Genomic DNA, 57,227 nt, shown 5'->3' on the forward strand with positions numbered 1-57,227 from the left:
GCCGCGTAAACCCATGGATATTACCGAAGCACGCCGTTTCCAACCCTATCCGGACACGCAGGCCAAGCAGGGCCCGGCGTCCGGTTCGGGCGGCGCTTCGGTGCCCTCGTCGCCGCAAGCGGCGTTGCCCGCTTCATCCAGCGAAGCCCAGTCCCGCAGCCTGTCAGTATCCGATTCTCCCTGCGTGGCAGTCTGCTCCACGCTTTACGACGAGATCTGCCGGGGTTGCGGCCGCACGGCCATGGAAGTGGCAAACTGGGTGTTTCTGGACGAGGAAGAGAAGCGCCGGGTCTGGGAGCGCATCACAGCACAGGGCTATCCGCGCCGCAAAGGGTAGTCTTCCGCCTGGCCTGTCGCATGCGCCATGGGAGGCGTGTGCCTTGCCGTCCGATATCCGCTAAAATCCTTCCTACCGTCTATTTCCTGAGGAGCGCTGCAACGGTGTCGGAGGCTGGGCTTGTGCCGGCTCCACCCGCTAGGCTCAGGAATCCTTCTTGCTACAACGGCGCTCATCGTTACCCTGTACGGGCACAGATGAGCGCTTTTATCGTTGTGCGCGCCGGTCCGATACAGGTTTATGGGAATCATTGCCATGAATACTGTTGCCGAAGCTACATTCACCGATTACAAGATCGCCGACATTGCGTTGGCAGGCTGGGGCCGTCGCGAAATCGCCATTGCCGAAACCGAGATGCCCGGCTTGATGGCCACGCGCGAGGAATACGCGACCGCCAAGCCGCTGAAAGGCGCACGCATTGCGGGCAGTCTGCACATGACGATCCAGACGGCTGTGCTGATCGAAACCCTCAAGGCGCTGGGTGCCGAGGTGCGCTGGGCCTCCTGCAATATCTTCTCCACGCAGGACCACGCGGCGGCCGCCATCGCAGCCGGCGGTACGCCCGTCTTTGCCATCAAAGGCGAGTCGCTGGAAGATTACTGGCGGTACACCCATCAGATATTCAACTGGCCAGAAGGCCGGCATGCCAACATGATTCTGGACGATGGCGGCGATGCCACCCTGCTGCTGCATTTGGGCGCCCGGGCCGAAGGCGATGCATCGGTGCTCGCCAATCCGGGCAGCGAAGAAGAGCGTGTGCTGTTTGCCGCCATCAAGGCGCAGCTCGCGAAAGATCCCAAGTGGTATTCCACGCGCCTGAGCCAGATCAAGGGCGTCACCGAGGAAACCACCACGGGTGTACACCGGCTGTACCAGATGTCGCGCAAGGGCGAGCTCGCCTTCCCGGCCATCAACGTCAACGATTCGGTGACCAAATCCAAGTTCGACAACCTCTATGGCTGCCGGGAGTCGCTGGTCGATGGCATCAAGCGCGCCACCGATGTCATGGTTGCCGGCAAGATCGCCGTGGTCTGCGGTTTCGGCGATGTCGGCAAGGGTTGCGCCCAGGCCCTTGCCGCCTTGCGCGCGCAGGTATGGGTTACAGAGGTCGATCCCATCTGCGCCCTGCAGGCATCCATGGAAGGCTATCGTGTGGTTACGCTGGATGAGGCCGCCGACAAGGCCGACATCGTCGTCACCGCCACCGGCAACTACCACGTCGTTACGCGCCAGCACATGGAGCGCATGAAAGACCAGGCCATCGTCTGCAATATCGGCCACTTCGACAACGAAATCGACGTCGCATCCATCGAAAACTTGCAGTGGGAGGAAATCAAGCCGCAGGTCGACCATGTGATTTTCCCCGACGGCAAGCGCATCATCCTGCTGGCCAAGGGGCGCCTGGTCAACCTGGGCTGCGCGACCGGGCATCCTTCCTTCGTCATGTCGGCTTCGTTTACTAACCAGACCATCGCCCAAATCGAGCTGTTTACGCGTGGCGGCGAGTACAAGACGGGAGAGGTCTATGTCCTGCCCAAGCATCTCGATGAAAAAGTGGCGCGGCTGCACCTGAAGAAGCTGGGTGTCAATCTGACCGCCCTGCGCCCCGAGCAGGCCGACTACATCAATGTGCCGGTCCAGGGCCCCTACAAGCCGGATCATTACCGGTATTGACGCACACGCGGCCCGGCGGCGCGTAGCGTGCCGGGCCTCAAGCAGGTTCTTAACCAAGGAGCATCAACATGGAATTGATACTTGTCTGGATTTTGAATGCAGTGGCACTGCTTATCGTGGCCTATATCCTGCCGGGTATCACAGTGGCCTCTTTCGGATCGGCCCTGGTGGCGGCGCTGGTGCTGGGGCTGCTCAATACGCTGGTCAAGCCTGTGTTGGTGCTGCTGACGCTGCCCATTACCATTGTTACGCTGGGGCTGTTTCTGCTGGTGCTCAACGCATTGGTCTTCTGGTTCGTCGGTTCGGTGCTCAAGGGCTTCCAGGTCAATGGCTTCTGGTGGGCGCTGCTTGGCGCCATCGTCTACAGCATCGTGTCAGGTCTTCTTTCAAGGTTATTGAGTTGAAACGCAGCAAGCAGGCGATCAGCCTCGAATTCTTTCCGCCGCGGGACATCGCGGCCCAGGAAAAACTGGTTCGCTCGGCCAAGCAGCTGCTGGCCCTGCAGCCGGAATACGTCAGCGTTACGTTCGGCGCGGGCGGTTCAACCCGCAGCGGCACGGCTGACACCGTACAACTGCTGCAGAATCTCGGCTGCAGCGCGGCGCCGCACTTGTCGTGCATCGGCGCAAGCCGTGCCATGTTGACGGATATTCTCGATTCCTATCGTGCCAAGGGCATACGCCGCATCGTTGCGCTGCGCGGCGATATGCCATCGGGTATGGGCGGCGATGCGGGCGAACTGCACCATGCCAGCGACTTGGTTGCCTTCATCCGCGAGCACAGCGGGGACTGGTTCCACATCGAGGTGGCTGCCTACCCCGAAACACACCCGCAGGCCGATGGCGCGCGGTCTGATCTCCATCATTTCGTGTCCAAGGTGAAGGCGGGCGCCAACAGCGCCATCACGCAGTATTTTTTCAATCCCGACGCCTATTTCGATTTTGTCGATCGCGCCCGCGCGGCCGGCGTCACGGTGCCCATCGTGCCGGGCATCATGCCTATTACCAACCACACGCAACTGGTCAGATTCTCGACCATGTGCGGCGCGGAAATTCCACGCTGGATACGCTTGCGCCTGGCCGACTTCGGCGACGACAGGGCATCCATAAGGGCGTTCGGCACCGAGATCGTGGGACGCATGTGCCAGCATTTGCTGGATGGCGGCGCGCCAGGCCTGCATTTTTATACGCTCAACAACGCCGAAGCCACGCAGGGGATATGGCGGCAGTTGCGATTGGCCTGAGATCAGGCTACGCAATGACGGGGGCGGGCACGGCCCAGCCCTTGTCAGTCAGGATGCTGTCCAGCCGGTAATCGTGCGGCTCGGGCGCATGGCTATCGCCGGAGAGGTCGCCAGTGGCCCAGGCGATGCCGATGGACGTGAAAGCATGACCCTGTTCGCGCAAGGCTGCCAGCGTGCGGTCGTAATAGCCTTTGCCGTAGCCCACGCGGTCTCCCTGCCGGGTATATCCCAGCGCAGGCACCAGAATGATGTCCGGCGGCGGCGCGATTTCGCCGGCCGGCTCATGTATGCCATAGGCGCCCGGCTGCATGGGAGCGTCCGGCGTCCAGATACGGAATTGCAACGGCGCGCCCGCCACCGTGACGACAGGCAGCGATACGCGGTATCCTTCTTCTTCAACCCATTGCTGCAACAGGGGCAGCAGGCTGGGTTCTTCGTCCAGGGGCCAGAACGCCGCAATATTTTCCGGCACGGGCCTGCCCGCTTCGCGCAGGCGCGTGCGGGTCGTGGCCAGCCAGGTGTACAGGCGCCCCCGGATCAAAAGAGCTCCGCGGCTGCGCTCCACCGGGTCCATGGCTGCGCGCCGTTGTTTCAGGCGCGTACGCAGCGGTGTCGCATTGTTTCGTGTACTGTCATTCATGAGCTGTAAGTGGGGTCGAATGAAGAAGTTATCCAATAGGCAACGGTATCAGAAATCCAGGCCTATGTCCGACGTCCGCCAGTCCGCGCGTCTCGAGTTGTGCGCTGCGGCGATACTCTCCATTGCGTTGCTGGGCTGCTCGGGGCCAGAGCCTGCATCGGCTGCTCGCACCAGCGATGGCGTGCTTGCCGGAGGCGGACAGGGCGTTGCGGCCTCGCCGGGCGGCGCGGGCGCGCTGGATATGGCGGGCTCGATGCAGGTCGCTTCATTGCAGGCTGTGGCGCCGGTAGCGTCCGACGGAGCAGGCAAGGACGAAACCGTCAAGCTGATCACGCCTCCTCATGCAAGGCAGGCCTTGCTGGAGGCATACGAAGCCAAGAAGGACAAGGACTGGGACCAGCTCCAGACCGTATTGCAGGATGCGGCGTCCGATCCGGTGCTGGGCGCCTATCCCGAGTACTGGGCGCTGCATCACGCGCTCATCGATCAGAACCAGTCCATCCCCGCTGATCGCATCCGCGATTTCATCCAGCGCAACGCGGGAAGCTATCTGGCCGACCGGCTCAAGGGCGACTGGATCATCACGGCAACGCGCGAGGGCAATTACGCGCTTGCCGCCAGCCTGGCTCCATTGGTCAATAGCAACTCCAGCGAGTTGTGCGCCTTGCTGCTTGCGCAGCACATGACCGGACAGACGGTGTCTGCCAGCGAGGCGCTGGATACCTTCAAGCCGAATCGCGACTGCTGGTCCATGCTGGACGGGCTTGCAAGCGCCAAGGTGGTGGGCTGGGACCAGCTCGAGCCTGCGCTGCGCGAAATACTGGAAACCAACAAGATAGGCAATGCGCGGCGCATGGCTGCGTTGATGTTCGACGGTCGCGAGATGGCGGACTTCAATGCGATCATGAAGAACCCCAAGCGCTGGCTGTCCAGGCAAAAGAAGCCGGAGGGGCGCGCGCAGACGGAGCTGGTCACCATTGCCCTGTCCCGCATGGCCTATGGCGACGACCGTATACCCAATGCCGGTTATGTGCAGGCGCAATGGGCCGGGCGGCTGCCGAAATCGAATATGGAATGGGTCTGGAGCCAGTTCGGGCTGGTAGCCGCGCTCAATGTGGAGCTTGATGCCGCCAAATGGTACCGGCGCTCGGGTAGTGGCCCCATGACCGACTACAACCACGCGTGGCGGGTGCGCGCCGAATTGCGGCAGCCCACCATAGATTGGAAGCAGGTGCATGGGGCCATACTGCGCATGTCGGATCGACAGGCGGCCGAGCCGGTGTGGATGTACTGGGATGGACGCGCCCTCGCCGCCCTGGGCAAGCAGGCCGACGCGGTGCGCAAGTACCAGGCCATCGCGCATGAGCTTGATTTCTACGGGCAGTTGGCCAGTGAAGAGCTTGGCTACACGCCATCCCTGCCGCCGGCGCCCAGGCCGGTAACCCAGGCCGAGCTGAAAGAAGCCCGCGCCAATCCGGGCCTGCAGCGTGCAATTGCCATGTTCGATCTCGGATGGCGTCCCGATGCCGTGTATGAATGGAGCTATGCCATACGCGGACTGAACGACCGGCAACTGCGCGCGGCGGCCGAGGTCGCTCGCCAGGAGCATATCTACGACAGAGTGGTGAACACATCGCTGCTCACGCAGGGCGAGATCGATTTTTCGCAGCGCTTTATTGCTCCGTTCGAAGGCCGCGTCACAGCAAAGGCCCGGCTCATCAATCTGGATCCCGCATGGGTGTACGGACTCATCCGCCAGGAGTCCCGCTTCATCATGAACGCCCGGTCGCACGTGGGCGCTTCGGGGTTGATGCAGCTCATGCCGGCCACGGCGCGGTGGGTGGCCAAGAAAATAGGCATGGTCGATTTCACGCTTGCATCGGTCAACGATTTCGAGACCAACACCATATTGGGCACCAACTACCTGAACATGGTGCTGCAGGACCTGAACGGATCAGAGGTGCTGGCAACGGCGGGCTACAATGCGGGCCCGCGCCGCCCCATGCAATGGCGGTCCAAGCTGGCGGCGCCGGTGGAGGGCGCTATCTTCGCGGAAACAATTCCGTTCACGGAGACGCGCCTGTACGTCAAGCATGTCATGTCCAATGCCACGTATTACGCAATGCTCTTCACCGGGCAGCCTCAATCGCTCAAGTCCCGCCTGGGTACCGTCCGCCCTGAACCCGACCGGAAGGTGGATCTGCCTTGACGGGCTCAATACGCAGGCAGCCCGGGAGTCCCGACCCTGCGGTGGGTCTGGATGCCTACATTGTGGGAGGGGCGGTCAGGGATCGCTTGCTGGGGCTTCCCGCCGGTGACCGCGACTGGGTGGTCGTGGGCGCCACGCCAGAGGAGATGGCCCGGCGCGGCTTCATGCCAGTTGGTGGCGATTTTCCTGTCTTCCTTCATCCCCATACCAAGGAGGAGTATGCCTTGGCTCGCACCGAGCGCAAGTCGGGGCGCGGCTATAAAGGGTTCACCTTTCATACCGGCACTGACGTTACGCTGGAAGACGACTTGTGCCGCAGGGACTTGACCATCAACGCCATTGCGCAGCGCGGGGATGGGCAACTGATCGATCCGCTGGGCGGCCAGTCGGACCTGCGCCAGCAGGTGCTGCGGCATGTCGGCGATGCGTTCGTCGAGGACCCTGTGCGCTTGCTGCGGCTGGCAAGATTCGCCGCGCGGTTCAGCGACTTTTCCGTAGCCCCGGAAACCATGGCGCTTGCCCGCCGGCTGGTTGCGCAAGGTGAGGTGGATGCGTTGGTGCCGGAGCGGGTCTGGCGGGAGATGGCCAAGGGGCTGATGACGGCACATCCCGAGCGCATGTTCGATGTGTTGCAGCAGGCAGGCGCGCTCGAACATATTCTGCCGGGCCTGGCGTTCGCATTGCATGAAACGGGTGCCGAGCTGGCGCGGGCAGCGCAGGCAGGGCTGGATCTGCCATCGCGGTTTGCCCTGCTTGTCCGGCGCTCTCGGGAACCCGCGCAGATAGGCCGTCGTGTGCGCGCGCCTGCCGTGTGCATCGACTACGCGAGACTGCTGCCGGGCTTGCTGCATGACCTGAATGAGCCCGCCGGGACGCGGGGAGAAGCCACAGGCGATGGCCAGGGCATGGCTGGCGCGCATACGCACGACATGCCGGCCGGTGCGTCTGCGGTGGCCGAACATAATCTCGCGCTGTTGTCCCGATGCGATGCCGTGCGGAAGCCTGAACGCTTTCTCGCCCTGCTCGGTGCGATTGCCTGCGTACAGCCCGTGGCGCTTCAGCAGTGGCAGGCGCGGCTGGACGCTGTGCGTGGCATTGATGCGGGCGCCATTGCCGCAGGCCTGAAAGGCCAGCCAGAGGAAATCAAGCATGCGCTGCGGCGGGCTCGACTTTCTGCACTGGTGCAGACGGGTTGACCGAAAGCGCGCCCGACCGCCTCGGTTTGCCCGCAGCGACGCCGGATGACCTGCAGCGCTACCTGCCAGCGGCGTGGCCGTCCATGGCTAGAGACGATTGCGTCGGTCGCCGCGTGCGAAGCCCAGTAGCGGCATGTCCACATCGCGGCCTATGGCAAGCACCTTGAACAATTCGCCCATTTCGGCTTCCGACAGCAGTTTTTGCGCTGCGGCCAGCGTGGCGGCTTGCGAGCGATCCATTGCGCTGGCGCGCATCAGCAGATCGGGCAGCCCGGCGTTCATCAGAAAGCGGGCCTGCGATGTATAGCCAAGCACATCCAGGCCGCCATCCAGCGCCGCATCGGCCATGGCCGTGAAGTCCACATGCGCGGTGATGTCCTGCAAGCCGGGATATATCAGTGGCTCGCCATGCGCGTGATGGCGAAAGTGGCACATCAGCGTGCCTTCCGCGCGTTGTGGATGATAATACTCGGCCTGCGGGAATCCGTAATCGATCAGCAGCGCCGCGCCCCGCTCTAGCCATTGGCCCATCTGTCTGATCCAGGCCTCAGCCTGGACGTTGATCTCCGACCGGTAACCAGGCAGCGGTGGCATACGTGCCGCCACAGCCTTCTGCAAGTCCATGGCGGCCGGGCGCAACGCCAGTTCGAAGTCCGCAGAAGATGCATCGTGAAGCCGCACGCCGACCTCCATGAGCCGCCCTTCGTCGTCCCACTGGAATAGCGTGGCAGGCATGGCATCGAGTACCTCGTTGGCGAGGACGCAGCCGCGAAAAGAGGTCGGCAAGGCGTCCAGCCAGGTCACATCGGCGTGGATCTCATTCAGGCGCGTCTGTTGACGCACCCTGAGATCGGCGGAAACGTCCAATATGCAGTAGGACGGTTCCAGGCCCAGGTCGCGCAGGGCGGGTATAAGCGAAGCGGCCAATGCGCCAGAGCCCGCCCCGAATTCCAGTATCTGGTTGGATTCGCAGGCCTGCATCACCTGTGCTGCCTGACGCGCTAGCGCCTGTCCGAAAACCGGTGAAAGCTCGGGTGCCGTGGTGAAATCGCCGACAGGCAGTTCGCCGCCGAACTTTGTGCTGCCAGCAGCGTAATAACCCAGTCCGGGCGCGTAAAGCGCCAGATGCATCCATTGTTCAAAAGGCAGAAAACCATCGGGCGCCGCCTGTACGGCCTTCGCCAGGAAGGCGGCCACGGCGCGGCTGTGTGCGGCGCTGGCGCCGTCGGGCGCCGGCAGGCCGGATGGAAGCTTGGACGACTGCATCACTTGCGCTTCTCCCGTCGGTTCAGCATCCAGAGCGAATGGCCCATGGATACCAGAAAGCCCAGCAGCAGGCCGGCGCCCAGCGCTATGACGTAGTTGTCCAGCGCCACCCACAGGGGCAGGGACAGCATGAAGGAGAGCAGCAGAGGTTTACGGACTAGCTGTTTCACGCCGCCATTGTAGCGAAGGGCCGTAGTGCGTCAGCCGGCGTAGCTTCCCCTGCGTGAGCCCGTGTCGCGGCGGCTGGCGCCGCTGCGGGATCCGAAGCTGGGACGCGTGGCGCGTGTCGAAGGGCGTTCGGGCTTGCCTGCAAAGCCGCTTCGGCCTTCCTGATCGCGTCGTCCATAGGCTGCGGATTTCTTGCCGGCGTGTTCCGGGCGGCTACGGCGCCCATCCCTTTCCATGCCACCGTCAACGCCGCGTTTGCCGCTGAAGTCAGACTTGGCGGCGTGGCCAGCCTTACCCAAGGTGCCCGGCTTGACCGAGACGCCCGGTTTGCCGGCAAAGCCAGCTCTGTCTGAGTATTCTGCCTTGTCACCAGCGCGGGATTTGCCGCCCCATGCGGGCTTGCCGGCATATGCCTGCTTGCCGCCGGCGCCCGGCTTTCCGCCAAAACCGCCTTTGCCGCGCCCGCCCTTGCCTTTGCGGTCGGTGTAGGTGGGACGCACTGATCGCGTGGGTTCCAGGCCTGCGATGACCTCGGCGGGAATGGGTTGGCCGATGAAATGCTCGATGCGGCGCACTTTATGGCGTTCCGCATGGGTGGCCAATGTATAGGCCTGTCCGTGGCGCCCGGCGCGGCCCGTGCGTCCAATGCGATGAACGTAGTCTTCCGCCTGCATAGGCAGATCGAAGTTGAAGGCATGGCTGATGCCTTGCACATCTATGCCGCGCGCGGCGACGTCGGTGGCAACCAGGATACGCACCCGACCCTTTTGCAGCAGGCCGAGCGTGCGGGTGCGCTGGCGTTGGTTCATGTCGCCGTGCAGCGCGGCGGCTGCAAAGCCGTTGTCCGCCAGTCTGTCGGCCAGATCGTCCGCACCGCGCTTGGTGGCCGTGAACACAATGGCCTGATCCAGATTGGCGTCACGCAGCAGGTGGTCGAGCAGACGCAGTTTGTGGCTGTTGTCGTCCGCATAAAGCAGGCTTTGCGTGATGTTGTCGTGCTTCTGGCGCTGGCCGGAAATTTCGATGCGCTGGGGATCGCGCATCATTTTGCCGGCCAGCTTGGCAATTGTGCCATCGAGCGTGGCCGAGAACAGGAGCGTCTGGCGGCTGGCGGGCGTTCGGGCCACGATGTTTTCGATGTCCTCGATGAAGCCCATGTCCAGCATGCGGTCGGCCTCGTCCAGAACGAGTGTATGGACGGTGGATAGATTGACGCGCCGCGCCTGCAGGTGGTCAATCAGGCGGCCGGGCGTGGCCACCAGCACGTCGAGACGGCGCGACAGCGCCTTGATCTGTGCGCCATAGGGCATGCCGCCCACCATGACGGCCGTGCGCAGGCCGGCTATATGCGCCCCGTAGTCGCGGGTGGCGTCAGCCACCTGCATGGCCAGCTCACGGGTGGGGGTCAGCACCAGCACCTGCACCCCCGCCCCCTTGTTGGCGGGCATGCCGGCGATGCGTTGGAGCGCCGGCAGCATGAAGGCGGCGGTCTTGCCGCTGCCTGTCTGGGACGAGACCATCAGGTCGTGGCCGGCAAGTGCCTTGGGTATGGCGGCAGCCTGGACGGAAGTGGGATCGGTGAAGCCGGTTTTCTGGATGGCGGACAGTAGGTTGGGTGCGAGACCCAGGTTTTCGAAAGACATGAGTATCCTTGGCCGCACATAGCGGCGGACATAAGCGGGGGCTCGGGAGCGAGTAGGCCCGTACGCAGGTTGACTGGAGCATCGTGCCGACCGAATCAACCCAAAATGCCGCGTCGTATGTGAACGCGATGCAAGGCCAGGAGGTCAGGGAGCGATGGCGTGCGGCATGGGTGCTTGAAGAATGCAACTGCTAAGACACAGCCTGATGGGGCTGCATGAGAATGCCGACGCTAACTTTGCAGTGCCGGCATTATAGTGGCAGAATCGTTCGGGGTAAACCCTTATGTTGTCCAACGTACACACTGCCGGTGCGAAACGCATGCGAAAGGAAGGACATCGCAGCTTGAAAACCAAAGATGAGGCTTTGGAGGTGCACGCCGCGCGCGTTCAGCGTATGGCCGCCAGCGCGCCGTGCAAGGCCTCCCGGTAGACGGGGAGCAGGGCGTCAATGCGGCTTTTCTCCTCATGCCATGCCTGGATGGCCTGGGGTGCGCGGCCGGGCGCTGATGCCCAGATGGCTTCCGGAAACAGCGGATCGGCCTCCCAGCGGGGAATCACATGCCAATGTACATGCGGCACCATATTGCCGAACTCGGCCAGATTCACCTTGTGCGGCCTGAGAACCTTGCGCTGCATGGCCTCGACCAGCCAGACGGCGTTCATGATCTCGTTGCGGGCGCTCGCCTGTAGTTGCGTCATTTCCGCCACATGGTCCGCCCAGATGACGCGTGTATAGCCGGGGTGCAGGTCATGCGCCACAAGAATGATGCGCACTCTGTCATTGTGCCAGATGACGTCTTCGGCCGCGTCGCGCCGGCACAGCGGGCAGTCGTTCTGGCTCAAGCGAACAGCTCCTGCAGGGCAACGCCTGGATCGGGTGCACGCATGAATGTCTCGCCGATGAGAAAGGCATGCACGCCGTGCTCACGCATGGTGGCGACGTCTTGAGGCGTGGAGATGCCGCTTTCCGTGATCACGCGCTTGCCTTCGGGAATGTCATCCAGAAGATCCAGCGTGTTCTTCAGCGATGTATCGAAGGTGCGCAGATTGCGATTGTTGATGCCCAGCAGGGGCGTCTTCAATTGCAGCGCCACGTCGAGCTCCTTGCGGTCGTGGACCTCGACAAGCACGTCCATATCGAGTTCGGTGGCTACATCCTCGAATTCCTTGAGCTGGCCGGCCGTCAGCGCCGCCACGATGAGTAGAACGCAATCGGCCCCGAGCGCCCGCGCATGGACGATCTGGTAAGGATCGATAATGAAATCCTTGCGGAGCACGGGCAGGGGACATGCGGCCCTGGCCTGGCGTAGGTAGTCGTAGGAGCCCTGGAAGAACTGCACATCGGTGAGCACCGACAGGCACGCGGCGCCGTGCGCGGCATAGGATGTCGCGATATCAACAGGGTTGAAGTGCTCGCGGATCACGCCCTTGGAAGGCGAGGCCTTCTTGATTTCGGCTATGACGCCGGGTTTTGCGCGTGCGATCTTTTCCTCGATTGCACGCGCAAAACCGCGCAGATCCTTGCGGCTCTTGGCTTCGCGCAATACGTCTGACTCGCTGCGCATTTGCCGGGCCGTTGCCACTTCGGCTTTCTTGGTTTCGAGTATCTTGGCGAGTATGTCATTCATCGGATTCTGCTCCGGTAACCTTTCCGAACAGGGCCAGGAGGGGCGGGTGGACGGTCATTTTCTCAATGCGTCCGTGTACGCGCGGAACTCCTCCAGCTTGGCGCGCGCCGCGCCGCTGGCTATGGCTTCGAACGCCAGCTTGAGGCCCTCTTCGATGGAGTCGGCCTGATTGCCGGCATAGATGGCCAGGCCAGCGTTAAAGCCAACGATATCACGAGCAGGCCCGGCCGCGTTCTCGAGCGATTCGAGGACCAGCGCCGCCGATTCCCGGCGATTGGACACCTTCAGGGAGCGATTGGATACCATGGTCATGCCGTAATCCTCGGGATGGATTTCATATTCACGCACCTGGCCGTCGCGCAGCTCTCCCACCATGGTCGATGCGCCCAGCGATGCTTCGTCCATGCCGTCCTTGCCGTGCACGATAAGGACATGACGGGATCCCAGCCTTTCCAGCACGCGCACCTGAATGCCGACGAGGTCGGGGTGGAATACCCCCATAAGCTGGTTGGCGGCCCGCGCGGGGTTCGTCAAAGGTCCCAGGATATTGAAGATGGTGCGTACGCCCAGTTCCTTGCGCACAGCCGCGACGTTTTTCATGGCGCCATGGTGCGCGGGTGCGAACATGAAACCTATGCCGCAGCGGTCTATGCTTTCCGCCACCTGCTCGGGGTCAAGCGTGATGTTCACGCCCAGCTCCTCCAGCACGTCGGCGCTGCCCGAGGAAGACGAGGCGCTGCGGTTGCCGTGCTTGGCGATCTTCACACCCTGCGATGCAGCCACGAACATTGCGGCGGTGGAAATATTGAATGTGTTGGAGCCGTCTCCGCCGGTGCCGCACATATCGAGCAGATCCTGTGGGTTGGATGTCTCGACCGGCAAGGCAAACTCGCGCATGACCTGAGCGGCGGCGGTGATCTCGCCTATGGTCTCCTTCTTGACGCGCAGCCCCATGATCAGCGCGCTTGCCAGTTGGGGGGACACCTCACCGCGCATGAGCAGCCGCATCAGATGAAGCATCTCATCGTGGAAGATCTCGCGGTGTTCGATGCAGCGGGCCAGCGCTTCATTTGGAGTGATGGTCACGGTGATTCCTTTGTTTGAATTATTCGATGGCATGGTGGCGTTACAGTTCCAGGAAATTTTTCAGTAAGGCATGTCCATGTTCGCTAAGTATGGATTCCGGATGGAACTGTACGCCATACACGGGCAGCGTCTTATGACGCACGCCCATGATTTCGCCGTCATCCGTCTGCGCGGTAATTTCCAGGCAATCGGGTAGTGAGCGGCGTTCGATGGCGAGGGAATGGTAGCGCGTTACGGCATAGGGCGAGGGCAGGCCCTTGAAAACATCGGTGTTGCCATGGGTGATGCTGGATACCTTGCCGTGCATGATTTCCCGCGCGCGAACGATGTTGCCGCCATAGGCGGCCCCGATTGACTGATGCCCGAGGCATACCCCCAGCACCGGCCGCTTGCCTGCAAAGTGACGGATAAGCGCCACGGAGATCCCGGCCTCGGCGGGAGAACATGGGCCTGGCGACACGCAGATGCGCTCGGGGTTCATGGCGGCAATGTCTTCGACGGAGGCCTGATCATTGCGCACAACCTGCACCGTCTCGCCCAGTTCTCCGAAGTACTGCACCAGGTTGTAGGTAAACGAATCGTAGTTATCGAGCATCAGCAGCATGTCAGTTGCACCCGTGTGAAGTTGAATATTGATGGTCCTGGCGATGCTGATCGCGGTTCGCGGCACGGCTCAGGTCGGAAGGAGCGCGCCGTGGCCGTATGAGGGTGGTGCGATGGGACAAGCCGGAGCAAGCATATTTCGGGCCCGGCCTTGCGCGCACTGGCCGTAGGTCCTGCCTGGCCGGCGTGAACGGGATATCGGAAGGGTGAAAGCTTGAAAGCACTGACAATCTCCTGGGGTTGGAGCCGCCGTGCCGGGGAATTGTTTGATTTTGCGACCTGCCACCGGTACGGCGGCAGGATGCAGTATGAAACCGCAACGACATGCCGCTTCCTAGCGGAAGCGCCACCACTTAACAGCCTGGGTCGTAACGGTAGAGGTCATTGTGAATTCGGCCTAACTGATCTTCTGTGGCGTTGCGGCCTGTCCGCAAAGTTGGTCCACGGGCGCAATTGTAGCGCGCCGCCGAGTCGCTTGTCGAACGAAATTTAGGCCGCGCTTTCCGCGCATCCGCTTCTATGGCCGGGCATGAAGATTCTGGTGTTGCGGGTAACCCAGTTGCCGGGAAGGGGGGCGGCTCACACTGCGGGGATGGCTATCGTTTGCATTTTGGTAATACCAATTATGAGTGACTGTCTCATTGCGATCAGTTATTTTGCGAGTAATTAATTTTAGCTGAATTGACAGATAAAGAACTATAGATAACGTAAATAAAGGGTTTATTAGTCGTAATAAGGGTTAATACGGATGTGTCGATAGCGTTGACCACCTGGAAATATGCTCCCTATAATACGCGCCGGCATCCACAGCCACTATTTATGGTATGACCAATTTAGCAGCAGCCGGCTGCCGCGTATTGGTGCTATCCACATGTAAATTCGAGGAGTTTCAGGGAGTATGCACGAAATCTGGCAACAACTGTACGACCCGGCCGGCAATATCTGGGTATCCGCCTTTGTGGCGCTTATACCGATTCTATTTTTCTTTGTTGCTCTGGCCTGCCTGCGCATGAAGGGCCATGTGGCAGCCACGCTCACGGTGGCCATTGCATTGGCCGTGGCTTTGTTCTTCTACGACATGCCGGCATCGCACGCGCTGGCCGCCACGGTGTATGGATTCTTCTATGGCTTATGGCCGATTGCCTGGATCATTGTCGGCGCGGTGTTTCTATACAAGCTTTCCGTGCGCACCGGGCAGTTCAATATCATCCGCAATTCCATTCTTTCCCTCACCGAGGATCAGCGCCTGCAAATGCTGTTGGTGGGTTTCGCATTCGGGTCCTTCCTGGAAGGCGCAGCAGGCTTTGGCGCTCCGGTTGCAATCACCGCAGCGTTGCTCGTTGGCCTGGGCTTTCGTCCGTTGTACGCCGCGGGCTTGTGTCTCATTGTGAACACGGCGCCGGTGGCTTTCGGCGCCATGGGCATTCCCATCATTGTCGCCGGCCAAGTCACGGGGCTCGATCCATTTGCCATCGGCCAGATGGCCGGCCGCCAACTGCCGTTCCTGACGCTCATCGTGCTTTTCGTGATCATGGGCATTATGGATGGCTGGCGCGGCATCAAGGAAACCTGGCCAGCGGTGCTGGTGTCAGGGGGCAGCTTTGCTGTTACGCAGTACTTCACGTCCAACCACCTGGGGCCGGAATTGCCGGATATTACATCCGCGCTGGTGTCGCTTGTGGCGCTTACCCTGTTTCTTCGCGTATGGAGGCCGGCAAGCATCTTTCGCTTTTCCGGCGGTGTGCAAGAGGGTGTGGCGCATCTACCGCCTGGCGGCGGCATTGCGCGCGAAGCGGCGGATGCCTCGCGATTCTCCGTTGGCGCAGTGCTGAAGGCCTGGTCGCCATTCATTGTCCTCACGGTCATGGTGACGTTATGGAGCTTGCAGCCGTTTAAGAGCCTATTTGTGCCTGGCGGCGCGCTGCATGGCTGGGTCGTCCATGTCTCCGTGCCTTACCTTGATGGCCTGGTACAGAAAATGCCACCCATCGTGGACGCTGCCGCGCCCTACGATGCCGTATACAAGTTCGACTGGTTTTCCGCCACAGGTACGGCGATCTTCATCGCGGCACTGATCACGATCATGGCTGCACGCATGAAGCCGTCGGATGCGCTTTCGACGTTGAGCGATACATTCCGGGAGCTGGCCGTCCCCATTTATTCGATCGGCATGGTCCTGGCTTTTGCCTTTATCGCCAATTATTCCGGGCTGTCCGCCACACTGGCCCTTGCGCTCGCACACTCCGGTAAGGCCTTTACCTTTTTCTCACCCTTCCTGGGCTGGCTGGGCGTGTTCCTGACCGGCTCCGACACTTCGTCCAACGCATTATTCGCCGCCCTGCAGGCCGCAACCGCACACCAGATCGGCGTCCCCGAGGTGCTTCTCGTGGCGGCGAACACGACGGGGGGTGTAACCGGTAAAATGATCTCACCTCAATCGATCGCCATAGCCTGCGCCGCAGTGGGGTTGGTGGGTAAAGAGTCCGATCTGCTTCGTTTTACCGTCAAGTACAGCCTGATCTTCGCAGTGTTGATCGGCGCGTTGACGACGTTGCAGGCCTATGTGCTGCCCTGGATGATTCCATAATTACAAGTCGAAGTCCGATGCGTCTTTCCGATCAGATCGCCGAAAAACTGCAGGTACTCGTCCGCGAGCAGGGCCTGCAGCCCGGCGACCGCCTGCCGTCCGAGCGGCAACTGGCCGTCGTGCTGGGCGCATCGCGTCCCTGTATACGCGAGGCAATCCAGAAGCTGGCCAGCCAAGGCTTGCTGCAGAGTCGCCAGGGAGGCGGCACGTTTGTCTTGCCGCCGCCTGGCGACGCATGGCCGCAGCAGAATCTCGTCCATCCGCTCAGCAGCCTGGTGCATGACGATCCTGAATATCGCTACGACGTGCTTGAGGCGCGCCATGCACTGGAAGGCGGCACCGCCTGGCATGCGGCGATGCGGGCCACGCAGCAGGACAAAGAGCGTATCCGATCGCGTTTCGAGTCCATGGTGCGGTATCAAGGCAGCGGCGATCCCGATCTTTCCGCGCGCGCCGACGCCGAATTTCACCTGGCCATTGCCGAAGCTTCTCACAACCTGGTGCTGCTGCAGATGATGCGTGGGCTGTTCGAGTTGCTGCGGGCCACGGTAACGCTGAATCGCCAGCGCATGTATACGATGCGGAAAACCCATGCGCAATTGACGGCGCAGCACCAGGCACTGATGGATGCCATCCTCGACGGTGACGCGGAACGTGCCCGCGACACTGTCTGGCACCATCTCGAGTTCGTGCACGACAGCGTACGCACGCTCGACGAAGATGAAGCACGTCGCGCGCGCTCAACGCGTTTGCCCACTATTTCGTCCAGACCATGATTATTTCCGCCTCGACAGACTATCGCGCCGCCGCGCAACGCCGGCTGCCGCCCTTTCTTTTCCACTATATCGACGGCGGCGCATATGCCGAGCACACGCTGGCGCACAATGTCAGCGATCTTGCGGGCATTGCGTTGCGCCAGCGCGTGCTGCGGAATATGTCTGACTTGAGCCTGGAGACCAGGCTGTTCGATGAAACCCTGTCCATGCCGGTTGCATTGGCGCCGGTGGGACTGTTGGGCATGTTCGCCAGGCGCGGCGAGGTGCAGGCAGCCCGCGCGGCGGATGAAAAAGGCATTCCATTCACGATGTCCACGGTATCCGTGTGTCCTATCGAGGAAGTCGCTCCCGCCATCAAGCGGCCCATGTGGTTCCAGCTGTATGTGCTGAAGGATCGCGGCTTCATGAGGAATGCCCTCGAGCGCGCTCAGGCGGCGGGAGTAACGACGCTGATATTCACGGTTGATATGCCTGTTCCCGGCGCCCGCTATCGCGACGCACACTCGGGCATGAGCGGCCCCTATGCGGCCTGGCGACGCTACGGCCAGGCGGTCACCCATCCGCAATGGTCGTGGGATGTCGGCCTGTTCGGCCGGCCGCATGATCTCGGCAATGTGTCGGCCTATCGTGGCAAGCCCACTGGCCTGGAAGACTATATCGGCTGGCTGGGCGCCAATTTCGACCCGTCCATTTCCTGGAAGGATCTGGAGTGGATACGTGAATTCTGGAAGGGCCCCATGGTCATCAAGGGCATTCTGGACGCCGAGGATGCACGCGATGCTGTCCGCTTCGGGGCGGACGGCATTGTGGTGTCCAATCATGGCGGGCGCCAGCTCGACGGCGTATTGTCCAGCGCGCGTGCCTTGCCGATGATAGCCGACGCCGTCAAGGGAGATCTGGCCATTCTTGCCGACTCCGGCGTGCGCAATGGCCTGGACATCGTACGCATGCTGGCGCTGGGCGCGGATACCGTTCTATTGGGCCGGGCCTTCATCTACGCACTGGCCACCGCTGGCCAGGCCGGCGTTGCCAACCTGCTCGATCTCGTCGAAAAAGAGATGCGGGTGGCCATGACCCTCACGGGCGCGCGCACTATCGGCGACATCAGTGCGGATATGCTGGCCCGCGCGGGTTAGATCGGCTCGTCCAGCCCGTACTGGACCTGCTCGGCCGCGCGCAGGACAGCGCGGGCCTTGGCCTCGGTTTCCTGCCATTCCTTCTCGGGATCGGAGTCGGCAACGATGCCGGCGGCGGCCTGCACATAGAGCATGCCGTCCTTGATGAGACCTGTGCGGATGGCAATGGCCACATCCATCTCGCCGCCGTAGCTCATGTAGCCTGCAGCCCCGCCGTAGATGCCGCGACGCACCGGCTCCAGCTCATCGATGATTTCCATGGCGCGCACTTTGGGAGCGCCGGTCAGCGTGCCCGCCGGGAAGGCGGCGCGCAGGACATCGATGTTGCTCATGCCTTCGTCTAGCTCGCCGCACACATTCGACACCAGGTGCATGACATGGGAATAGCGCTCTATGGTCATGGTGTCGGTGACTTTGACTGTGCCCGTCTTGGCGACTCGGCCCACGTCGTTGCGGGCCAGATCGATCAGCATGACATGCTCGGCGCGCTCCTTGGGATCGGCCATGAGCTCCTCGGCCAGTGCAGCGTCTTCTTCGGGCGTGGATCCGCGGCGGCGCGTGCCGGCCAGGGGTCGAATGGTGGCCAGCGTCTTGCGGCGGCCGTCCTCATGCACGATGTCCTGTCGCACCAGGATCTCGGGAGATGCGCCCACCACCTGGAAATTATCGAAATTCCAGTAGTACATATAGGGCGACGGGTTGAGCGAACGCAGCGAGCGGTACAGCGACAGCGGCGAATCGCGGAATGGCTTGGCGATCACCTGGCCCACCTGCACCTGCATAAGATCACCCGCGGCAATATACTCCTTGGCTTTCAGCACGGCGGCAATGTAGTCTTCCTTGGCAAAATCGCGGCGCGCGGGTGTTTGCATGCTGGCGTAGGCATAAGGAATGACCACCGGCGTGCGCAGCTTCTCGCGCAGCGCCTTGATGCGGCGGCGGGCAAGGGCATAGGCCTCTGGCTTGGCGGGATCCGCGTAGACGATCAGGTAAGTGCGGCCGGCCAGGTTGTCGACGATGACCAGTTCGTCGATATGCAGCAGCATGATGTCGGGCGTGCCGTCGTCCTGGCCCGCGGGAAACGGCTTGGTGGCCGGCCCCAGGCGCGGTTCGATATGACGTACGGCGTCATAGCCGAAGTAGCCGGCAAGACCGCCCGCGAAGCGGGGCATGCCCGGCAGCAACGCGACCTTGAAGCGTTGCTGATAGGTCTGGATGAAGGCCAGTGGATCGCCTTCGTGCGTCTCGGCCACTTCGCCCTGATGCAGCACCTCGGTCGTTGTGCCGCGCGAGCGGATGACGGTGCTGGCGGGTAGCCCGATGAATGAATAACGCCCGAACCGTTCGCCGCCCACCACGGATTCGAGCAGGCATGAATTGCGCCCCGCTTCCGGACCACTATGCGCCAGCTTGAGGTAGATGGCCAAGGGGGTGTCCAGATCGGCGTAGGTTTCCGCGATAAGCGGAATGCGGTTGTAGCCTTGGGCGGCAAGGGCATTGAATTCTATTTCTGTCATAGTGGTCTCTTGGGTTGATACGGACCGGACAGACTGAAATTCAAAAAGCCCGGCCTATTCGCGTGGTTCCGGGCTTTTTTTGCGGTTTATGCAGGGGCACAGGTATCAGACCATGTGCCGGGAGGGATTTACCGCCACCCAGAGCGCGAACGCCACCAGCGCCAGTTGGCGCCAGGAGAGCTGCGGTAATACAGGGTTGCGGTCATTGTCTGGATATTTGTGATTGCCTGGCCAGCCATTTGGCGGCATCGGCGATAGACGCAACTATATCATCGACTTCGAGATTTCGCACGTCCTTGCCTTCGTTATAACCATACGGAACGGCAAGGACAGGCATGCCCGCGGCCCGCGCCGCCTGCACGTCATTCACCGAGTCACCGACGAACAAGGCATGGGCCGGCGTGGTTCCGAGCAGGCTGCAGGCATGTTGCAGCGGCAGGGGGTCGGGCTTCTTGCACTCGCAGGTGTCGCCGCACACGATTGCGCCGAAATACTCGCTCAAGCCGAACTGCGCCAGCAGCGGCGGCGTGAATGCGGTGGGCTTGTTGGTCACCACGGCGAGCTTCAGGCCTGCTTCGCGAAAGGCCGCCAGCCCCTCTCGCACGCCGGGATACAGCTGCGCCCTGCGTCCGTTCAGGCGCTGATAATGATCCAGAAAGCTGGCTAGCCCCTGCTTGAACGCATCTTCACCCGGCACGGTCCCCGATGGGTTGTTGGCCAGTGCGCGCTGCACCAGCACGGGCGTGCCCTTGCCGACATAAGTACCGATGAGGTCTTGCGGCAGCGCCCGCAGCCCCATGTCTGCGCGCATGGCATTGGTGGCGTCGGCCAGGTCGGGCAGGGTGTCCATGAGGGTGCCGTCCAGATCGAACAACACGGCGTTTGGTGCCATGTTCATACCTCCAGGCTCTCGCCCTTGGCGATTTCCTCGCGCATGGCATCAATAATGGATCGATAATCGTCGTGGCCGAAAATGGCCGAGCCGGCCACGAATGTGTCGGCGCCCGCGCGGCGAATGGCGGCGATGTTGTCCACCTTGACGCCGCCATCGACTTCCAGCGCAATCTGCTGGCCGCCGCGATTGACCCAGTTGTCGATGCGCAGCCGCGCCTGCGCCAGTTTTTCCAGTGTGCCCGGGATGAATTTTTGCCCGCCGAAACCTGGATTGACCGACATAAGCAGCACGACGTCGAGCTTGTCCATGACGTAGTCCATGTAGTCCAGGGGCGTGGCCGGGTTGAAGACCAGGCCAGCCCGACAGCCATAGTCGTGAATGAGCGACAGGCTGCGGTCGACATGGCGCGTGGCCTCGGGGTGAAAGGTGATGATGTCGGCGCCCGCCTCCGCGAATTGCGGGATAATGGCATCTACCGGCTCCACCATCAGGTGCACGTCGATGGGTGCCTCGGTGTGCGGACGCAGGGCTTCGCATATCATGGGTCCCATGGTCAGGTTGGGAACATAATGGTTGTCCATGACGTCAAAGTGAATCCAGTCGGCGCCGGCGTCGACGACATTCCGGATTTCCTCTCCCAGGCGGGCGAAGTCGGCCGCCAGGATGCTGGGTGCGATTCGGGTGGGGCGCGAGAATGGCATGGCAATGATGTAAGGTAAAACAGCCGCTGTGGCGATTGTGTCATTATTGCAGGTTAAGCCCGTCTGTGTTGCGCCTGGGCAGTCTGTATATGCAAACAATGGCGCTCGGCCCGTTATTTCGGATACGTCTATGAAGCCCTACGATCTCTCGGTTACCGTCACCGCGCAGTACTTGCCGGAGCAATCTGAACCCGACGCGCAGCAATTCGTTTTTGCCTATACGGTACGCATCAGCAACAAAGGACAACACGCGGCGCAGGTCATCAGCCGCCACTGGGTCATCACCGATGGCCAGCAGCGCACACAGGAAGTGCGCGGGCTGGGCGTGGTGGGCCAGCAGCCCCTGCTTGCCCCGGGAGAAACATTCGAATACACCAGCGGCTGTCCCTTGTCTACGCCAGTGGGTACCATGCGGGGCAGCTATCATTGCGTCGGGGACAACGGCATACCCTTCGAGGTGCCCATCGACGAATTCATGCTCGCCATGCCGCGTACCCTGCATTGATTCTCTTTTCGCATCCCGCAAAGATCACGCTATGAAGAAACGCCTGCTTTACGCCAGCCTGCTTGTCCTGATTTCCTCCTGCAGCACAGTGCCGCTCAGCACAGACCAGAGCGGTGCGGGCAAGGCTGGCCAGCCCGACATCGCCTCGCAGCCACTGGTGGTGCCGCCGCTGGCGTCCATCCGCGACACGCCACCGCGCGCGCTGGAAGGCCGGTTCCAGCAGGTATCGTGGGCATCCTTGCCGGGCTGGAAGGACGACGATCTGTCCCATGCCTGGAAGGCTTTCATTAACAACTGCAAGGGGTTGATGCGGCCCGTATCGGGTTCGCTTGCGATGCAGGCGAGGGCCGCACCGCGCGCCTGGCAGCCTGTCTGTGCGGCTGCGGCGAACACGGGCTTTAGCGGCAATGCGGTCGATGCGCCGCGCATCCGCCAGTTCCTGGAGCAGTATCTGCGGCCCTGGCGGCTGCTGGATGCCGCCGGCAAGCCCGCGCGTAATACGGTCACCGGCTATTACGAGCCGCTGGTGCGCGCGTCGCGCACCCGTCAAGGCGACTACCAATGGCCGTTGTATGCCACGCCTGACGACCTGCTTACCATTGACCTGGGTTCGGTCTATCCCGAACTGGCAGGAAAACGCGTGCGCGGCAAGCTCGACGGCAAGCGTGTCGTGCCTTACGACACACGTGCCGAAATTGCTGCATCACCCGAACGCAGGCCGCCCGTGATCGTCTGGGTTGACGATCCGGTCGAGGCATTCTTCCTCCAGATTCAGGGCTCGGGGCGGGCTCAGCTCACCGACGGCTCGACCATACGGCTGGCCTACGCCGATCATAACGGCCGACCCTATGTGTCGATTGCCAGGTGGCTGGCCGATCAAGGGCAGATGCCGTTGGCCAAGGCGTCCATGCAAAATATCAAAGCCTGGGCGCGCAGCCACCCGGGGCGGGTGCAGGAGATGCTCAACGCCAATCCAGCCATGGTGTTTTTCCGGGAAGAGCCTGTCACCGATCCCGAATTGGGTCCCAAGGGCGCCTACGGCATACCGCTGATCGGCGGGCGTGCCGTTGCCGTCGACACGCATTATGTGCCGCTGGGTACGCCGCTGTTTCTTGCCACCACGCAGCCTGGCTCCGCCGCGCCGCTGCGCCGGCTTGTGCTGGCGCAGGATACCGGTGCCGCCATCAAGGGTGCGGCGCGCGCCGATTATTATTGGGGCTTTGGCGACGAGGCGGGCGCCCTGGCGGGGCGGATGAAGCAGCAAGGCGAAATGTGGGTGCTTTGGCCTGCGGGCGCTGGCGCGCCGTCAGCGCGTTGATCCCGTTGCGGCATTGGCCGCCTCTGGCGCCGCGCAAATAACAGGAAACTGGAAGTGGGCAAAGATTCGTTCGTGGTTTGCGGAACCGGCATCGCAGGGCTGGCGGCAGCGCTGGGCTTGGCACGAGACGGCCATGCGGTACAGGTGCTGGGGCCGCGCAAGGCGCCAGCACCGACGGTGCGCGATCAATACTGTCCCAGGGTCTACGCCATATCGCCATCCAGCCGCGCGCTGCTGTCGCGGCTGGGCGTCTGGGACATTATGGACGCAGAACGTATCACGTCCGTGCGCGCCATGGAAATCCACGGCGATGCCGCGGGCAGCGTCAATCTGGATGCATGGCAGGCAGCGCAGGACAGCCTGGCCTGGATAGTCGAATCCAGTGAAATGGAGCGCGCCCTGCATCAGGCCGTCCGTGTGTATGGCATACCCTGGGTCGAGGAAAAATTCGACCATCTGGACAACGGTGCTGTTCATACTCAATCCGGCCGCGTCCTGCAGCCCGACCTTCTGATCGGCGCGGACGGCGCGGAGTCGCCTGTGCGCAGGGCCGCCGGGATTGCGCATCATTCCCGCGCCTATGGCGACATGGGCATCGTAGTGCATCTTGCCGCCGATCTGCCCCACCAGAATACGGCCTTTCAATGGTTTACCGGCGACAGTGTGCTGGCGCTGTTGCCCATGCCCGATACCGCCGAAGGGCATCAGGTATCCATGGTGTGGTCCATGCCTGAAGCGCTGGCCCAAACCTGGATGACGATGCCTGAAGACGAACGCGCCCGGACGCTCGAGGCGCGGCTTGCGGCTGCCAGCGAGGGTCGCCTGGGCGGATTGCGCATGCGCAGCACACCGTTCGCCTTTCCACTATATGTCGAGCATAGTGATATGGTTGCGCCTGGTGTTGCGCTGGTGGGCGATGCGGGGCATCGGGTGCATCCGCTGGCCGGCCAGGGATTGAACCTGGGCCTTGGCGATGTGGCGGCGCTGCTGCGGGTGCAGCGCGACCGCGAGCCCTTCCGGGCGGCCGGCGATATGCGTCTGTTGCGCCGCTATCGACGCGCGCGTGCCGAGCCTATCCTGGCGATGCGCATGGCAACCGACGGATTGCACCGTTTGTTTGCCGTGCAGGGAGCACCCATTGCATGGGCTCGCAACGCGGGCATGCAATGGGCCGACCGCCTGCCCTTTGTCAAGCGCCTGCTCATCGATGCGGCGACTGGCAACCGGCATGGCGCATGATTTTTCTGGATAATTGCCCGGCCTGTCCGTGGGCCCGGCCTAGTTGGAGTTCATATGTATCGTTGGAAAGCCCATTGGCTTACCGCAGCAGTGATAGGATGTCTTTCATTCGGGCAGGCCTGGGCACAGGATGCTGTTGCGCCTGAAGCCTCGGGCGCGTCCGGTCGCGTGCTGTCCACGCAGGATGCGCGCCAGCCGACACAGCGCGCGCCGTCCGACGGCGGGGCGGAGAAGGATAGTGTGCTGGCCACGGCGGGGGCCGCATCCATGGACGATATCAAGTCGGCCTTCGAGCGCCGGTTTCCCGATGTGGCGGTTGCGGGGGTTACCGAGACGCCCTTTCCAGGCCTGTACGAGGTGCAGATCGGCACCGACGTGGTCTACACCGATGCATCAGTCAGCTATGTACTGCAGGGATCGCTTATCGATGCCAAGCGCCGCATCGATCTGACCGAGGCGCGGCTTAAGGTTTTATCGCAGGTTGATTTTTCCTCGCTGCCGCTCGACATTGCCATCAAGCAGGTCAAGGGAGATGGTTCGCGCAAGATGGTTGTGTTCGAGGACCCCAATTGCGGTTATTGCAAGCGTCTGCACCAGACCCTGAAGGATATCGACAACATTACCGTCTATACCATTCTCTTTCCCATCCTGACGCCCGACTCCAGTACGAAGGCGAGGGATATATGGTGTGCCAGCGACCCGGCGGCGGCTTGGCAGGCCTGGATGCTTGATGGCCGGAAGCCACAGGTCGCCAAATGCGATGCACCGCTGCAGCAGGCGCTGGAACTGGGTCATTCCTTGCGCGTACAGGGCACGCCGGCATTGTTCTTTCCAGACGGTAGCCGCATCAACGGCGCCATGCCTCGGGAAATTATTGAGGAAAAACTCGATAGCCTCTCAAAAAAGACAGTTGCTAATAAAAAATAACCATAACCGTCCAGTTGACAGCATTTCTAGACGAAAATTAGAATAAGAACTATTCTTAGAAATCAATTCCCTGGGGAATCCGGATGTTTCGTTTTGTCTGGCGCTTTGCGCCGTGGCCTTGTTTAGGGAGTGCCACGTGACTGCGGCGGCGTCTCTCAAGACCTGGTATTGGGTGCACAAATGGTCCAGCCTCGTGTGCACCCTTTTTCTGCTGGTCGTCTGCATTACGGGCCTGCCGCTGGTTTTTCACGAGGAAATCGACCATTGGCTGGATGATGCCAAACCCTATGCCGTGGTTCCCGAAGGAACCCCGCGGGCCAATGTCGATGGCCTGATAGATCAGGCGCGCACGCTTTATCCCAAGGATGTCATCGATTTCGTTTTCATGGACGATGCCCAGCCGCAGGTGCTGGTGGGCATGTCGCCGTCCTATCAGTCCGATTTCGACGAAGCCCATTTCCTGAAGTTCGATGCGCACACGGGCGAACTGCTCAAGGATGGTCCGCCCCAGGCACAAGAGAAGCTCAGCTTCATGGGCATCATGCTGGCCCTGCATGTGGACTGGTTTGCCGGCCTGCCGGGCGAACTGTTCATCGGCTTCATGGGCTTGCTGTTTGTGGTGGCCATTGTCTCGGGCGTGGTACTGTACGGCCCCTTCATGAAAAAGCTGTCGTTCGGCACCGTCCGGGCCACGCGCTCGCGGCGCTTGAAATGGCTGGATCTTCATAATCTGCTGGGCATCGTGACCCTGGCCTGGGCGGCCGTGGTAGGCGTCACCGGCGTCATCAACGAGTTGTCCACGCCGCTGTTCGCACTGTGGCAGCGCACCGAAGTGGCGGCGCTGATGGCACCCTACAAGAACGAGACGCCGCCGGCCCAGCCTACGTCGGCCCAAGCGGCGATCGATGCGGCTAACAAGGCTGTGCCGGGCAATGAAGTGCTCAGTTTCAACTACCCCGGCAATCGCTTCTCCACGCCGCATCACTACACAATGTGGTCCAAAGGCGCCACGCCACTTACCTCCCATCTGTTCACGCCCGTGCTGGTGGATGCCGCCACCGGTGAAGTCACGGCGGTGGCCGAGCCGCCCTGGTACCTCAAGGTGCTTGAGCTGTCCAGGCCTTTGCACTTCGGTGACTATGGCGGCATGCCGCTGAAGATTCTGTGGGCCTTGCTGGACATCCTCACGATCGTGGTGCTTGCCAGCGGCCTGTATCTGTGGTTTGCCCGGCGCAAGGCCACCGATGCGCGGGTGGCGCGCAGAGTGCGCGAACTGACCCCGGCCCTGGAAAGCTGAAAGTGAAAGCATCAACGCGTTTCAGGCGCCTTTGGGGCGCGCCGATCGTGCTTGGGGTTCTGACCTGCTTTGGCCTGCTTGCCGCCCTGCTCGGCGTTGGCTTCTGGCATTTCCTGGCATGGGCCGCGCTGTCCATCCCGCTGGTGGTCGGGGTTTGGTTTTGGGCATTCCCCAGACAATGATCCGCCGGTCCAGACGTCGGGGGCCGGATTTGCTTATGTCGCGTAAAGCATTTTTATATATCGGACTCGGCAGGCGTGCCTGTATGCCACACCGGCACAACAATCACTATCAAAGGAAGACAGATTATGCCGAGCAATACGCTGCATCCGCTGGCGTTGACAACCATGGCAAGCATGCTGATGCTGTTCTACAGTGGCGGCGCCGCTGCACAGTCACAGGAAACGCGTACCCTGGCGCCCATTACCGTCAAGGCGCAAGGGACTGAGTCCGCGCTTGAGCCGGTGTCTGGCTATATTGCGCACAATGCACTGACGGCCACCAAGACCGATACGCCGCTGAGCGAGACGCCGCAGTCTGTCACGGTGGTGACCAGCGATGAAATCCGCGACCAGGGCGCCCAAGGCGTGCAGGACGCGCTCAACTACGCGGCGGGTGTGCGTTCCGATGCCTATGGCCTGGATTCCAGAACCGATTCTTTTCGCATCCGCGGCTCGGAGCCCACTGTATACATGGACGGCCTGCGCCAGAACTACAACTGGTACACAAGCACAACGCGCATCGAGCCCTATGCGCTGGAGCGCATAGAGGTGCTGCGTGGGCCGGCGTCCATGCTGTATGGCCAGGGCAGTACCGCGGGCGTGGTCAACATGGTCAGCAAGCGGCCCTTGCCGGAGGCCATGCGAGAGGTAGGTATCTCCTACGGCAGCAATGCGCGGCGCCAGATTCAGGCCGACCTGACGGGCCCGTTGAACGAAGAGGGCACCTGGTTGTACCGCGTGGTGGCCGTTGGCCGCGAAGCCAACACACAAGTCGATTTCGTGCGTGACGATCGCCTCATGATTGCGCCGTCCTTGACATGGCAGCCCAACGCCAGCACCTCGTTGACCTTCATGGCGCTCTACCAGGACGATAAATCGGGTTCCACCTCGCAGTTCTTCCCCTGGGAAGGCGTAGCGCTGGACAATCCCAACGGGCAACTGCCGGTCGACCGCTTCATCGGCGATCCGGACTGGGACCGCTACGACTCCCGCCGCAAATCAGCGGGCTGGGCGTTCCGCCATGACTTCAACGACGATTGGTCGTTCAAGCAGAATTTCCGTTGGTCACTGAATCGGGTCGATTACCGTTCACTCTATAGCGACTTTTTTACGCTACGAGGCGGCTGGGCCGGCGACCCGGTCAATAAACGCATGCTGGGGCGTGTTGCGGATGCAACCCTGACGACGGTGCGCATGGTGTCGGCGGATCAGAACCTGGAGGGCCGTTTCGATACCGGCGCGGTGCGCCATCATGTGCTGCTGGGCATGGACATGACCTATGCGCACCAGGACAAGGAATCCGGCTCTGCCATGACAGACTATACAAATAATAGTGGTGGAGCCGTGCCGCTGATCGATGCCTACGATCCCGGCTACCCCGCCTTTACGCCGCCATCCATGTCAACGGATCCGGTGGCGCGCCAGCGCGACCTGGGCGTGTATCTGCAGGACGAACTGCGCTGGCGGAACTGGATCGCGGTGGCTGGCCTGCGCCACGATCGTTCCGAATCCAGCGTGGAAGGGCAGCCCGACTATACCAACCGTGCGACCACGAAGCGTCTGGGCATCATGTACAAGGCCGACAACGGCCTCTCGCCCTATCTTAGCTACAGCGAATCCTTTTCGCCCGTGTTTGGCACGGATGCGAACGGCGACGCCTTCATTCCCTTGCGTGGCAAGCAGGTCGAGGCCGGCCTCAAGTACGAGTCGCAGGATGGCGATACGATGTTCAACATCGCCGCCTACACACTCAGCGAGGAAAACCGGCTGGTGCCTGATCCGACCAACCCCAATAATCAGGTGCAGATCGGCAAGACCCGCAACCGCGGCGTGGAGTTGGAATACAAGCAGGCCATTGGCCGCAGCCTCAGCGTGCTGGCCAATTACACCTATATCGACATTGACGATCAACTGGAGGGCATTCCCAAGCACCAGGCTTCCGTGTGGGGCAAATACCGCTTTGCCATGGATGGCGCGGCGGGCCTGTCCGTGGGTGCGGGCGTGCGCTGGCTGGGCCACTTCACCGACGGCATTGCGCCGCAGACGCCGAGCGTGACGCTGGTGGACGCCATGGTGGCCTATGAAACGCCATCGTGGCGGCTGGCGCTGAATGTGAACAATATGTTCGACAAGACGTATGTCAGCACATGCTTGAGCCGAGGCGATTGTTGGTATGGATCGCAGCGCACCATTGTGGCCAGCGCCAGTTATCGCTTCTAGTCTGCCTGCAATGGGCGGGCCCATGGATATCCTCTAGAATATGGCCTTATCGTGCGCCGCATCGGGCGGTGCGCACAATCGGCTCGCGGCGGCAAGCCCGCCCGGCCCATCTCGACTGGATACGCGTGTGAAAGCTGTTTTTGCCTCTGCCCATGATGCCGACCCCCAGGCCTGGATAGATCCTTTGCAGGCTGCTGTGCCAGAGGTGGCCTTCCATGCATGGAACGATACTGGCAAGGCGGTGGGTGCGGAGATCGCTGTCGTCTGGAATCCCCCGCCAGATCTTTTCTCGCGCGAGCCCGGCATCAAGGCCATCTTCAATCTCGGCGCGGGGGTGGACGCCTTGCTGCGCCTGCCTGGCCTGCCTGCGGATGCCGTCATTGTGCGCCTCGAGGATGCGGGCATGGCCGTCCAGATGGCGGAATATGCCGCCTACGCGCTGGTGCGGGCCTCGCGCAGCTTCGACGACTATCAGCGGCTGCAGCAGCAGGAACGCTGGGAGCCTCGGCCCGACATCCGGCGGGCCGACTGGACCGTGGGTGTACTAGGAATGGGCGTCATGGGCGCGCGGGTGGCCAGCGCGCTGGCTGCGTTGGATTATCCCGTGGCGGGCTGGTCGCGCACCGGCAAGGATATTCCGGGCGTACAGAAGTTTGCCGGCCAGCAAGCGTTTCCTGCTTTCCTCGCGCGTACGCGTGTGCTCATCAATACCCTGCCGCTGACCGATGGCACGCGCGACATACTGTGCCGGGCAACGTTGCGGCAATTGCGTCCCGATGCCTATCTCATCAATATGGGGCGGGGCGAGCACCTTGTCGAGGAAGATCTTTCCGCCCTGCTTGACAGCGGCCACATGCGGGGCGCCACGCTTGATGTCTTTCGTCAGGAGCCTTTGCCCGCCGGCCATCCGTTCTGGCGTGATCCGCGTATCACCATCACGCCGCATGTCGCGGCTGCCAGCCTGCGCGAGGAAACCATTACCCAGACGGCAGACAAGCTTCGCCGCTATGTACGCGGCGAAACCCTGAGCGGCGTCGTACCGCTGGATCGCGGCTACTGAATCCCGCTGTCGGACAGCGTGGGCGGCTTCCATGCCTTGCCCGGCACAGCGGCAATCAGCTTGCGCGTATAGTCGCTTTGCGGCGCCTCGAAGATCTGGTTGGGCGCACCGTGCTCCACCACCTTCCCGCGATGCATCACCGCAATGTGGCTGCACACTTGCGCAGCCACGCGCAGGTCGTGGGTGATGAATATCATTGCAATCTGAAGCTGTTCCTGCAAAGACTGCAACAGATCCAGCACCTGCGCCTGCACGGAAACGTCCAGCGCCGAGACGGACTCATCGGCGACCAGTACCTGCGGATCCAGCGCTAACGCGCGGGCAATGCCCACCCGCTGACGCTGGCCGCCTGAAAACTGATGCGGATACCGATTGAACACAGCGGGATCCAGTCCGACCATCTCCAGCAACGCCCTGCAGCGGGCTTCCGCGTCGGCCCGCGGGATGCCGTTGGCCACGGGTCCGTCGCTGATGATGCGTCCCACCGTGTGGCGCGGGTTGAGCGATGCAAACGGATCCTGGAATATCATCTGTATGTGATGGCGCATGGGGCGGAATTGTCGTTCGCTCAATGGCGCAATGTCGCGCCCGTCGAACAGCAACTGCCCGCCGTCCACGCCCACGAGCTTCAGCAGGCACTTGCCAATGGTGGATTTGCCTGACCCCGACTCACCCACAATGCCCAGCGTTTCGCCGCGTCGTACCGAGAAGCTGACATCATCCACCGCTCGCACCACGCGCTTCGAACCCATCCAGCCACCTCGCAGCACATAGTGCTTCTTCAGGTTTCGCACCGCCAGCAGAGGGGCGGCACGGTCGGCTGCATCCTTTCTGCCGTAATTCAGATGCGGCACAGCGGCAATGAGGCGGCGGGTGTACGGATGGGCCGGATGATTCAACACCTGCTCCGCGCTGCCCTGTTCCACGAGCATGCCTTTTTCCATGACAGCGACCCGATGCGCAATCTCCGCCACCACGCCAAAGTCATGGGTGATGAACATGACGCCCATGCCCTTTTCTTTCTGGATGCGTGCGATCAGTGCCAGGATTTGCGCCTGGGTCGTGACGTCCAGCGCCGTGGTGGGCTCGTCGGCAATCAGCAGCGAAGGCTCCAGCGCCAATGCCATGGCAATGGTCACGCGCTGGCGCTGCCCGCCCGACAGCCGAAATGGATAGGTGTCGTACAGTGCGTCGGGGTCGGGCAGGTCCACGAAGCGGAACAGCTCAAGCACACGCTGGCGCCGCTGGGCGTCTGTGTGCCCCCCATGCACCAGCATGACTTCGGCCACCTGCTTGCCGACGGTCATGAGCGGGTTCAACGCGGACAGCGGCTCCTGGAAGATCATGGCCATGTCCTTGCCGCGCATGCCTTCCAGCGTGGCTTCGGGCAGTGTCAGGAGATCTTGTCCGCGGAAGATGATTTCGCCGGCCGTCGGCTTCAGATAGTCGGGCAGCAGTCCCATGATGGCGTTGGCACTCATGGACTTGCCCGAGCCCGATTCACCTACGATGCACAGTATTTCGCCGGCTCGGACATCGTAGCTGATGTCCTGCACGGCGTGCGGCCTGTCGCCTCCCGGCGGCAGAGGTATTGTCAGATTGCGCAGGGAAATAACCGGTGCGCCCTTGTCGTCGTTCATGGACGCCTCCATTATTCGCCGCGCCGGCGCAGTTGCGGATTGAGCGCATCGCTCAGTCCCTCGCCAATCAGGTTGATGGACAGGACGGTAATGAGGATGGCGATGCCAGGCCATACGCTCATCCACCAGGCCTCGCGTATCATCGTGCGTGAAGCGCCGATCATGAAACCCCAGCTCATCAGGTTGCGGTCGCCCAGGCCAAGAAAGGACAGTGCGGATTCGGTCAGGATGGCGGTGGCAACCATGAAGGAAGCCGAAACAATAATGGGCGACATGGCATTGGGCAGTATCTGCGACCAGACAATGCGCGACGGTTTCTGGCCTATGACCACGGCGGCGAGCACGAATTCTCGCTGCTTAAGGGTCAGGAACTCCGATCTCACCAGGCGGGCGGCGGGCGGCCACGATACCGCCGTGATGGCCACCATGATCGAATAGATCGATGGGCTCATGACCGCCACGATGACCACGGCCAGCGCCAACTGTGGAATGGTCTGAAAGAACTCGGTCAGGCGCATGAGCAGGTCGTCGATCCAGCCGCCGCAGTATCCGGAAGCGGCGCCGACAATGATGCCGAATACGAGAGAAATCAGGGTGGACAGCAGTCCCACCAGCAGCGATACCCGCGCGCCCCATACCAGGCCCGCCGTGATGTCGCGGCCCAGCATGTCGGTTCCGAACGGGTAGGAGGGGTCGGTGAAAGGCGGTATGAGCGGCACCGCCACCATGGACCAGGGTGACATCTCGTATAAAAAGGGCGCGAGCAGGGCCAGCAGCGAGACAATGATGATAACGATGAGTCCGAATACCGCGCCATAGTTGCGCATGTAGCGTCGGGCGAAATGCTTCATGTTGCCGCCCCTTGCCTGGCGCCCGCGGCTATGCGCGGATCGACGATGCGGTAGGCGACGTCGGTGATCAGATTGAACAGCACCACCATGGCCGAGGTCACCAGAAAGATGCCCATCAGCAGTTGGTAGTCGCGCTGCAGCAGCGCGTCGAACATCAGGCGTCCGATGCCTGGCCATGCGAACACGGTTTCCGTCAGAACCGCCCCGCCGGCCATCTGCCCCAGCTGTATGCCTGCGAAAGTGATTACAGGCAGTAGCGCATTGCGCAGCACGTGTACGCGGATGACGCTGCTGGACGGTACGCCCTTGGCCTTGGCCGTCTTCACAAAGTCCATGCCGATGACCTCCAGCATGGATGCGCGTGTAAGGCGCACATAAAAGGCCATGAAAAAGCAGCCGAGGGTAATGGTGGGCAGGATCAGGTGCATGGCGATATCGCCGGCGCGTGCCCATCCGGTCAGGCCTGCGCCCACGGATTCCATACCGAAGGCGGGCAGCCAGCCGAGAACCACCGAAAACAGCAGTATGCCCATGAGAGACAGCCAGAACAGCGGGGTAGCATATAGGATCAATGCGCCGGTCATCAGCGTGCTGTCCAACCAGCGGCGCCGATTTTCATAACGCACGCGTGCGGCCAGCACGCCCAGGCTCACGCCAAGGACGAGCGAGAATACGAAGGCGCAGCTCATGAGCAGGAAGGTGGCTGGCAGGCGCTGCATGATCAGATCGAGCACGGGAATGTGATTGCGGTAGGAAAAGCCGAAATCAAGCTGCAGCACGCCTTTCAGATACAGCAGCAGCTGCGTGAGCAAAGGCTGGTCCAAACCGAATTCCTGGCGCAGTTGCGCCAGGTAGGCGGGATCGCCCGCGCCGGCCTGGCCCGCCAGCACGGAGGCTGGATCGCCGGGTGCAAGCCGGATGAGAAAGAAGTTGACGATCACCACGCCTATGACCACGGCCAGAGCCTTGGTCAGGCGCGACGCGAAGAACAGCGCGAACTTCATGCGGGCGCTCCCTGGCTGGACTATTTGTCTATATACACGTTGTCAAAGGATTCGTTCAGGCCGATGGCCGTCGTGACCAGATTGTGGATATTGCTTCGGTATAGCGTGGGGAACTCCATGTCCACCAGATAGCCGTTGGCCATGTCCTTGACCAGGGTTGTCTGTATCTGGGAATACAGCGACTGGCGCTCCTTGGGATCGACGGCCGAGGCGGCCTGAGCCCATACCTTGTCCAGTTCGGGATTCTTGTAGCCCTGCACATTGGCAAACGGCGAACCTTTCACGATATTGGCCGAGATATAAAGACGCTCGACCCCCAGGGCGGGATCACCGTATTGATAGGCATAGGATGTGGTGAGATCGAAGTCGAAGTTGCCGGTACGGCTGGCCCAGCCGCCCGCATCGGTCGACTCCAGGTTGACGTTAAAGCCCAATTGCGTCAGCGTCTGGCGGGTGTACTCATCCAGGCGCTGCCATGTGGCGCCATACGGAAAACCCAGCATGCGTATCGTGTAGTCGCCGGGGTCGATGCCCGATTCTTCGATCAGTTTCTTGGCCTCCTTCATGTCGAACTTGATGGGCGGCACGTTCGGGTCATAGAACATCTCTGTATGCACGAACGGACCCGTGGACAGTTTGCCCAGGCCGAAGAAGATATTGTTGATGACCATCTGGCGGTTGAGAGCGGTCATGACCGCTTGGCGTACCTTGGCATTGTCGAAAGGCGGCTTGCGCTCGTTGAAGATCAGATAGGCCTGCGGAGAAAACATTTCCCAGCCCTTGGTGGTGTAGTCCACATTGGGCAGGGCGCGCAGACGCTTGACGTCAACGTTGTCGATATCGCCGCCGCGCAGCACATCCACTGTTCCCTGCTCGAACGCCACCGCGCGCGAGGCGGAGTCAGGGATCACGTTGAAGATCAGCTCGTCCAGATAGGGCATGCCTTCCTTCCAGTAGTGGGGATTGCGCACCAGCTTGATGTACTCGCCCCGCTTCCATTCCTTGAACATGAACGGGCCTGTGCCTATGGGGTGCTGGTTGGCGGGATTCTTCATGTAGTCCGTGCCCGCATAGATATGCTTGGGCATCATGGGCGCGAAGCCTGGCTCGAACATCAGCATGAAAGCAGGAAACGGCGACTTGAGCTTGATCTCGACGGTAAGATCGTCCTTGGCCGTCACCGACGCCACGTACTTGTTGAGGATGACCCGCGCCCTGGCATGCGTCTTGGGCAACATATCCGATAGCGAGAAGACCACATCGCCCGCTGTGAAAGGCTTGCCGTCGTGCCATGTGACCCCTTTGTGCAGATGAAAGGTATAGGTCAGTCCGTCATCGGATATGTCCCAGGAATCGGCCAGCCCGGGTTTGGGCTTGAGGTCGTGCGTATAGGTGAGCAGGCTCTGATAGATCTTGCCCGCCACATACTGCGTCGGGGCCTGCTGGTTGAGTGCGGTGACGATAATGGGCGGTTCGGGCTGCACAATCATGCGCAGGGTACCGCCACGCGTCTGGGCCTGGGCGCTGTGAGCCGCCAGCGCCAGCGCCAGGGCGCCAGTTCCGAATGTGAGCCATTTCTTTAATTTCATCAGGATCTCCTCGGGGGAAGCCCCGCCATGGGACGGGGGTGGAACAAATGCAGGGCGAGCCCCGCCAAGTGGGTGGATATCGGCTAGACCCGGCGCATCGGCCGCACGCCGCACCAGTCTACGATGTAGCGTGCCAGCGTAGTGGCGACCCGCTTCATGCTTGCAATGGAAACGGACTCATCTATGCCGTGGATGTTGCGCGCCTGCGGCCCATAGCAGGTCACCGGCAAATCGGCCAGATGGTGGAAATGGCGCGCGTCGGTGCAGGCGGTGCTGGCGAAATACTCGGGGTCCACGCCGTTTACCTCCGCATGCGCCGCTATCAATGCACGCATGGCGGGAGTTTGCATGTCATAGTAGGCGCCGGGCGCAAACTGTCCCTGGAAGCGGATGCCGACATCCAGAAAGGCGTTTACGCGCGCCACGGTCGCGCGCACGCTCTGCGCGATGGTTCGCTTGGCCTGCGTCGGATCGGTCTCGGGGAAGAAGCTGATGCGCAGGCCGAGTGTGCATGTGCAGGGCACAGAGGAGTTCCATTCGCCGCCTTCGATCCGGCCGACATTGAAATTGATCGGATGCGGGTGTTCCCTGAACAGCGGCGGACGGCGCTCGGGCGCGTTCCATTCGGACTCGATCTGTTTCAGGTCGGCGACCACCGCCATGGCGGCCTCGATGGGATTGACACCCGTATTCATGTACGCCGCATGGGCGGGCCGCCCTGTCAGGTCCACGAACATCCAGAATACGCCGACTTCGGCGGTCATCAGGGTCTCGGCGAAAGGCTCCGGAATAATCGTGGCGTCAAAATCCGTAAGCCGCGCCTTGGCAAGCGCGTTCTTGAGCGCATGGATGGTGGACAGGGAGCCGTTGCCTCCGTCCTCTTCGTTCAACACGGCGTTGAAGCCGACAATACCAGCCGGCTCCAGGCCAAGATCATTCAGCGCCTTGTAGGCCGCAAGGGCGCTGACGATACCTCCCTTCATATCGCCGCTGCCGCGGCCAAACAGCCAGCCGTCCTCGATATAGGGTTCGTAGGGTGGGCGTGACCACATGCGCTGCGGGCCGGTTGGCACGACGTCCAGATGACCATTGAACAGTACCGAACGTCCGCCGCCTTGCTCCGGAACATGCCGTGCGAGCAGATTGTAGCGGCCATTGTCGGGCATGCATGGGCAGGCAAAAAGCGGCGAGTCCTTGAGCAGGCTGTTGTCCAGAACAATACGCTCGGGCTCCAGGCCAAGGCCGCGCAGGGCTTCTTCCATGAACTGCGCGGCAGGCTCCTCCCGTCCCGACGGGCTTTCGGCTCGGACAAAGGCTGATAGCGTATCGACCAGATAAGGCTCGAGCGCATCGACGGCTGCGGCGATTTGCGGGGTGTCGGGCTTCACCTCGTGTCTCCTTCTGGCGGTGTACGTTCCGGCTCATGGGCTGGACTCTGTTTTGCTGGTACTGACTGCCTGCACTTCCGACAGCCACAGTAAACCACATTTGGTACTCTACATAGGTCCATTTGGAAAATAAACAGTAGAGCCATTCATGCCGGAAGTTCATCTTGCCGAATTCCTTTCGTTGACCTTGGTGCGCGATGGCACAACACCGCTGGCGCGGCAGTTGTACGAGGCATTGCGCGAGCTCATACTGGCGGGCGACCTGGCTGCTGGCGCCAAGCTGCCCGCCACGCGAACGTTGGCAGGGGAAACCCGCCTTTCGCGCAATACCGTGCTTTCCGCCTACGCACAACTGCAGTGCGAAGGCTACGTGCTGTGCACGACGGGCAGCGGTACTTTTGTGTCGGACACGGTGCCAGCCCTGCTGGAGGCGGGGGCGCCGCGAGCCGATACGCAGGGCATGCAGGGCGGTGCCGGCGAGCCCACGATACTCTCCGCGCGCGGTGGCGACATCGTCGGCAATGCACAAGCGTCGAGCCAGCAGTGGGGCGCATTTGTCCCAGGCGTGCCGGACGTCAGCCTGTTTCCGCACGCGATCTGGGCCCGGCTGTACCGGCGCCAGTGGCGCAGTCCGGCGCCGGAATTGCTGACCTATGCCCACGGCGCAGGCCATCCCCCCTTGCGCCGCGTATTGGCGCACCATCTTCGCTTGTCCCGTTCAGTGCGCTGCGAGCCGCGCCAGGTGGTCATTACCGGCGGCGTGCATCAATCGATCAGCCTGGCTGCCTGGCTGCTGGGCGACAGCGGCCAGGCAGCGTGGGTGGAAAATCCCTCGTACTGGGGGGCGACCACGATGCTCAAGGCCTGCGGCATCCGCACTGTGCCGGTGGATGTGGACGAGCAGGGCCTGGCTCCGACACCCGCACAGATGCGCGAGCCGCCGCAGTTTATTTTCGTGTCGCCCTCGCACCAGTATCCGCTGGGTACGGTCATGAGTCTTGCGCGCCGGCGCATGCTGCTTGAATACGCGCACCAGCATCGCATCTGGATCATCGAGGATGACTACGACAGCGAATTCCGCTTCGATGGACGGCCTGTGCCGTCGCTGCAGGGCCTGGACAGCCATGACCGTGTCATCTATCTCGGCACGTTCTCCAAGACGCTCTATCCGGGTTTGAGGCTGGGCTACATGGTGTTGCCGCCGCAGATCGAGGCGCATTTTGCCAACGGCCTGTCAGAGCTGTATCGCGAGGGCCGCCTTCTGGATCAGGCCGTACTGGCCGATTTTCTCAAGGAGGGGCACTACGCAACGCATATCCGCCGTATGCGCACCTTGTACAACCGGCGCCAATCGCTGCTGCGAGAGGTTATTTTCGGATTTCTTGGACCGCAGTGGCCGGTATCCACGCATGAGGCGGGGCTGCACCTGGTCCTTCATCTGCCGGATGGCGTCGACGATGTGGGCATCATGCACGCCGCCAGGGCAGGCGGAATTTCGGTCAAGGCGCTGTCGCGCTACTATGCCGGCGGGAGCGGAAAGCGCGGCCTGCTCCTGGGTTATGCGGGTGTGCCGGAAGCACAGATACGCCCGGGCTTCGGCATGCTGATGCGCTATATGGAGCCCGCGCTATCGGAAGCAGGTCGTCAGCACGGTATGCGGACGGAGATGGACGCAACGTCGGATCACGGGAAGCTTGCCGGCTGAAAAAGCAAACGCCGCGCTGGAGCACGACGTTTGAGGGCGGACAGGTGAAATGTGCAGGAAGGATCAGTGGCGGTGGCGGCGATGATGGCGGTGCTTGTGATGGCCGCGATGCCAGCCATTGTCGCGATGCCAGCTGGCGCGCCGGTAGTTGTCATGGCCGCCTCGGTAGGCGCGGCGGTCATGCCCGCGCCAATGACGGCCGCGATAATCGTGGTCGTCCGTAAGCACGTTGCCAAGCACGCCGCCGGCTGCCGCGCCACCCAGCGTGAGCAGCGGGTCTCCGTCCGACAGCACCGCCCCGGCTGCCGCGCCCAGCCCTGCTCCCAGCAGTGTGTTGGCGGTTTTATCTGAGGCCAGGGCATTCGATGCCAGCCCGACGGCCATGGCGCCGGCGAGGGCAAATTGGGCGATTCGAGTGGTGAGCTTCATGATGGGCTCCTGCAAGTTTGTATTCTGTTGGTGCTGCGGCCTTCAGGCCTGTGCGACGTGGATCTAGCGTATCGCCCGCCGCAGGCCGCGCGCAAGCGGGGAATCCGGTTTTGCAGCCAACTGAAATAAATGCTCCGCTCCGCGGCGATTTTGCTTACAAAGTTGTATCAATGGGAGATGCCGGTATCATGGATGCGTAACAGGTTTGTATGGCCCTGGACATGCCGCGTGCGCAGCGCGCGGCGCATGGCAGGCAACAGCACGCACCATACAGGACTACCCATGTGGATACAGAAGGAAATCACGCTGCAGCCCCGGCCCCGGGGCTTTCATTTGATCACGCGCGAAATACTGTCGCAATTGCCGGAGCTTGAGCGCATAGAGGTGGGCGTGGCGCATGTTTTCATTCAGCATACATCCGCGTCGTTGACGCTCAATGAAAACGCGGATCCATCCGTACGCGCCGATTTTGAAAGCCATTTCAATCATGCGGTTCCGGAAAACGCGCCCTATTACGAACACAATGACGAAGGCCCCGACGACATGCCCGCACACCTGAAGGCCAGCCTGCTTGGCGCGAGCGTTTCTTTTCCTGTCATGAGGGGCAAGCCTGGGCTGGGAACCTGGCAAGGTGTTTATTTGTGCGAGCATCGCAATCATGGCGGTCCCCGCCGGCTTGTGGTGACGATCAACGGAGCGTAGAGGCGGCGAATGTTTGCATTGGACCATCTTGTTGTGATTGCGCCCGATCTGGCCGAGGGTGTTGAGCATGTCCGCCGCAGTCTTGGATTGGACATGCCCTATGGCGGCCGACACCCGGAAATGGGGACCCACAATCATGTGTTGCGCATCGGCGAGGACCTCTTTCTGGAGGTCATTGCCGTGGACCAGCAGGCCGAGGCGCCTGAACACGCTCGATGGTTTGGGCTGGACGATGGGCCAACGGTTCGCCGGGCCTGGGACGAAGGGCTGCGGCTGCGCAGCTGGGTCGTGCGCGGCCCCGATCTTGAAATCATGCGGCAGGCCATCCCGGCCACGCCGCAGGACATTGTGAGTGTCTCTCGAGGCGACAGGCGCTGGCAATTTTGCATGCCTGAAGACGGCGCGCTGCCAGCTGGCGGTGCGGCGCCCTATGCGATTGACTGGGGCTCGCGCCGCACGCCCGCACCCGGCATGCCATCCGTGGCGCTGCAACTGCAGTCCTTTGTATTGGAGCATCCCGATCCCGATGCCATACGGGCGCTTTATCGGCGGATGCGCATACAGAATCCGCCCCGCGTCGTGCGGGGCCCGCGCCTGCGCTACAGAGCCACATTGAGCGGGCCAGACGGCGAGGCGGAACTCAACTGATTCCGGTTTCGCGTACGGCCTGGCCCGCGCGCCGGGCCGGCGAACGCACTACTGACCCTGTCTCTCCTTGAACTTGCGGCCCGTATACATGGCCAGCATGACCAGCGCAGTGGAAATCAGAATCATGATGATGCCCAGCGCGGACAGTTTGCCCCACAGGCCATCATCAGCAAAACTGAGTATCTGCACGGCCAGCACTTCAGTGCCGGGGCGGGCCAGTACCACCGAAACCGTGAGCTCGCGCATGAACATGGTGGCCATCAATATCCAGGCCGACACGATGCCGGGAATGAGCAGGGGCACGATAATGCGCCGCATGGTGGTCATGCCGCTGGCTCCGCACACCAGCGACGATTCCTCCAGATGGGCATGCACCTGAACGAAAGCACTGGCCAGGGGGCGAACGCCATAGGGCAGGTAGGCGGCAATATAGGCCAGCAGTAGCGCCGTGAGCGTGGCGTACAGCGGCGTCTGTACAAAGAACCACATGAAGCCGATGCCGATGACGATGCCCGGAAAGGAAAACGACAGGAAGCTGAGCGTTTCGAGCAGTGCGGAAGCGCGGGAGCGCACCTTGACGATGACGTACGCCACCAGCAGCGACAACAGCACGCCCAGCGTCGCGCCGGCCACCGCCAGGAAAAGGCTGTGCTTCAGGGCCAGCAAGGACAGGGGGTCCTGCATTACCTCTATCCAGTTGCGCCAGCTCATCATCGAGAAGGCGCGCGGCCCCGGAACCATGGAGTAAGGCACCAGCGAGGTATACAGCAGTACGGCAACCGGCAGCACGATCATGAGCAGGCTGAGCACGCCCACAATCACAAAAAGCGGCATACGCGATCTTTTCAGGTCTATAAGCGTGGGCTTGAAGCCGCGGCTGGAAATGGTGACATACTTCTCGCTTTCCGATGTGAGTGCCCGGTACACCACGATCAACACAATGGAGGCCGAAAGAACACTCATGCCCAGGGCGGCCGCCTTGCCGTAGTCGGGCGCGAAACCGGTGGAGATCATTTCATAGAGATAGGTGGCCAGGACATCGACGCGGCCCGGCGTGCCCAGTACCCGGGGCACGGCATACGATGCCAGACTGCGCACTATGCCTAGAATGAAGGCGGCCAGAATGGCCGGCCTGAGTACCGGCAGCGTGATCCGCATGAGCGTGCGCCAGATGCCGGCGCCGCAGACCCGCGAGGACTCCTCCAGCGACACGTCGAAGGAGGCCATGGCCGGCGCAATAATGAGATAGGCGATGGGCATGTTCAGCAGCCCCTCCACCAGTATCATGCCCCAAAGGGAATAAATGTTGAGCGGTGCGCTGTCGAGTCCGAACAGATCCTGGAGAACCAGGTTGGCCAGGCCATTGGAAGGATTGAGCAGCAGGGCCCAGCTGACCGAGAAAAGCAAGTGCGGGATCATCATCGGCACGATGGACAATACCGTAAAGACCGGCTTGAACGGGATGTTGGTGCGGGTATTCAGATAGGCAAGAAACAGGGCCAGCACTGTCGAGAACAGCGAGGAGCCCAGCACGAAGATCACCGTGTTCAGGGTCACTTCCATCAGGAAGGGGTCGGTGTAGGCTTTGACGTATTTGCTGGCCGTGAAGTGCCCAAACGCAGTCAGACCCTGCGAAAAGCTGCCCAGCAGCAGCATGAGCACGGGGCAGAGCGTCAGGAATCCGACAACGACAATCAGGGGCCAGGTCAGTCTGGTGCGCGAGGCTGTCATACGGCGGCCTCGTCAGGCTGAAAGAAGCAGGCAGTGGGCCGGATCCAGCCGCATCCGGATTACATCGCCCTCCTTGACCTGGACGTCCGGGTCGATCCGCGCCAGCAGCCGCTCTTCATTGACGCGGATTTCCGCTTCGTAGACTTCGCCCACGAACTCCAGCGCTTCCACCGTTCCCTCCAATACATTCACGCCATCCTGCGTGGGTTGGTTCGTGATGCGGATGAATTCGGGACGTATGCACAGGGTGGCAGGACTGCCTTGCAGCAGCCCGTCCCGCGGCTGGCATAGTATCGGGCCCATGGCGGTTTCGACACGCGTATGACCGTTCTCATGACTGCTGACCGTTGCCTGGATCTGATTTGCCCGGCCTATGAAGTCAGCCACATAGCGATGCTCGGCATCGAAGTATATTTTCTGCGGTGTGCCGGTTTCCACCACCTTGCCCGCGCGCATGACGGCGATGGAATCGGAAAGCGCCAGTGCCTCGACCCGGTCATGCGTGACGTAGATGGCCGTGATGTCCAGGTCGCTGAGAAAGCGCCGCAGTTCCTTGCGGGTTTCCTCGCGCAGCTTGGCATCAAGATTGCTCAGGGGCTCGTCGAACAGAATGACTTTGGGCTCGGCAACCAATGCGCGCGCCAGCGCCACGCGCTGCTGCTGCCCTCCCGACAGACGCGTGGCCGATCGCCGCTCCACACCTTCCAGCTGCACGAACCGCAGTGCGCGTGCCACCTTTTCCCTGATGGCATCGCGGGATACGCCGCGCACCTGAAGCGGATAGGCGATATTGTCGAACACCGACATGTGTGGCCAGATGGCGTAGGTCTGAAACACCATGCCCAGGCCGCGCTTTTCGGTCGGCACGGAAATGCCCTGACTGCCCGACCACACCACATCGCCACCAATGCGTATTTCGCCCTCGTCGGGTGTTTCCAGCCCCACAATGCAGCGAAGCAGCGTGGTCTTTCCACAGCCGCTCGGGCCCAGCAGCGTAAAGATTTCATTGGCGGGAATGGTCAGATCGACATGGTCGAGTGCCTTGACGGTTTTTCCCTCGGACTGGTAGTACTTGCAAAGGCCTTCGATCCGGATTTCCATCGTGTCGCTTTTCTGTCTGTCTAGGCTTGGCGTGGTTGATTTGCCTGTTTACCTTACGGCGAAAATCTTGCCGAATTCACGTCCCCATTTCTGGAGCTCTTCGTCGGAAAGATCGCGCACGGGCTTGACCTCGGCTTTGTCCATGCCTTCGATGGGCGGGTGCACGCCCGGCGCCAGTACGTATTCGCCGACATCCTTGGCCAGCAGGCCCATCGCCTCCTTGCTGAGCCAGTAGTCCATGAAGGCATGCGCGGCATCGGGGTGCGGCGCCTTGGCCGTGACAGCGATGGCGCGAGCCGATCCCAGCAGCGGCTGCCCAGAACGAGGACCCCAGTCCAGCGGCGCGGGCGCCTTGGTCACGATGTACTTGGGCATGGAAATAGCGATGAGTTTTTCCCCGCTTTCCACGGGCGCCGGGGTGGGGCCGAAGGATGCCACGAACATGGGCTGGTTGGCTGCCAGGCCTTTGACGAACTTCATCCAGTCGTCCTCCGACTTGAACACCTGTTCCTTCAGCCCGACCAGCCAGCCTATGGTGGAGGCGTGGTTGGACGGGTTGGCCATGACGATCTTGCCCTTCCATTTCGGATCGGCCAGATCTTCATAGGTGGCGGGCGCGTCGGCCTTCTTGAGATGATCGGTATTGAACAGATACGAGACATACTCGATGCCGAATAGCGTAATGCTGTCGTCCTTGGTGGCCCAATCGGGGTAGCCGTCGGCCGCGGGAGACTTGTAGGGCGCCAGCACGCCCTGTTCCTTCAGTACCTGCAGCATGGGCAGCGGCGCCTGCACCACGTCGGCCAGCAGCTTGCCGGCGTTGAATTCAGTGAGAATGGTGGGGATGAATTTAGAGCTGGAAATCCGTGTGTACTGCCCCTTTATGCCGGTCTTGGCAGCAAAGGCATCCATGATGGGCTGCACTGCCGTGATATTTGCATAGAACACGGCCTGGCCCTGCGCCTTGGCTTTTTCCATAGCCGCCGCGTCGGCGGCGCGAGCCAGGGGCAGCGCACCTGGCAGCCCGGCGATGCCGGCGGCACCGGCCAGTTTCAGGAAACCTCTACGGTCAAATGCATGCATGATTGCCTCGCTCCGTGTGCTTTGAATTATGCAGACCTGTCAAGAACAGGCCGCTCTCGATCCCTGGGGGTTTGGGATGATGGTAATTCCAGCCTGATTTCATATCAAGAAATATCCCCGTCATGAAAGCCAGCATTAACCCTGTGGCGAGGTTCCGGAATATTCGATATATGAATCCGCGGCTGCCGTTGCTATAGATTGGCAATCTCGTCACTGCACCCGCGTGGCTGGCGCAGTTCCTGATATCCGGAATATGCATAGCTGAACTCCAGCCAGCTTCATTGTTGCCTGGGCACAGGGCCTCTATCATTTTCACTGACAAGGAGGCAACCATGTTCAAGAAATATATGAGGGAGACGCTCGCGGCCTTGGCTCTGGCCTGCATTGCGGGCACGGCATCAGCCCAGTCGGAGACGGTTCGCATCGTGGTGGCGTTTCCGCCGGGAGGGCCGTCGGATACGCTGGCCCGGCTGGTGGCACATGAGCTTGGCCCCATTCTCGATGCCAATGTCGTGGTCGAAAACAAGCCGGGCGGAAATGGCGCCCTGGCCGCTGGCGAAGTGGCGCGTGCAAAACCCGACGGCAATACCGTTTTCCTGAGTTCGGCCGGCGCCATCGCCATCAACCCCGGGCTATACGAGAAGCTGACCTATGATCCGGCCAAGGATTTCGTGCCGGTCACCATGCTCATTGCCACACCCGAAATCCTGGCGGTACCGCCGAAGAACGGCCTGCATGATTTCGCCGATTTCAAACAAAGGGCGTCGGAGGGCAAGGACGGTGTGGCGCTGTCCTCATCGGGCATAGGCAGCATGCCGCACATGGCGATTGCGCTGCTCAAGCGGTCCACCGGTTTCAATATTCTGCATGTACCGTACAGCGGTGCGGCGCCCGCCATCAAGGACTCGATAGGCGGGCAGGTGGATGGCTTCTTCGGTGATATTTCCGGCCTGCTCAAGTATGTTCAGGATGGCCGTTTGGCGGCGGTGGGGGTGGCGGCCACAAAGCGCTCCCCGGCGCTGCCCGATGTCCCCACCTTTCAGGAATTGGGTTATCAGGATGTGATAGCCACAAACTGGTACGGTGTCTTTGCTCCTGCCGGGACGCCGCGGGAGGCGATCGACAGGCTCAATGCCGCCTGCAACAAGGCCATGCAGACGGACGCGGCAAAGAAATACGTGCGCATGGCCGGCGTGGACACGTTTGAGACCACGCCTGAGGCGTTTGCCGATATGGTGAAGCAGGACACACGCAAGTGGGGCGACCTCGTCAAGGAGGAACACATCACGGTGAATGGCTAGGGCGGTGATACATGTCAGCCATGTCCCTTGCCATAAGCGACCTGCATCCGTTCGCGAAGTATCCGTGCGACGCCGTCGTTGAGGCGGTTGCGCCGGTCCTGCGCGGCGGGGCAGGCGATGACGAGATTGTTGAGAATGACCGGGTCCTCTATCCTGGAATACCGGAAGCGCCCCCGGTGACGAACGTCTTCCACTTCGGACAGCGGCAGGATGGAACACACATCGGCCTGCAATGTGGTCTCCACCACACTCTGCACCAGGTCTACTTCGGCCACGACATTCAGGTTTATATTGAGCATTCTGCAGGCGTCATCGACCAGCATGCGTATGGATGCGGGTGGGCCGGGCATGACCAGCGGCAAGTTGCCCAGCAGGCTGACGGGAATTGTGTCTGGCGGAGTTGGGCGGTAGTGCCTGGAGTAGGCCAGCACAAGCGGCTCGCGAAATACCGACTGATAATGCAGGAGGTCCGAGGCTGGCGGGTCGTAGAGCAGGGCGATGTCCAGTCGGCCCTTGCTGATCCACTCGTAAATTTCCCGGGACAGGCCTTCCGAAATATTCAGCGCGGCATGCGCGCATGTTGCACGAAACGCCTTGATGACGGCGGGCGCAATGCGCCGGGAAATGCGCGGTGGCAGCCCCAGGCGAATCCGGCCGCCCGTTTGCGCGCGCAAGGATTGCATGTCGTCCTGTGCGGCGTGCACCGCACTGGCAATATTGCGGGCATGGTTGAGCAGCCGCAAGCCGGCGGGCGTGGGCTCCACGCCGCGGCCGGTGCGGCGCAGCAGATGCTGTCCCACTTCCGCTTCGAGTTGTTGAACATGGCGGCTGAGCGAAGGCTGGGAAAGACCAAGAACATCGACCGCGCGCGAATAGCTCTTCTGCTCGCACACCGCGATGAAGTATTCGAGCTGCTTGAGGTCCATGCGGCCTCCTGCCATGATTTTCTGGTTTACAGGAGTGTAGCCAATAATGCGCACACACGATGTGTCCGGCGATATGCCCGCACTGGCCTGCGACAGCCATTGCCATGTCTTTGGCCCGGCCAGCCGGTTTCCTTTCGACCCGCAGCGTCGCTATACACCCGACGACGCGGGTTTCGATATGCTTCGAGCAATGCATCGCCGCCTGGGGCTGCAGCGCGGCGTGCTGGTCCAGCCCAATGCGCACGGCCATGACCACGCCGCCATTCTTCACGCGCTCGCCCATGGCGCGGGCCGCTATCGCGCCGTGGGCCTGTTGCCGGGTGACACGCCGATGCGAACACTGCTGGAGCTGGACCAGGCGGGGATGAGAGCGGTCCGCTACAACTTTGTCTCTCATCTTGCGGATGCCACGCTGGCGGACGTGTGCGCCATGGCCGAGCGCATTGCGCCATTGCGCTGGCATATCTGCATTCATGCGGATGATGCCTCCCTGCCGGGGCTGCTGCCTGACCTTGCCGCTTTGCCCATACCTTGCGTCATCGATCACATGGGGCGCGTCGATGCCGCCAAAGGCCTGGCGGGCGAGGCTTTCCGCGCCTTGCTGTCGGCGGGCCGCGCGTCGGGCATCTGGGTGAAGATCTCGGGCGTGGACAGGCTTGCGGGCGGTCGGCCGCCCTATTCGGACGGCATGCCATTCGTGCGTGCTTTGCTTCAAGAAATGCCGGAGCGCATCCTGTGGGGTACCGACTGGCCTCATCCGAACGTGGCCGGGCCTACACCCGATGATGCCGCGCTGCTGGCCCTGTTCTTTGACTTGTGCCCCGATCCCGCGTTGCGCGAGCGGATACTGGTGCACAATCCGCAAACACTGTATAGGTTCAATAACATCGAGGCCGCAGCATGAGCCACATCATTGTCATCAGAATACCTGGGCTCAGACTGAGCCGATCCGAGGCGCTCGCCCTGCTGCCGAGCGCGGTGAGCCGTGCTCACCCGCCTTTTGTGTGCGTGGGCGCCGATGCGCCGCAGACCTACATCTATGCCTTGCATGCCAGTTCCACACAGAGCCTCGCGCCGCTGCGACGGCGGCTTCGTGCCGCTTGTGCCGGGGCGGAGGCGCAGCTTTTCACCCTGATGCAGGATGTGAGCGGCGCATCGCACGGCGAGCATGCATTCTGGCACTATGTGGTGGAGACCGATGTACGCACCGATGCGGAGGCGGACTTCAATGCCTGGTATGAGCAGGAGCACCTGCCGGGTCTGGCCGGCGTCCCGGGCACGGTGCGCGCCATCCGTATGCGGAACACGGACCCGGGCGCCACGCCGCGCTACCATGCCTGCTATCTGCTCCAGACGCGGGAAACCTATGGTTCGCCCGCATGGCTTGCCGTGCGCGCCACAAGATGGAGCAGCGCGGTCCGGCCAAACTTTCGCAACACCCGCCGAACCATGTTCAGCATTGCTGCCTAGCCAGACGGGCGCCACACGGGCCTGGCTGCGGCCCCTGCAGGCGCCCGACGCCGCAGGCGCGCGGTGTTGGGCGGTAATGCAACCGATGTCAGGTCGTGCTGCCGTCGGTATCCAATAATTTGCTTGCGCAAAGTTCAGCAGCGCCTTCCACGGGCGTCTTCATATTGGCAAAGGTGACCCAACCGCCATCCTCAATGAAGCTGTCGCGCTTCCATGCGTCGGTTGCCTTCAGGGCGGCGAGTTTGGTGGCCGCATCGGTTGCCGCCTTGAAACGGTTAACGCAGATATTTGACGCCAACTGCGCCACCGCCTGTTCCGACGCAGTCTCTGCCTGCTTGGTTGCGGTTCCCCCCGTTACCCAGCCTGCCGCGCTAAATCCGATTATCATGGTAAGCGCCGCGACACCTACGCTGGACCAGAACCACAGGGTCTTGCTTGGACGGAATTCGCTCCAGTTCTTCAGTACTTCGGACATCGTCTACTCCTTATAGTGGGTGGTCAGTGTCCCATTATGGACAGACTCTGTCCGATTCGTTCAACGAATATTACAAAGTAGGGACTAGGGATTGTCCGTAGTTTCCGACGTTTCTTTGCCTTTAATGGTCGTTTTGCTTAATTTGACCGGAACATCATGAAAATAGTAGACATACGCGAAGTCACGCTGCCCATCAGCTCCTCCATCCGCAACGCCTACATCGACTTCAGCAAAATGACGCTGAGCTTGGTGGCAGTCATCACGGATGTCGTACGCGACGGCCACCCGGTCGTGGGGTACGGCTTCAACTCCAATGGCCGCTACGGTCAGGGAAGCCTGATGCGTGAACGATTCATACCGCGTATTCTGGAAGCCGAACCAGCCTCCCTGCTCAACGATGCGGGCGACAATCTGGACCCGCACAAGATTTGGCAGCGCATGTTCATCAACGAGAAGCCCGGCGGACACGGCGAGCGTTCCGTCGCCATGGGCACCATGGATATGGCGATATGGGATGCCGTGGCCAAGATTGCCGGCAAGCCGCTGTTCCAGCATCTGGCGGACGCCTATGGCAACGGGCAGCCGGATCGCAAGGTTTTCGTGTATGCGGCTGGCGGCTATTACTACCCCGGCCAGGATCTCGGCAAACTCAAGGACGAGATGCGCAGCTATATCGATCGAGGCTATACCGTGGTGAAAAAGAAAATCGGCGGCGCCTCGCTCGATGAGGACCTGCGCCGCATCGATGCCATACTGAGTGTTCTTCAGGATGGCCAGCGTCTGGCGGTTGACGCCAACGGGCGATTTGACCTGGATACCGCCATCGCCTACGCCAAGGCGCTGTCGCAGTACGAGCTATTCTGGTACGAGGAGGCGGGCGATCCGCTGGACTTTGAATTGCAGGCCACGTTGCGAAACTATTACGACAAGCCCATGGCCACGGGCGAGAACCTGTTTTCGATGCAGGACGCGCGCAATCTGATCCGCTACGGCGGCATGCGTGCCGATCGGGATTGGCTGCAGTTCGACTGTGCATTGAGCTATGGCCTGGTCGAGTACCTGCGCACACTGGATATGCTGCATCAACACGGATGGTCCCGCAGGCGCTGCATTCCGCATGGCGGGCATCAGATGTCGCTGAATATCGCGGCGGGCCTGGGCCTGGGCGGCAACGAGTCGTATCCGGATCTGTTCCAGCCGTTTGGTGGTTTTCCGGATGGGGTACGTGTGGAGGATGGGCACATCACGATGCCTGATCTGCCGGGCATCGGGTTCGAGGGCAAGGCCGATCTCTACGCACAGATGCGCAAGCTTTCGGCCTAGTGGCCGGGAGCCAAGCCTTGCGGGCCGGGCTGCCCTGGTAAAGGGCCACCGGCGAGTGCGGGTCAGGCGAGGATAATTGGCACCATCAGAATAGTCAGAAATGGCTCTCGTCAGTGGGCCAATGTACCGTTATAGTGATCGCACAGGCGTCGGCAAGACAGCCTGTCGTCATGCACTGAGGGAGCATCCCATGGTACGTCACATTCAGCCTGTTACCGAAGCCGATCACGACGCTTGGCTGCCTTTATGGCACGGCTATCAGGCGTTTTACAAAGTGGACATCAGCCCGCGGGCAACCGAAGCGGCCTGGGCCCGGTTTTTGGACGAGACCGAACCGATGCATGCCGCCTTGCTGCGCGAGGACGGGCGAGCCATAGGCGTGGTGCACTGGATCTATCACCGGTCCACCTGGACCGAGGGCAACTATTGCTACCTGCAGGATCTTTTCGTGGCGCCGGACAGCCGCAAGGGTGGGGCCGGCACTGCGCTCATCCGGTTTGTTTACGATCATGCGTCGCGGGAGGGCGCATCCCGCGTGTACTGGCTTACGCACAAGACCAACGAGACCGGCATTTCGCTTTACAGGAAAGTGGCCGACGAATCCGGATTCATACAGTTTAGGCACGCGCTCTGAGCCCGCCTATTTTTTCTTTTTCTATTTGAGATACAGGACACAGCCATGGCCACTTTGACCGATGCGCAACAGCGCGATGTGCAATATCAATTGCATCCCTACACCAATGCGGTCAAGCACCAGTCCATAGGGCCGCGGATTATCGAACGTGGAGAAGGCATCTATGTGTACGATGATCAGGGCAATAAATATCTGGAAGCCATGGCCGGGTTGTGGAGCGTTGCCGTGGGTTTCGGCGAGCCGCGCCTGGTGGAGGCTGCCACGCGCCAGATGCAGAAGCTGCCTTACTATCACACCTTCACGCACAAGTCGCATGGACCATCGATTGCGCTGGCGGAGAAACTTATCGGCTACACGCAGGGCCGCATGGCTAGCGCCTTTTTCACCAATTCGGGCTCCGAGGCCAACGACACCGTCATCAAGATGGTGTGGTACTACAACAATGCCCTTGATCGCCCGGAAAAAAAGAAGATCATCGCCCGGGAGAAGGGCTACCATGGCGTGACGGTTGCATCGGGCAGTATGACTGGCCTGCCGGCCAATCATCGCGATTTCGACCTGCCGCTGCCTCGGATCAAACATACAAGCTGTCCGCATTACTACCACGGCGCCCGGCCTGGCGAGTCCGAGGAAGCATTTGCCACGCGCATGGCCGAGGACCTCGAGGCGCTGATCTTGAAAGAGGGGCCGGAGACAGTGGCCGCGTTCATTGGCGAGCCGGTTATGGGGGCGGGAGGGGTCATTGTCCCGCCACGCACATACTGGGACAAGATTCAGGCCGTCTGCCGCAAGTACGACATGCTCGTGATTGCCGACGAGGTTATCACGGGCTTTGGCCGCCTGGGCACCTTGTTTGGTTCGGAACGCTTCAACATCGAGCCCGACATCATGGTGCTGTCCAAGCAGATTTCGTCTTCCTATCAGCCCCTGGCGGCAGTCCTCATCAATGATAAAGTCGCGTCGGTGGTATCCAGCCACAGCGGCAAGCTCGGAACGTTCGGCCATGGATACACGGCCAGCGGCCATCCTGTTGCCACGGCTGTCGGCCTGGAGAATCTGAACATTATCGAAGAGCGTGGCCTCGTCCAGAATGCTGCCGAATCCGGCGAGGTATTGCAGCAGGCGCTTCGCGACATGGCCGGCCATCCGCTGGTAGGTGAAGTGCGCGGCGTGGGTCTGATCGCAGCGGTTGAAATGGTGGCAGACAAGGAAAGCCATCGGCCCTTCGAACCGGTCGGCACGATAGGCGCGCCGCTGTATGAGCGCGCGCACGAGCACGGCCTGATCGTGCGCGCCATCGGCGACACCATTGCCTTTTGCCCGCCGCTGATCATCACGCGCGAGGAAGTCCACGACATGGTCGGCCGCTTCGCGCGCGCGCTTGATGACGTTTATAAACAGCGCAAGGCGTAGCCGGGAAAAGCGGGCCAGTGTGTGCCGCATGTCGGTGAGTGCGGGGCCTGCTATGGCAAGGACTGGCCCGCCTGCAGGAAAGCCAGCAGCGCTCGCTCGAATAATACCGGCTGCTCGAGATGCGCGGCATGGCCACTGAAAGGCAATATGGCAAGATGTGAATGGGGCAGGGCGCGCTGAAGCTCCAGCGCGCTCGAGGGCGGATGGCTGCGCTCCGCCTCGCCGAGTATGATCAGGGCCGGCGTTTCGACTTGATCCAGGCATCCCGTGTAATCTGCCTGCGCAAATGCGCGGACGGCATGCACGGCGGCTTGCCGCGTCATGCCTTGCGCTGCCCGTAGGCACGCATCGAACAGGTCTGTATTTGCCTCGGGCTGGGCAAGCCAGTGCCGAATCGTGTCGCGCGCAAGCTCGGCGGGCGCCAGGCTTTCCAGGCGGCGCAATGTTTCCTCCAGACTCTCGAATCGTCTTGCGGCATGTACCTTCAGGCCCGCGCCATAAAGTATTGCGCCATGCAGCCGATCGGCGTGCTCAAGCAGCAGTTGCTGCACGACAAAGCCGCTCATGGAGTGGCCCAGGACAAAGAACCGCTGTATCTGCAACTGATCGGCCAGGCAGAGTGCGGCTTTGGCGAAGTCGCCTATCGATGCGAGTGGCGCCTGTATCGACGACGCTCCGAAGCCAGGCCAGTCTGGCATGATCACGTCGTAGTGATGGGAAAGCCGGCCAGCCATGTCGGCGAAGAAGGCGCCCGAGGAAGCAAATCCATGCAGCAGAAATAATGCCGGGCCGCGACCCGCGCCGATTCGCCGATGATGCATGACGGGCCTTGTCAATTGATTTTCACACCTGCCTTGTTGATGACGTCTTGCCAATAGGGTGCTTCCTTGGCCAGATTCTGCTGAAACTGTTCCGCCGAACTGGGGTTGACGACAAAACCAAGTCGGGTCATCTTTTTTTCCACTTCTGGGTTGGCGAGCACTTTCTGCATGGCCGCATTGAGCGTATTAATGATGTCCGGACTGGTGCCTGCAGGTGCGGCAAGGCCCCACCAATTACTGACTACTGCCTGGCCGATTCCCAGTTCATGGGTCGTCGGCACATCGGGGAGCGCCTCGAAGCGCTTCTGTGCGGCCACCGCCAGCGGCACAATCTTGCCAGTGGAAAGATAGGATGCAGCGATGCCGTATCCGCCGATATAGACTTGAATTTCATTGGATAACAGCGCCTGGACTCCAGGCCCCGAGCCACGATATTGCACGGCTACCATCTTGCCACCGATTGCTTCGGAAAGCATCCAGCCAGACAGCGCGGGTGTTGTGCCGGCGCCCGGCGTACCGTAGTTCAGCGTTCCCGGATGCTCATGCGCATATGCCTTGAACTCCGCAAAATTCTTTGCCGGAACCTGCGTATTCATGTAAATGAATGCCGGTACATCCACCACTTTTGTCACAGGGGCAAGATCCTTGAGCGGGTCGTAGCCCATATCCTTATACAGAAACTGATTGATGACGAAGTTGTTGGTGGCGCCCAGCAGCAAGGTATAGCCATCGGGTTCCGCACGCGCCACATACTGTGATCCAATATTTCCGCCCGCGCCGCTTTTGTATTCCAGCACGATGGTTTGCCCCAGCTCTTCGGCAAGGAATGGCTGTATGACACGCATGACGATGTCGCTGGCTGCGCCAGGGGAATAAGGGAGCACAACGCGTATGGGCTGCTGGTCGGGATATGCGGCATAGGCTGCGCCACTTGCGCCGGCCAGCAGCACTGCCGCGAGCCATACCTTGAATGACAAAATTTTGTTCAGCATGCTGGCCTCCTGTGATTGCGTTGACGGACGTGAAATGGCTAGAGGTCGATACGCATCAGATCGTGCGCAAGTCGCAACTCGCCCGAATAATGTTGACGTATATCGGACGCTACCTCATCCAGCCTGTCCGGACCCATCAGATCAATCGGAAGGTGGTTGCCCGCCGCTCGTTTTATGACCGGACTGGTTGAGTCGAAATGGCCGAAGTGCGTGGCCACCAGGCTCTTGACCCCTGCTCTGGATGCGATCTGCCCGAGCTGCAGCGGGCTGGTATGGGCATAGGTGCCCACACCCGACTTGGCCCGGTGTGCCAAAAAGGATTCGGGAAAGGTGCATTCATGTATCAGCAGGTCGGCATCCTGCGCCAGCCGTACCATTGACTCGCACGGTGCCGTGTCTCCGCTGAAGGCAATGACCTTGCCTTCGGCTTCGAAGCGGATGCCGAAACAGTCGGTGATCTCGGTCGGAATGTGGTCCACCAGATCAATATGCACTTTGACATCCTCGTCCTGGTACATCAGCCCTGGCGCAACCTCCGTCACTTCCGGACGTATGGCCTGCATGTTCTTCTGGCGCACCGCGTAGGACGCCCGCGCCTGGATATCGAGCTTGAAGGCGCCTTTTTCAAAGGAATGATCGACAAAATCCTGCGTGCCTCTTGGCCCGAAGACGGCCAGTCTGCCTTCCCGGTTGAATACCCAACTGGACAGAACAAAAAATGGCAGGCCGCACACGTGATCGTAGTGCAGATGGCTAAGAAATACCCAGGGCACGTCGGCGGGATTGATATTGGCCCGGACCATTTGACGTGTGGAGCCTTCCCCGCAGTCAAACAAAAAATTGCGGCCGTTATCCAGTGTCACCAGTATGGACGACTGGGCCCGGTCGGGGTCCGGCAATGCTGCGCCGGTACCAAGCATCGTGATTCTCAAGACAGTCTCCCGATAAAGCGCTTTTATAAATCATAAAGTCCGTTTTTTAGTACTTTAAAGAAACTGCTTGAAATGTCAACGAAATGGGGAAGGAAAATTGTGTCTTGCCCGGGTGGCTCAGGGTATGTACTGATAATGCGAGGCGCCCGGCATCACTATTTGCACGGCCTGATCACTCGTCAAAAGGGTGGAAGTGTGTCTCGATATACAGATACTTGGCCGGATAGAGCACTCTGGCCGCATAGACGGTTTCTCCGCGTGCGTTCTTGGCAACCCGCAGCGCCTGGGCGACCGGAACACCGATCTCGACATCCAGGTGGCGAGCTGCCGTGGCGTCCGCGCCGCGTATGGTCAGCACTTGCGTGGCAGTGCGCAGTTCGCTGCGGAAATGGCGGGCCAGAACAGGCAGCACGGGCTCTGTTTCAAAGCGTTCCAGCTGGCGTTCGGCCAGTCGGCTGGCCACATACACGGTGTTCAAGCTGTACGGCAGTGAGTCTGTCCAATTCACGCGCATGGACCACCAGTAGCTGGACGCCACGTGCGCGTCTGCCAGCTCCGGCGGCAAGGAGCCGAGACCGGTTTCCAGCACATCGAAGCGCACCCGTAAGTGCTCGATATGCTTGACCAAACTCTTCCAGTCTGTCGGCAGCATAAGCCAGTGCTCCTTGGCCGCATCGCCTATGACGTAAGTGCCTTTGCCGCGTGTGCGCTCTATAAGGCCTTCGGCTTCGAGCTCATCCAGCGCCGCGCGCAAAGTGGCGCGCGAAACACCGTACTCCCGCATCAACTCGGGCAGCGTGGGAATACGCGCACCCACGGGCCATTCGCCGCGTTCCAGGCGCGAACGCAGTACGTACTTGATCTTGAGCGACAGCGGCAGGCGCGATTGCCTGCGCAGCGCGGCGTTCAGGTTTTGGGTCATGCTTGTATGCTTTTGCTCGGACTGATCATCTTACCCCGACATCCGCCGGTGCATTAAACGGCAGCGAACCGCGCGCGGTTCGCTAACGGACGGCAGCCAATACTAGAATATCGTCAGGCCATGGCGGCAAACAGCGGCGCGAGCCGGAAGAACGGGTGCCGGGTCTTTCCTTCAAGAATACAAACAAGGACGTATCGTGAACTTCATATTTCGCGGCGATGAAATGCTGGTGCGGGACGCAAGCGCCATGCTGCCCGACGACGCCGTCTGTGACCTGCTGGGTCTGCAGGCCAAAAGCTTGCACCCCGTATGGCTGGGCCGGGATCCCGACTGCCGAACCTGCCATGTCGCACGGGATGTCGAGCCGCCGCCAGGGCACGCATTCAGAAAGCTGCGCGCATTGCTGTCGGAGTTGGGCGACACCGCTGCCCTTGCCGGCAGGGCATTCCAGGTTGCAGAGTGGGTGCGCACCCATCGCTATTGCGGCGTATGCGCCACGCCCATGATCGAATCGGATGCGGAGTTATGCTTTCGATGCCCGTCGTGCCGCTTTGTCGCGTATCCGCGTATATCCCCGGCGATGATGGTGTTGATCAAACGCGGCGACAATATCCTGCTTGCCCAGCATGCCACCTATGCCACGGCGCGCTATACCGCACTGGCTGGCTTTGTCGAGGCGGGGGAAAGTATCGAGCAAGCCATTCATCGTGAGGTGCATGAGGAAGTTGGTCTCAAAGTCGGGGATCTGCGCTATTTTGGCAGCCAGTCCTGGCCTTTTCCGCATTCGCTGATGATCGCCTTTACAGCCGAGTATGAAAGCGGCGACGTGCGCATACAGGAGGATGAAATCGCCGATGCGCGCTGGTTTGGCCCCGGAGATGACTTGCCGCCGATTCCCATGGTTGAATCCATTGCCGGGCGGCTCGTACGCGCGAATCTACCCGGCAGTTCAGAGGGACGTTGAGAATACCGTCCTTGCGCGGCCTGCAATGCGTGCACTGCCGGCCGCGTTGCCGTCTCGGGGTGACTGTTCGTGGCGTTGCCGGCTGCTTCATTCTTTGTGGCTGCACCCGCTGGCTCGCATGGCTGCCAACGGCGGTGCAATATCCTCCAGGGGGCGGCGCTCCGCATCGACCGCATAGAACAAGGCAGCAACCCCGGCGGCTATCACCAGCAGGGCGGCAAACAGATATCCGGCTGCAACCGCCTCTGCGTTGCCGTGCTGAATCAAGACGCCGAATAGCGCTGGGCCGGCAAATCCACCCGCGCCTGTGCCAACGGCATAGAAAAGGGAGATCGCCACCGCGCGCATTTCAAGGGGGAACACCTCGCTTACCGTGAGGTAGGCCGAACTGGCGGCCGCCGACGCCAGAAAGAAGACTGCCGACCAGCACAGCGCCAGTCCGCGCGCGGTCAGCCATCCGTGCAGAAATGCCCAGCCGGTGAAGGCCAGGCCCAGCCCCGCCAGCACATAAGTGGCGGCTATCATCTTGCGTCGGCCCACGCGGTCAAAAAGCGGGCCCAGCATCAAGGGTCCCAGCACATTTCCCAGGGCGAACGGGAATATATACAAACCAACACGCGTATCCGGCACATTATAAAAACGGGTGAGCACCATCGCATAGGTGAAGAATATGGCGTTGTAGAAGAATGCCTGCGACACCATCATCGCCAGCGCAACCAGGCTGCGGCGCCGGTATACCCGGAGCAGTATCCACATCACTTCGCGCAGCGCAGGCGCCTCGCTGTGGCCCGTTTTCCCGCGCTGCGCCGCAACCGTGGGAACAGGGCGCGAATGCGGCGGCCCGGCAGGATGGTCCGCGCCGGGCGGATGGGCGGCTGTGCGTCGTGCCGCCCCCTCGATGTCTGCCACGATGCGCAATGCCTCGTCCTCCCTGCCGTGCGTCGCCAGCCAGCGCGGACTTTCAGGTACATGGCGGCGAACCAGCACCATGGCCAGCGCCAGCACCGCGCCGGCAATGAATCCAAGGCGCCAGCTCCAGGCAATCGCAAGCCAGTTCTCATTCAGCAGCAGCAGGCTCAGACCCGCACCCA

55 protein-coding genes and 1 riboswitch (2 of these 56 running past the window's edge) are annotated in these 57,227 nt (G+C 61.4%); of the genes, 28 read left to right on the top strand and 27 right to left on the bottom strand.

Annotated elements, in window-relative coordinates; genetic code table 11:
- The 5 genes from metK to metF form a co-directional block, all read left to right on the top strand.
- On the top strand, positions 1 to 9 hold the 3' portion of the coding sequence (gene metK, locus ERD78_RS14460; protein WP_129970018.1) for a methionine adenosyltransferase. Its footprint begins 1,155 nt before the window's first position; 9 of the gene's 1,164 nt are visible here — the last part of the coding sequence; its start codon lies beyond the left edge, outside the window; the stop codon is at positions 7 to 9.
- A gap of 115 nt (positions 10 to 124) precedes the next feature.
- Positions 125 to 337 (top strand): DUF1289 domain-containing protein, encoded by a 213-nt coding sequence (locus ERD78_RS14465; RefSeq protein ID WP_245152491.1) that lies wholly within the window; start codon positions 125 to 127, stop codon positions 335 to 337.
- A gap of 82 nt (positions 338 to 419) precedes the next feature.
- Positions 420 to 518: riboswitch (S-adenosyl-L-homocysteine riboswitch) on the top strand.
- Between the two features lie 74 nt (positions 519 to 592).
- Positions 593 to 2,011, top strand: a complete 1,419-nt coding sequence (gene ahcY, locus ERD78_RS14470) for an adenosylhomocysteinase (RefSeq protein ID WP_129970020.1) — start codon at positions 593 to 595, stop codon at positions 2,009 to 2,011.
- A 68-nt stretch (positions 2,012 to 2,079) separates the two neighbouring features.
- A complete protein-coding gene (locus ERD78_RS19920) occupies positions 2,080 to 2,415 on the top strand; it encodes a phage holin family protein (protein ID WP_209020004.1) in 336 nt (111 codons plus the stop codon).
- The gene (gene metF, locus ERD78_RS14475; RefSeq protein ID WP_209020006.1) at positions 2,412 to 3,254 is read left to right on the top strand and encodes a methylenetetrahydrofolate reductase [NAD(P)H]; all 843 of its coding nucleotides are present in this window, start codon (positions 2,412 to 2,414) and stop codon (positions 3,252 to 3,254) included. The genes ERD78_RS19920 and metF overlap by 4 nt, the downstream gene beginning before the upstream one ends.
- A gap of 7 nt (positions 3,255 to 3,261) precedes the next feature.
- Here the strand turns inward: metF and ERD78_RS14480 are convergent, their stop codons facing one another.
- Positions 3,262 to 3,894, bottom strand: coding sequence for a 5-formyltetrahydrofolate cyclo-ligase (locus tag ERD78_RS14480; RefSeq protein WP_129970022.1), 633 nt, complete (start codon positions 3,892 to 3,894; stop codon positions 3,262 to 3,264).
- Between the two features lie 19 nt (positions 3,895 to 3,913).
- On the opposite strand from ERD78_RS14480, the gene ERD78_RS14485 reads away from it, so the two are divergent.
- Positions 3,914 to 6,103 (top strand): lytic transglycosylase domain-containing protein, encoded by a 2,190-nt coding sequence (locus ERD78_RS14485; protein ID WP_371734599.1) that lies wholly within the window; start codon positions 3,914 to 3,916, stop codon positions 6,101 to 6,103.
- Positions 6,100 to 7,299: a tRNA nucleotidyltransferase/poly(A) polymerase-related protein gene (locus ERD78_RS14490; protein WP_280634119.1), complete on the top strand. Its 1,200-nt coding sequence runs from the start codon at positions 6,100 to 6,102 to the stop codon at positions 7,297 to 7,299. The genes ERD78_RS14485 and ERD78_RS14490 overlap by 4 nt, the downstream gene beginning before the upstream one ends.
- Positions 7,300 to 7,386: 87 nt before the next feature.
- Here the strand turns inward: ERD78_RS14490 and ERD78_RS14495 are convergent, their stop codons facing one another.
- The 7 genes from ERD78_RS14495 to ERD78_RS14520 all read right to left on the bottom strand — a co-directional run bounded on the left by ERD78_RS14495 (position 7,387) and on the right by ERD78_RS14520 (position 13,694).
- On the bottom strand, positions 7,387 to 8,565 hold the full coding sequence (locus ERD78_RS14495; RefSeq protein ID WP_129970149.1) for a class I SAM-dependent methyltransferase: 1,179 nt from the start codon (positions 8,563 to 8,565) through the stop codon (positions 7,387 to 7,389).
- Positions 8,565 to 8,735 (bottom strand): hypothetical protein, encoded by a 171-nt coding sequence (locus ERD78_RS19795; protein WP_167668943.1) that lies wholly within the window; start codon positions 8,733 to 8,735, stop codon positions 8,565 to 8,567. The genes ERD78_RS14495 and ERD78_RS19795 overlap by 1 nt, the downstream gene beginning before the upstream one ends.
- A gap of 30 nt (positions 8,736 to 8,765) precedes the next feature.
- On the bottom strand, positions 8,766 to 10,376 hold the full coding sequence (locus ERD78_RS14500; RefSeq protein WP_129970024.1) for a DEAD/DEAH box helicase: 1,611 nt from the start codon (positions 10,374 to 10,376) through the stop codon (positions 8,766 to 8,768).
- A gap of 387 nt (positions 10,377 to 10,763) precedes the next feature.
- Entirely contained in the window at positions 10,764 to 11,219 is a 456-nt protein-coding gene (locus ERD78_RS14505; protein ID WP_129970025.1) for an HIT family protein, read from the bottom strand.
- Entirely contained in the window at positions 11,216 to 12,004 is a 789-nt protein-coding gene (gene trpC, locus ERD78_RS14510; protein WP_129970026.1) for an indole-3-glycerol phosphate synthase TrpC, read from the bottom strand. The genes ERD78_RS14505 and trpC overlap by 4 nt, the downstream gene beginning before the upstream one ends.
- 54 nt (positions 12,005 to 12,058) lie before the next feature.
- A complete protein-coding gene (gene trpD, locus ERD78_RS14515) occupies positions 12,059 to 13,090 on the bottom strand; it encodes an anthranilate phosphoribosyltransferase (protein WP_129970027.1) in 1,032 nt (343 codons plus the stop codon).
- A 40-nt stretch (positions 13,091 to 13,130) separates the two neighbouring features.
- Complete coding sequence (locus tag ERD78_RS14520; protein ID WP_129970150.1) at positions 13,131 to 13,694, bottom strand: aminodeoxychorismate/anthranilate synthase component II; 564 nt, start codon at positions 13,692 to 13,694, stop codon at positions 13,131 to 13,133.
- 897 nt (positions 13,695 to 14,591) lie between these two features.
- Between ERD78_RS14520 and lldP the strand changes: the two genes are divergently transcribed.
- Genes lldP through lldD form a run of 3 tightly spaced genes read left to right on the top strand, consistent with a single transcriptional unit; the run spans position 14,592 to position 18,192 of the window.
- Positions 14,592 to 16,280 carry an L-lactate permease gene (lldP, locus tag ERD78_RS14525; RefSeq protein WP_129970028.1) on the top strand — a complete coding sequence of 563 codons (1,689 nt, stop codon included), beginning with the start codon at positions 14,592 to 14,594 and terminating at the stop codon, positions 16,278 to 16,280.
- A gap of 17 nt (positions 16,281 to 16,297) precedes the next feature.
- Positions 16,298 to 17,056 carry a transcriptional regulator LldR gene (gene lldR / locus ERD78_RS14530; RefSeq protein ID WP_129970029.1) on the top strand — a complete coding sequence of 253 codons (759 nt, stop codon included), beginning with the start codon at positions 16,298 to 16,300 and terminating at the stop codon, positions 17,054 to 17,056.
- Complete coding sequence (gene lldD, locus ERD78_RS14535) at positions 17,053 to 18,192, top strand: FMN-dependent L-lactate dehydrogenase LldD (RefSeq protein WP_129970030.1); 1,140 nt, start codon at positions 17,053 to 17,055, stop codon at positions 18,190 to 18,192. The genes lldR and lldD overlap by 4 nt, the downstream gene beginning before the upstream one ends.
- Here the strand turns inward: lldD and trpE are convergent.
- From trpE to rpe, 3 genes are all read right to left on the bottom strand, one after another.
- Positions 18,189 to 19,709, bottom strand: coding sequence for an anthranilate synthase component I (gene trpE, locus ERD78_RS14540; RefSeq protein WP_129970031.1), 1,521 nt, complete (start codon positions 19,707 to 19,709; stop codon positions 18,189 to 18,191). The two genes, lldD and trpE, sit on opposite strands and share 4 nt — an antisense overlap.
- 202 nt (positions 19,710 to 19,911) lie before the next feature.
- Entirely contained in the window at positions 19,912 to 20,601 is a 690-nt protein-coding gene (locus ERD78_RS14545; RefSeq protein ID WP_129970032.1) for a phosphoglycolate phosphatase, read from the bottom strand.
- 2 nt (positions 20,602 to 20,603) lie between these two features.
- On the bottom strand, positions 20,604 to 21,305 hold the full coding sequence (gene rpe, locus ERD78_RS14550; protein ID WP_129970033.1) for a ribulose-phosphate 3-epimerase: 702 nt from the start codon (positions 21,303 to 21,305) through the stop codon (positions 20,604 to 20,606).
- A 130-nt stretch (positions 21,306 to 21,435) separates the two neighbouring features.
- Here rpe and apaG point away from each other — a divergent pair, with 130 nt between their 5' ends.
- From apaG to ERD78_RS14590, 8 genes are all read left to right on the top strand, one after another.
- On the top strand, positions 21,436 to 21,810 hold the full coding sequence (gene apaG, locus ERD78_RS14555; RefSeq protein WP_129970034.1) for a Co2+/Mg2+ efflux protein ApaG: 375 nt from the start codon (positions 21,436 to 21,438) through the stop codon (positions 21,808 to 21,810).
- 31 nt (positions 21,811 to 21,841) lie between these two features.
- Entirely contained in the window at positions 21,842 to 23,128 is a 1,287-nt protein-coding gene (gene mltA, locus ERD78_RS14560; protein WP_129970035.1) for a murein transglycosylase A, read from the top strand.
- 54 nt (positions 23,129 to 23,182) lie between these two features.
- Positions 23,183 to 24,367 carry an FAD-dependent monooxygenase gene (locus ERD78_RS14565; protein ID WP_129970036.1) on the top strand — a complete coding sequence of 395 codons (1,185 nt, stop codon included), beginning with the start codon at positions 23,183 to 23,185 and terminating at the stop codon, positions 24,365 to 24,367.
- A gap of 54 nt (positions 24,368 to 24,421) precedes the next feature.
- Complete coding sequence (locus ERD78_RS14570) at positions 24,422 to 25,294, top strand: DsbC family protein (RefSeq protein ID WP_129970037.1); 873 nt, start codon at positions 24,422 to 24,424, stop codon at positions 25,292 to 25,294.
- Positions 25,295 to 25,430: 136 nt separating this feature from the next.
- A complete protein-coding gene (locus ERD78_RS14575) occupies positions 25,431 to 26,591 on the top strand; it encodes a PepSY-associated TM helix domain-containing protein (RefSeq protein ID WP_129970038.1) in 1,161 nt (386 codons plus the stop codon).
- Positions 26,592 to 26,593: 2 nt separating this feature from the next.
- Entirely contained in the window at positions 26,594 to 26,773 is a 180-nt protein-coding gene (locus tag ERD78_RS14580) for a hypothetical protein (protein ID WP_129970039.1), read from the top strand.
- Positions 26,774 to 26,899: 126 nt separating this feature from the next.
- Positions 26,900 to 29,032, top strand: coding sequence for a TonB-dependent siderophore receptor (locus ERD78_RS14585; RefSeq protein ID WP_129970040.1), 2,133 nt, complete (start codon positions 26,900 to 26,902; stop codon positions 29,030 to 29,032).
- Positions 29,033 to 29,159: 127 nt separating this feature from the next.
- Positions 29,160 to 30,092, top strand: a complete 933-nt coding sequence (locus tag ERD78_RS14590) for a 2-hydroxyacid dehydrogenase (RefSeq protein ID WP_180029213.1) — start codon at positions 29,160 to 29,162, stop codon at positions 30,090 to 30,092.
- On the opposite strand, the gene ERD78_RS14595 is transcribed toward ERD78_RS14590, so the two are convergent.
- The 5 genes from ERD78_RS14595 to ERD78_RS14615 all read right to left on the bottom strand — a co-directional run bounded on the left by ERD78_RS14595 (position 30,086) and on the right by ERD78_RS14615 (position 36,564).
- On the bottom strand, positions 30,086 to 31,732 hold the full coding sequence (locus tag ERD78_RS14595; RefSeq protein ID WP_167668944.1) for an ABC transporter ATP-binding protein: 1,647 nt from the start codon (positions 31,730 to 31,732) through the stop codon (positions 30,086 to 30,088). The genes ERD78_RS14590 and ERD78_RS14595 overlap by 7 nt on opposite strands.
- Positions 31,733 to 31,743: 11 nt before the next feature.
- Positions 31,744 to 32,583 (bottom strand): ABC transporter permease, encoded by an 840-nt coding sequence (locus ERD78_RS14600; protein WP_129970043.1) that lies wholly within the window; start codon positions 32,581 to 32,583, stop codon positions 31,744 to 31,746.
- Complete coding sequence (locus ERD78_RS14605; RefSeq protein ID WP_129970044.1) at positions 32,580 to 33,587, bottom strand: ABC transporter permease; 1,008 nt, start codon at positions 33,585 to 33,587, stop codon at positions 32,580 to 32,582. The genes ERD78_RS14600 and ERD78_RS14605 overlap by 4 nt, the downstream gene beginning before the upstream one ends.
- Before the next feature lie 20 nt (positions 33,588 to 33,607).
- A complete protein-coding gene (locus tag ERD78_RS14610) occupies positions 33,608 to 35,176 on the bottom strand; it encodes an ABC transporter substrate-binding protein (RefSeq protein ID WP_129970045.1) in 1,569 nt (522 codons plus the stop codon).
- An 83-nt stretch (positions 35,177 to 35,259) separates the two neighbouring features.
- Positions 35,260 to 36,564 (bottom strand): ArgE/DapE family deacylase, encoded by a 1,305-nt coding sequence (locus ERD78_RS14615; protein WP_129970046.1) that lies wholly within the window; start codon positions 36,562 to 36,564, stop codon positions 35,260 to 35,262.
- Between the two features lie 148 nt (positions 36,565 to 36,712).
- On the opposite strand from ERD78_RS14615, the gene pdxR reads away from it, so the two are divergent.
- On the top strand, positions 36,713 to 38,269 hold the full coding sequence (gene pdxR / locus ERD78_RS14620) for a MocR-like pyridoxine biosynthesis transcription factor PdxR (protein WP_129970047.1): 1,557 nt from the start codon (positions 36,713 to 36,715) through the stop codon (positions 38,267 to 38,269).
- Positions 38,270 to 38,332: 63 nt separating this feature from the next.
- Here the strand turns inward: pdxR and ERD78_RS14625 are convergent, their stop codons facing one another.
- The gene (locus ERD78_RS14625; RefSeq protein WP_129970048.1) at positions 38,333 to 38,698 is read right to left on the bottom strand and encodes a hypothetical protein; all 366 of its coding nucleotides are present in this window, start codon (positions 38,696 to 38,698) and stop codon (positions 38,333 to 38,335) included.
- A 282-nt stretch (positions 38,699 to 38,980) separates the two neighbouring features.
- On the opposite strand from ERD78_RS14625, the gene ERD78_RS14630 reads away from it, so the two are divergent.
- Positions 38,981 to 39,400: a secondary thiamine-phosphate synthase enzyme YjbQ gene (locus ERD78_RS14630; protein WP_129970049.1), complete on the top strand. Its 420-nt coding sequence runs from the start codon at positions 38,981 to 38,983 to the stop codon at positions 39,398 to 39,400.
- Positions 39,401 to 39,409: 9 nt separating this feature from the next.
- Positions 39,410 to 40,048 carry a VOC family protein gene (locus ERD78_RS14635; protein ID WP_129970050.1) on the top strand — a complete coding sequence of 213 codons (639 nt, stop codon included), beginning with the start codon at positions 39,410 to 39,412 and terminating at the stop codon, positions 40,046 to 40,048.
- Positions 40,049 to 40,096: 48 nt separating this feature from the next.
- Here ERD78_RS14635 and ERD78_RS14640 read toward each other — a convergent pair whose 3' ends face one another.
- From ERD78_RS14640 to ERD78_RS14650, 3 genes are read right to left on the bottom strand one after another with little or no spacing between them, the layout of a single operon-like run.
- Positions 40,097 to 41,779, bottom strand: coding sequence for an ABC transporter permease (locus tag ERD78_RS14640; protein ID WP_129970051.1), 1,683 nt, complete (start codon positions 41,777 to 41,779; stop codon positions 40,097 to 40,099).
- Positions 41,780 to 41,791: 12 nt separating this feature from the next.
- Positions 41,792 to 42,880 carry an ABC transporter ATP-binding protein gene (locus tag ERD78_RS14645; protein ID WP_129970052.1) on the bottom strand — a complete coding sequence of 363 codons (1,089 nt, stop codon included), beginning with the start codon at positions 42,878 to 42,880 and terminating at the stop codon, positions 41,792 to 41,794.
- 48 nt (positions 42,881 to 42,928) lie between these two features.
- Positions 42,929 to 43,963, bottom strand: coding sequence for an ABC transporter substrate-binding protein (locus ERD78_RS14650; protein ID WP_129970053.1), 1,035 nt, complete (start codon positions 43,961 to 43,963; stop codon positions 42,929 to 42,931).
- 332 nt (positions 43,964 to 44,295) lie between these two features.
- Between ERD78_RS14650 and ERD78_RS14655 the strand changes: the two genes are divergently transcribed.
- Entirely contained in the window at positions 44,296 to 45,264 is a 969-nt protein-coding gene (locus ERD78_RS14655) for a Bug family tripartite tricarboxylate transporter substrate binding protein (RefSeq protein ID WP_129970054.1), read from the top strand.
- A 14-nt stretch (positions 45,265 to 45,278) separates the two neighbouring features.
- Here the strand turns inward: ERD78_RS14655 and ERD78_RS14660 are convergent, their stop codons facing one another.
- On the bottom strand, positions 45,279 to 46,190 hold the full coding sequence (locus tag ERD78_RS14660) for a LysR family transcriptional regulator (RefSeq protein WP_167668945.1): 912 nt from the start codon (positions 46,188 to 46,190) through the stop codon (positions 45,279 to 45,281).
- 46 nt (positions 46,191 to 46,236) lie between these two features.
- Here ERD78_RS14660 and ERD78_RS14665 point away from each other — a divergent pair, with 46 nt between their 5' ends.
- Positions 46,237 to 47,094 carry an amidohydrolase family protein gene (locus ERD78_RS14665; protein ID WP_129970056.1) on the top strand — a complete coding sequence of 286 codons (858 nt, stop codon included), beginning with the start codon at positions 46,237 to 46,239 and terminating at the stop codon, positions 47,092 to 47,094.
- A complete protein-coding gene (locus ERD78_RS14670) occupies positions 47,091 to 47,660 on the top strand; it encodes a DUF4286 family protein (RefSeq protein ID WP_129970057.1) in 570 nt (189 codons plus the stop codon). Before ERD78_RS14665 ends, ERD78_RS14670 begins: the two co-directional genes overlap by 4 nt.
- A gap of 88 nt (positions 47,661 to 47,748) precedes the next feature.
- On the opposite strand, the gene ERD78_RS14675 is transcribed toward ERD78_RS14670, so the two are convergent.
- Entirely contained in the window at positions 47,749 to 48,135 is a 387-nt protein-coding gene (locus ERD78_RS14675) for a hypothetical protein (protein WP_129970058.1), read from the bottom strand.
- Between the two features lie 156 nt (positions 48,136 to 48,291).
- On the opposite strand from ERD78_RS14675, the gene ERD78_RS14680 reads away from it, so the two are divergent.
- The 3 genes from ERD78_RS14680 to ERD78_RS14690 all read left to right on the top strand — a co-directional run bounded on the left by ERD78_RS14680 (position 48,292) and on the right by ERD78_RS14690 (position 51,505).
- Positions 48,292 to 49,458, top strand: a complete 1,167-nt coding sequence (locus ERD78_RS14680; RefSeq protein ID WP_129970059.1) for a mandelate racemase/muconate lactonizing enzyme family protein — start codon at positions 48,292 to 48,294, stop codon at positions 49,456 to 49,458.
- Positions 49,459 to 49,648: 190 nt separating this feature from the next.
- Entirely contained in the window at positions 49,649 to 50,092 is a 444-nt protein-coding gene (locus tag ERD78_RS14685; RefSeq protein ID WP_129970060.1) for a GNAT family N-acetyltransferase, read from the top strand.
- Between the two features lie 45 nt (positions 50,093 to 50,137).
- Positions 50,138 to 51,505, top strand: a complete 1,368-nt coding sequence (locus tag ERD78_RS14690) for an aspartate aminotransferase family protein (RefSeq protein ID WP_129970061.1) — start codon at positions 50,138 to 50,140, stop codon at positions 51,503 to 51,505.
- A gap of 50 nt (positions 51,506 to 51,555) precedes the next feature.
- Here the strand turns inward: ERD78_RS14690 and ERD78_RS14695 are convergent, their stop codons facing one another.
- From ERD78_RS14695 to ERD78_RS14710, 4 genes are all read right to left on the bottom strand, one after another.
- The gene (locus ERD78_RS14695; RefSeq protein WP_129970062.1) at positions 51,556 to 52,326 is read right to left on the bottom strand and encodes an alpha/beta fold hydrolase; all 771 of its coding nucleotides are present in this window, start codon (positions 52,324 to 52,326) and stop codon (positions 51,556 to 51,558) included.
- Positions 52,327 to 52,337: 11 nt separating this feature from the next.
- Positions 52,338 to 53,318 (bottom strand): Bug family tripartite tricarboxylate transporter substrate binding protein, encoded by a 981-nt coding sequence (locus ERD78_RS14700; RefSeq protein ID WP_129970063.1) that lies wholly within the window; start codon positions 53,316 to 53,318, stop codon positions 52,338 to 52,340.
- 38 nt (positions 53,319 to 53,356) lie between these two features.
- Positions 53,357 to 54,250: an MBL fold metallo-hydrolase gene (locus ERD78_RS14705; RefSeq protein ID WP_129970064.1), complete on the bottom strand. Its 894-nt coding sequence runs from the start codon at positions 54,248 to 54,250 to the stop codon at positions 53,357 to 53,359.
- A gap of 172 nt (positions 54,251 to 54,422) precedes the next feature.
- Positions 54,423 to 55,172, bottom strand: a complete 750-nt coding sequence (locus tag ERD78_RS14710; RefSeq protein ID WP_129970065.1) for a GntR family transcriptional regulator — start codon at positions 55,170 to 55,172, stop codon at positions 54,423 to 54,425.
- Between the two features lie 196 nt (positions 55,173 to 55,368).
- Here ERD78_RS14710 and nudC point away from each other — a divergent pair, with 196 nt between their 5' ends.
- Complete coding sequence (gene nudC / locus ERD78_RS14715; RefSeq protein WP_167668946.1) at positions 55,369 to 56,136, top strand: NAD(+) diphosphatase; 768 nt, start codon at positions 55,369 to 55,371, stop codon at positions 56,134 to 56,136.
- A gap of 87 nt (positions 56,137 to 56,223) precedes the next feature.
- On the opposite strand, the gene ERD78_RS14720 is transcribed toward nudC, so the two are convergent.
- Positions 56,224 to 57,227 carry the 3' portion of an MFS transporter gene (locus ERD78_RS14720; protein ID WP_180029214.1) on the bottom strand. Its footprint extends 511 nt past the window's final position, so the window shows 1,004 of its 1,515 coding nt (coding positions 512–1,515); its start codon lies beyond the right edge, outside the window; the stop codon is at positions 56,224 to 56,226.

The organism is Allopusillimonas soli, from assembly GCF_004153445.1.
GTDB classification, from domain to species: Bacteria; Pseudomonadota; Gammaproteobacteria; order Burkholderiales; family Burkholderiaceae_B; genus Allopusillimonas; species Allopusillimonas soli.

Coding starts and splice junctions, on each gene's coding strand:
- lldP (WP_129970028.1), top strand. CDS start 14,592: ATGCACGAAATCTGGCAACAACTGTACGACCCGGCCGGCAATATCTGG.
- ERD78_RS14570 (WP_129970037.1), top strand. CDS start 24,422: ATGTATCGTTGGAAAGCCCATTGGCTTACCGCAGCAGTGATAGGATGT.
- ERD78_RS14595 (WP_167668944.1), bottom strand. CDS start 31,732: ATGAACGACGACAAGGGCGCACCGGTTATTTCCCTGCGCAATCTGACA.
- ERD78_RS14695 (WP_129970062.1), bottom strand. CDS start 52,326: ATGCATCATCGGCGAATCGGCGCGGGTCGCGGCCCGGCATTATTTCTG.
- ERD78_RS14675 (WP_129970058.1), bottom strand. CDS start 48,135: ATGTCCGAAGTACTGAAGAACTGGAGCGAATTCCGTCCAAGCAAGACC.
- ERD78_RS14640 (WP_129970051.1), bottom strand. CDS start 41,779: ATGACAGCCTCGCGCACCAGACTGACCTGGCCCCTGATTGTCGTTGTC.
- ERD78_RS14710 (WP_129970065.1), bottom strand. CDS start 55,172: ATGACCCAAAACCTGAACGCCGCGCTGCGCAGGCAATCGCGCCTGCCG.
- ERD78_RS14600 (WP_129970043.1), bottom strand. CDS start 32,583: ATGAAGCATTTCGCCCGACGCTACATGCGCAACTATGGCGCGGTATTC.
- ERD78_RS14520 (WP_129970150.1), bottom strand. CDS start 13,694: ATGCTGCTGATGCTCGATAACTACGATTCGTTTACCTACAACCTGGTG.
- lldR (WP_129970029.1), top strand. CDS start 16,298: ATGCGTCTTTCCGATCAGATCGCCGAAAAACTGCAGGTACTCGTCCGC.
- ERD78_RS14665 (WP_129970056.1), top strand. CDS start 46,237: ATGCGCACACACGATGTGTCCGGCGATATGCCCGCACTGGCCTGCGAC.
- ERD78_RS19920 (WP_209020004.1), top strand. CDS start 2,080: ATGGAATTGATACTTGTCTGGATTTTGAATGCAGTGGCACTGCTTATC.
- ERD78_RS14630 (WP_129970049.1), top strand. CDS start 38,981: ATGTGGATACAGAAGGAAATCACGCTGCAGCCCCGGCCCCGGGGCTTT.
- ERD78_RS14690 (WP_129970061.1), top strand. CDS start 50,138: ATGGCCACTTTGACCGATGCGCAACAGCGCGATGTGCAATATCAATTG.
- ERD78_RS14655 (WP_129970054.1), top strand. CDS start 44,296: ATGTTCAAGAAATATATGAGGGAGACGCTCGCGGCCTTGGCTCTGGCC.
- ERD78_RS14495 (WP_129970149.1), bottom strand. CDS start 8,565: ATGCAGTCGTCCAAGCTTCCATCCGGCCTGCCGGCGCCCGACGGCGCC.
- ERD78_RS14485 (WP_371734599.1), top strand. CDS start 3,914: ATGAAGAAGTTATCCAATAGGCAACGGTATCAGAAATCCAGGCCTATG.
- ERD78_RS14480 (WP_129970022.1), bottom strand. CDS start 3,894: ATGAATGACAGTACACGAAACAATGCGACACCGCTGCGTACGCGCCTG.
- ERD78_RS14650 (WP_129970053.1), bottom strand. CDS start 43,963: ATGCATGCATTTGACCGTAGAGGTTTCCTGAAACTGGCCGGTGCCGCC.
- ahcY (WP_129970020.1), top strand. CDS start 593: ATGAATACTGTTGCCGAAGCTACATTCACCGATTACAAGATCGCCGAC.
- rpe (WP_129970033.1), bottom strand. CDS start 21,305: ATGCCATTCTCGCGCCCCACCCGAATCGCACCCAGCATCCTGGCGGCC.
- lldD (WP_129970030.1), top strand. CDS start 17,053: ATGATTATTTCCGCCTCGACAGACTATCGCGCCGCCGCGCAACGCCGG.
- ERD78_RS14585 (WP_129970040.1), top strand. CDS start 26,900: ATGCCGAGCAATACGCTGCATCCGCTGGCGTTGACAACCATGGCAAGC.
- ERD78_RS14680 (WP_129970059.1), top strand. CDS start 48,292: ATGAAAATAGTAGACATACGCGAAGTCACGCTGCCCATCAGCTCCTCC.
- ERD78_RS14685 (WP_129970060.1), top strand. CDS start 49,649: ATGGTACGTCACATTCAGCCTGTTACCGAAGCCGATCACGACGCTTGG.
- ERD78_RS14610 (WP_129970045.1), bottom strand. CDS start 35,176: ATGAAATTAAAGAAATGGCTCACATTCGGAACTGGCGCCCTGGCGCTG.
- ERD78_RS14500 (WP_129970024.1), bottom strand. CDS start 10,376: ATGTCTTTCGAAAACCTGGGTCTCGCACCCAACCTACTGTCCGCCATC.
- ERD78_RS14545 (WP_129970032.1), bottom strand. CDS start 20,601: ATGGCACCAAACGCCGTGTTGTTCGATCTGGACGGCACCCTCATGGAC.
- ERD78_RS14625 (WP_129970048.1), bottom strand. CDS start 38,698: ATGAAGCTCACCACTCGAATCGCCCAATTTGCCCTCGCCGGCGCCATG.
- ERD78_RS14660 (WP_167668945.1), bottom strand. CDS start 46,190: ATGGACCTCAAGCAGCTCGAATACTTCATCGCGGTGTGCGAGCAGAAG.
- trpC (WP_129970026.1), bottom strand. CDS start 12,004: ATGAATGACATACTCGCCAAGATACTCGAAACCAAGAAAGCCGAAGTG.
- ERD78_RS14670 (WP_129970057.1), top strand. CDS start 47,091: ATGAGCCACATCATTGTCATCAGAATACCTGGGCTCAGACTGAGCCGA.
- mltA (WP_129970035.1), top strand. CDS start 21,842: ATGAAGAAACGCCTGCTTTACGCCAGCCTGCTTGTCCTGATTTCCTCC.
- pdxR (WP_129970047.1), top strand. CDS start 36,713: ATGCCGGAAGTTCATCTTGCCGAATTCCTTTCGTTGACCTTGGTGCGC.
- ERD78_RS14645 (WP_129970052.1), bottom strand. CDS start 42,880: ATGGAAATCCGGATCGAAGGCCTTTGCAAGTACTACCAGTCCGAGGGA.
- ERD78_RS14635 (WP_129970050.1), top strand. CDS start 39,410: ATGTTTGCATTGGACCATCTTGTTGTGATTGCGCCCGATCTGGCCGAG.
- trpE (WP_129970031.1), bottom strand. CDS start 19,709: ATGACAGAAATAGAATTCAATGCCCTTGCCGCCCAAGGCTACAACCGC.
- ERD78_RS14700 (WP_129970063.1), bottom strand. CDS start 53,318: ATGCTGAACAAAATTTTGTCATTCAAGGTATGGCTCGCGGCAGTGCTG.
- ERD78_RS14605 (WP_129970044.1), bottom strand. CDS start 33,587: ATGAAGTTCGCGCTGTTCTTCGCGTCGCGCCTGACCAAGGCTCTGGCC.
- apaG (WP_129970034.1), top strand. CDS start 21,436: ATGAAGCCCTACGATCTCTCGGTTACCGTCACCGCGCAGTACTTGCCG.